Origin of the sequence: Streptomyces fildesensis (assembly GCF_016107395.1) — a bacterium.
Taxonomy (GTDB): Bacteria; Actinomycetota; Actinomycetes; order Streptomycetales; family Streptomycetaceae; genus Actinacidiphila; species Actinacidiphila fildesensis.
Genome location: NZ_JAAIKO010000005.1, coordinates 224,744 through 280,922 on the forward strand (window position 1 = coordinate 224,744; position 56,179 = coordinate 280,922).

At 72.3% G+C, this 56,179-nt stretch carries 52 protein-coding genes, 1 pseudogene and 2 riboswitches (2 of these 55 cut by a window edge); of the genes and pseudogenes, 17 read left to right on the top strand and 36 right to left on the bottom strand.

From position 1 onward, the window contains the following. The 3 genes from C6N31_RS10955 to C6N31_RS10965 form a co-directional block, all read right to left on the bottom strand. Positions 1-451, bottom strand: the start of a protein-coding gene (locus C6N31_RS10955) for a M23 family metallopeptidase (protein WP_138353058.1). It extends 509 nt beyond the left edge of the window; 451 of the gene's 960 nt are visible here — the first part of the coding sequence; it begins with the start codon at positions 449-451; its stop codon lies off the left edge, out of view. Between the two features lie 5 nt (positions 452-456). After that, positions 457-634: riboswitch (cyclic di-AMP (ydaO/yuaA leader) on the bottom strand. Positions 635-955: 321 nt separating this feature from the next. Next, positions 956-2,005 carry a GNAT family N-acetyltransferase gene (locus C6N31_RS10960; RefSeq protein WP_138353057.1) on the bottom strand — a complete coding sequence of 350 codons (1,050 nt, stop codon included), beginning with the start codon at positions 2,003-2,005 and terminating at the stop codon, positions 956-958. Positions 2,006-2,019: 14 nt separating this feature from the next. Further along, positions 2,020-2,682 carry a nucleoside/nucleotide kinase family protein gene (locus C6N31_RS10965; RefSeq protein WP_138353056.1) on the bottom strand — a complete coding sequence of 221 codons (663 nt, stop codon included), beginning with the start codon at positions 2,680-2,682 and terminating at the stop codon, positions 2,020-2,022. Positions 2,683-2,961: 279 nt separating this feature from the next. Between C6N31_RS10965 and C6N31_RS10970 the strand changes: the two genes are divergently transcribed. Both C6N31_RS10970 and C6N31_RS10975 read left to right on the top strand, forming a co-directional pair. After that, the gene (locus C6N31_RS10970) at positions 2,962-3,156 is read left to right on the top strand and encodes a hypothetical protein (protein WP_138353055.1); all 195 of its coding nucleotides are present in this window, start codon (positions 2,962-2,964) and stop codon (positions 3,154-3,156) included. Between the two features lie 114 nt (positions 3,157-3,270). Next, entirely contained in the window at positions 3,271-4,911 is a 1,641-nt protein-coding gene (locus C6N31_RS10975; protein WP_381586514.1) for a hypothetical protein, read from the top strand. Between the two features lie 12 nt (positions 4,912-4,923). Here the strand turns inward: C6N31_RS10975 and yczR are convergent, their stop codons facing one another. Next, positions 4,924-6,414 (bottom strand): MocR-like transcription factor YczR, encoded by a 1,491-nt coding sequence (gene yczR / locus C6N31_RS10980; RefSeq protein WP_138353054.1) that lies wholly within the window; start codon positions 6,412-6,414, stop codon positions 4,924-4,926. Positions 6,415-6,510: 96 nt separating this feature from the next. Between yczR and yczE the strand changes: the two genes are divergently transcribed. From yczE to C6N31_RS11000, 4 genes and pseudogenes are all read left to right on the top strand, one after another. Next, the gene (gene yczE / locus C6N31_RS10985; protein WP_244809083.1) at positions 6,511-7,248 is read left to right on the top strand and encodes a membrane protein YczE; all 738 of its coding nucleotides are present in this window, start codon (positions 6,511-6,513) and stop codon (positions 7,246-7,248) included. Beyond that, a pseudogene (locus tag C6N31_RS10990) lies at positions 7,249-8,052 on the top strand (glycerophosphodiester phosphodiesterase family protein); the annotation flags it as partial. Further along, positions 7,938-9,431, top strand: coding sequence for an MFS transporter (locus C6N31_RS10995; protein WP_331284102.1), 1,494 nt, complete (start codon positions 7,938-7,940; stop codon positions 9,429-9,431). The pseudogene C6N31_RS10990 and the gene C6N31_RS10995, both read left to right, overlap by 115 nt. A 313-nt stretch (positions 9,432-9,744) precedes the next feature. Next, entirely contained in the window at positions 9,745-10,119 is a 375-nt protein-coding gene (locus tag C6N31_RS11000) for an RNA polymerase-binding protein RbpA (protein WP_138353051.1), read from the top strand. 69 nt (positions 10,120-10,188) lie between these two features. On the opposite strand, the gene fxsA is transcribed toward C6N31_RS11000, so the two are convergent. The 5 genes from fxsA to C6N31_RS11025 form a co-directional block, all read right to left on the bottom strand. Continuing rightward, the gene (fxsA, locus tag C6N31_RS11005) at positions 10,189-10,782 is read right to left on the bottom strand and encodes an FxsA family membrane protein (protein WP_138353050.1); all 594 of its coding nucleotides are present in this window, start codon (positions 10,780-10,782) and stop codon (positions 10,189-10,191) included. A gap of 92 nt (positions 10,783-10,874) precedes the next feature. Beyond that, positions 10,875-11,666, bottom strand: a complete 792-nt coding sequence (locus C6N31_RS11010) for a polyprenol monophosphomannose synthase (protein ID WP_138353049.1) — start codon at positions 11,664-11,666, stop codon at positions 10,875-10,877. Next, positions 11,663-13,363: an apolipoprotein N-acyltransferase gene (gene lnt / locus C6N31_RS11015; protein ID WP_138353048.1), complete on the bottom strand. Its 1,701-nt coding sequence runs from the start codon at positions 13,361-13,363 to the stop codon at positions 11,663-11,665. The genes C6N31_RS11010 and lnt overlap by 4 nt, the downstream gene beginning before the upstream one ends. 746 nt (positions 13,364-14,109) lie before the next feature. Next, a complete protein-coding gene (locus tag C6N31_RS11020; RefSeq protein ID WP_164299356.1) occupies positions 14,110-15,738 on the bottom strand; it encodes an amidohydrolase in 1,629 nt (542 codons plus the stop codon). Between the two features lie 30 nt (positions 15,739-15,768). After that, positions 15,769-16,209: an Lrp/AsnC family transcriptional regulator gene (locus tag C6N31_RS11025; RefSeq protein ID WP_138353046.1), complete on the bottom strand. Its 441-nt coding sequence runs from the start codon at positions 16,207-16,209 to the stop codon at positions 15,769-15,771. 249 nt (positions 16,210-16,458) lie between these two features. Here C6N31_RS11025 and C6N31_RS11030 point away from each other — a divergent pair, with 249 nt between their 5' ends. Further along, positions 16,459-16,893 (top strand): hypothetical protein, encoded by a 435-nt coding sequence (locus tag C6N31_RS11030; RefSeq protein ID WP_138353045.1) that lies wholly within the window; start codon positions 16,459-16,461, stop codon positions 16,891-16,893. 101 nt (positions 16,894-16,994) lie between these two features. On the opposite strand, the gene C6N31_RS11035 is transcribed toward C6N31_RS11030, so the two are convergent. The 8 genes from C6N31_RS11035 to C6N31_RS11070 form a co-directional block, all read right to left on the bottom strand. Then, complete coding sequence (locus tag C6N31_RS11035) at positions 16,995-18,170, bottom strand: acyl-CoA dehydrogenase family protein (RefSeq protein WP_138353044.1); 1,176 nt, start codon at positions 18,168-18,170, stop codon at positions 16,995-16,997. Positions 18,171-18,285: 115 nt separating this feature from the next. Continuing rightward, positions 18,286-18,459, bottom strand: coding sequence for a hypothetical protein (locus tag C6N31_RS11040; protein ID WP_164299360.1), 174 nt, complete (start codon positions 18,457-18,459; stop codon positions 18,286-18,288). Between the two features lie 98 nt (positions 18,460-18,557). Beyond that, entirely contained in the window at positions 18,558-19,814 is a 1,257-nt protein-coding gene (locus C6N31_RS11045) for an SLC13 family permease (RefSeq protein WP_138353043.1), read from the bottom strand. Between the two features lie 153 nt (positions 19,815-19,967). After that, entirely contained in the window at positions 19,968-22,139 is a 2,172-nt protein-coding gene (locus C6N31_RS11050; RefSeq protein WP_269287806.1) for a putative bifunctional diguanylate cyclase/phosphodiesterase, read from the bottom strand. 38 nt (positions 22,140-22,177) lie between these two features. Further along, positions 22,178-22,993: an SAM-dependent methyltransferase gene (locus C6N31_RS11055; protein ID WP_138353042.1), complete on the bottom strand. Its 816-nt coding sequence runs from the start codon at positions 22,991-22,993 to the stop codon at positions 22,178-22,180. Between the two features lie 265 nt (positions 22,994-23,258). Continuing rightward, the gene (locus C6N31_RS11060; RefSeq protein WP_244809084.1) at positions 23,259-24,500 is read right to left on the bottom strand and encodes a carbohydrate-binding protein; all 1,242 of its coding nucleotides are present in this window, start codon (positions 24,498-24,500) and stop codon (positions 23,259-23,261) included. Positions 24,501-24,614: 114 nt separating this feature from the next. Further along, a complete protein-coding gene (locus C6N31_RS11065) occupies positions 24,615-25,499 on the bottom strand; it encodes an amidohydrolase family protein (RefSeq protein WP_138353041.1) in 885 nt (294 codons plus the stop codon). Between the two features lie 144 nt (positions 25,500-25,643). Further along, positions 25,644-26,087, bottom strand: coding sequence for an SRPBCC family protein (locus C6N31_RS11070; RefSeq protein WP_138353040.1), 444 nt, complete (start codon positions 26,085-26,087; stop codon positions 25,644-25,646). Positions 26,088-26,230: 143 nt separating this feature from the next. Between C6N31_RS11070 and C6N31_RS11075 the strand changes: the two genes are divergently transcribed. Both C6N31_RS11075 and C6N31_RS11080 read left to right on the top strand, forming a co-directional pair. Then, positions 26,231-26,974, top strand: a complete 744-nt coding sequence (locus tag C6N31_RS11075; protein WP_381586507.1) for a TetR/AcrR family transcriptional regulator — start codon at positions 26,231-26,233, stop codon at positions 26,972-26,974. A gap of 41 nt (positions 26,975-27,015) precedes the next feature. Next, positions 27,016-27,306, top strand: a complete 291-nt coding sequence (locus tag C6N31_RS11080; protein ID WP_138353038.1) for a hypothetical protein — start codon at positions 27,016-27,018, stop codon at positions 27,304-27,306. Positions 27,307-27,625: 319 nt separating this feature from the next. On the opposite strand, the gene C6N31_RS11085 is transcribed toward C6N31_RS11080, so the two are convergent. Continuing rightward, on the bottom strand, positions 27,626-28,741 hold the full coding sequence (locus tag C6N31_RS11085) for a glycoside hydrolase family protein (RefSeq protein WP_138353037.1): 1,116 nt from the start codon (positions 28,739-28,741) through the stop codon (positions 27,626-27,628). Between the two features lie 214 nt (positions 28,742-28,955). Between C6N31_RS11085 and C6N31_RS11090 the strand changes: the two genes are divergently transcribed. Continuing rightward, complete coding sequence (locus C6N31_RS11090) at positions 28,956-29,525, top strand: helix-turn-helix domain-containing protein (protein WP_138353036.1); 570 nt, start codon at positions 28,956-28,958, stop codon at positions 29,523-29,525. A gap of 110 nt (positions 29,526-29,635) precedes the next feature. Beyond that, positions 29,636-30,091 (top strand): ImmA/IrrE family metallo-endopeptidase, encoded by a 456-nt coding sequence (locus tag C6N31_RS11095; protein WP_138353035.1) that lies wholly within the window; start codon positions 29,636-29,638, stop codon positions 30,089-30,091. Here C6N31_RS11095 and C6N31_RS11100 read toward each other — a convergent pair whose 3' ends face one another. Beyond that, entirely contained in the window at positions 30,092-31,501 is a 1,410-nt protein-coding gene (locus tag C6N31_RS11100) for a C39 family peptidase (protein ID WP_138353034.1), read from the bottom strand. It lies immediately after the preceding gene. A gap of 150 nt (positions 31,502-31,651) precedes the next feature. Further along, positions 31,652-32,794 carry a M24 family metallopeptidase gene (locus C6N31_RS11105; protein ID WP_138353033.1) on the bottom strand — a complete coding sequence of 381 codons (1,143 nt, stop codon included), beginning with the start codon at positions 32,792-32,794 and terminating at the stop codon, positions 31,652-31,654. Positions 32,795-32,895: 101 nt separating this feature from the next. Here C6N31_RS11105 and C6N31_RS11110 point away from each other — a divergent pair, with 101 nt between their 5' ends. Both C6N31_RS11110 and C6N31_RS11115 read left to right on the top strand, forming a co-directional pair. Continuing rightward, entirely contained in the window at positions 32,896-33,513 is a 618-nt protein-coding gene (locus C6N31_RS11110; RefSeq protein ID WP_138353032.1) for a uridine kinase family protein, read from the top strand. Positions 33,514-33,956: 443 nt separating this feature from the next. Continuing rightward, positions 33,957-35,852, top strand: coding sequence for an AAA family ATPase (locus C6N31_RS11115; RefSeq protein ID WP_138353031.1), 1,896 nt, complete (start codon positions 33,957-33,959; stop codon positions 35,850-35,852). A 32-nt stretch (positions 35,853-35,884) separates the two neighbouring features. Here the strand turns inward: C6N31_RS11115 and C6N31_RS11120 are convergent, their stop codons facing one another. The 11 genes from C6N31_RS11120 to C6N31_RS11170 form a co-directional block, all read right to left on the bottom strand. Next, positions 35,885-36,937 carry a hemolysin family protein gene (locus tag C6N31_RS11120; protein ID WP_138353030.1) on the bottom strand — a complete coding sequence of 351 codons (1,053 nt, stop codon included), beginning with the start codon at positions 36,935-36,937 and terminating at the stop codon, positions 35,885-35,887. Next, on the bottom strand, positions 36,934-38,277 hold the full coding sequence (locus tag C6N31_RS11125; RefSeq protein ID WP_138353029.1) for a hemolysin family protein: 1,344 nt from the start codon (positions 38,275-38,277) through the stop codon (positions 36,934-36,936). Before C6N31_RS11125 ends, C6N31_RS11120 begins: the two co-directional genes overlap by 4 nt. Positions 38,278-38,454: 177 nt before the next feature. Next, positions 38,455-38,946 (bottom strand): PH domain-containing protein, encoded by a 492-nt coding sequence (locus C6N31_RS11130; RefSeq protein WP_138353028.1) that lies wholly within the window; start codon positions 38,944-38,946, stop codon positions 38,455-38,457. Continuing rightward, the gene (hisG, locus tag C6N31_RS11135) at positions 38,946-39,794 is read right to left on the bottom strand and encodes an ATP phosphoribosyltransferase (RefSeq protein WP_138353027.1); all 849 of its coding nucleotides are present in this window, start codon (positions 39,792-39,794) and stop codon (positions 38,946-38,948) included. The genes C6N31_RS11130 and hisG overlap by 1 nt, the downstream gene beginning before the upstream one ends. Before the next feature lie 66 nt (positions 39,795-39,860). Then, complete coding sequence (locus tag C6N31_RS11140; RefSeq protein ID WP_138353026.1) at positions 39,861-40,133, bottom strand: phosphoribosyl-ATP diphosphatase; 273 nt, start codon at positions 40,131-40,133, stop codon at positions 39,861-39,863. A 34-nt stretch (positions 40,134-40,167) separates the two neighbouring features. Further along, a complete protein-coding gene (ribH, locus tag C6N31_RS11145) occupies positions 40,168-40,653 on the bottom strand; it encodes a 6,7-dimethyl-8-ribityllumazine synthase (protein ID WP_138353025.1) in 486 nt (161 codons plus the stop codon). Between the two features lie 87 nt (positions 40,654-40,740). Beyond that, positions 40,741-42,045, bottom strand: coding sequence for a bifunctional 3,4-dihydroxy-2-butanone-4-phosphate synthase/GTP cyclohydrolase II (locus C6N31_RS11150; RefSeq protein WP_138353024.1), 1,305 nt, complete (start codon positions 42,043-42,045; stop codon positions 40,741-40,743). Beyond that, positions 42,042-42,698: a nicotinamide mononucleotide transporter family protein gene (locus C6N31_RS11155; RefSeq protein ID WP_138353023.1), complete on the bottom strand. Its 657-nt coding sequence runs from the start codon at positions 42,696-42,698 to the stop codon at positions 42,042-42,044. Before C6N31_RS11155 ends, C6N31_RS11150 begins: the two co-directional genes overlap by 4 nt. After that, positions 42,695-43,303 (bottom strand): riboflavin synthase, encoded by a 609-nt coding sequence (locus tag C6N31_RS11160; protein ID WP_138353022.1) that lies wholly within the window; start codon positions 43,301-43,303, stop codon positions 42,695-42,697. The genes C6N31_RS11155 and C6N31_RS11160 overlap by 4 nt, the downstream gene beginning before the upstream one ends. Next, positions 43,304-44,419, bottom strand: coding sequence for a bifunctional diaminohydroxyphosphoribosylaminopyrimidine deaminase/5-amino-6-(5-phosphoribosylamino)uracil reductase RibD (gene ribD, locus C6N31_RS11165; RefSeq protein ID WP_198357466.1), 1,116 nt, complete (start codon positions 44,417-44,419; stop codon positions 43,304-43,306). 124 nt (positions 44,420-44,543) lie between these two features. Then, a riboswitch (FMN riboswitch) is annotated at positions 44,544-44,674 on the bottom strand. Between the two features lie 131 nt (positions 44,675-44,805). Continuing rightward, positions 44,806-46,029, bottom strand: coding sequence for an ROK family transcriptional regulator (locus C6N31_RS11170; protein ID WP_138353020.1), 1,224 nt, complete (start codon positions 46,027-46,029; stop codon positions 44,806-44,808). Positions 46,030-46,114: 85 nt separating this feature from the next. Between C6N31_RS11170 and C6N31_RS11175 the strand changes: the two genes are divergently transcribed. Further along, positions 46,115-47,308, top strand: a complete 1,194-nt coding sequence (locus tag C6N31_RS11175; protein ID WP_138353019.1) for an MFS transporter — start codon at positions 46,115-46,117, stop codon at positions 47,306-47,308. A gap of 8 nt (positions 47,309-47,316) precedes the next feature. Here C6N31_RS11175 and C6N31_RS11180 read toward each other — a convergent pair whose 3' ends face one another. Beyond that, positions 47,317-48,618 (bottom strand): alginate lyase family protein, encoded by a 1,302-nt coding sequence (locus C6N31_RS11180; RefSeq protein ID WP_198357467.1) that lies wholly within the window; start codon positions 48,616-48,618, stop codon positions 47,317-47,319. A gap of 305 nt (positions 48,619-48,923) precedes the next feature. Here C6N31_RS11180 and C6N31_RS11185 point away from each other — a divergent pair, with 305 nt between their 5' ends. Then, positions 48,924-50,381 carry a glycosyltransferase family 2 protein gene (locus tag C6N31_RS11185; RefSeq protein WP_244809087.1) on the top strand — a complete coding sequence of 486 codons (1,458 nt, stop codon included), beginning with the start codon at positions 48,924-48,926 and terminating at the stop codon, positions 50,379-50,381. Between the two features lie 18 nt (positions 50,382-50,399). On the opposite strand, the gene C6N31_RS11190 is transcribed toward C6N31_RS11185, so the two are convergent. Then, positions 50,400-51,278, bottom strand: a complete 879-nt coding sequence (locus C6N31_RS11190) for a helix-turn-helix transcriptional regulator (protein ID WP_138353016.1) — start codon at positions 51,276-51,278, stop codon at positions 50,400-50,402. Between the two features lie 154 nt (positions 51,279-51,432). Here C6N31_RS11190 and C6N31_RS11195 point away from each other — a divergent pair, with 154 nt between their 5' ends. Next, entirely contained in the window at positions 51,433-52,296 is an 864-nt protein-coding gene (locus C6N31_RS11195; protein WP_138353015.1) for an NAD-dependent epimerase/dehydratase family protein, read from the top strand. Positions 52,297-52,377: 81 nt separating this feature from the next. Further along, positions 52,378-53,070: a DUF5995 family protein gene (locus tag C6N31_RS11200; protein ID WP_138353014.1), complete on the top strand. Its 693-nt coding sequence runs from the start codon at positions 52,378-52,380 to the stop codon at positions 53,068-53,070. A gap of 24 nt (positions 53,071-53,094) precedes the next feature. On the opposite strand, the gene C6N31_RS11205 is transcribed toward C6N31_RS11200, so the two are convergent. From C6N31_RS11205 to C6N31_RS11215, 3 genes are all read right to left on the bottom strand, one after another. Further along, complete coding sequence (locus C6N31_RS11205) at positions 53,095-53,553, bottom strand: phospholipase (protein WP_138353013.1); 459 nt, start codon at positions 53,551-53,553, stop codon at positions 53,095-53,097. Positions 53,554-53,704: 151 nt separating this feature from the next. Continuing rightward, entirely contained in the window at positions 53,705-55,408 is a 1,704-nt protein-coding gene (locus tag C6N31_RS11210; protein ID WP_138353012.1) for a flavin monoamine oxidase family protein, read from the bottom strand. 38 nt (positions 55,409-55,446) lie between these two features. After that, positions 55,447-56,179, bottom strand: partial view of a carbon-nitrogen hydrolase family protein gene (locus C6N31_RS11215; RefSeq protein WP_138353011.1) — the 3' portion only. The gene runs 68 nt beyond the window's last position; 733 of the gene's 801 nt are visible here — the last part of the coding sequence; its start codon lies beyond the right edge, outside the window; it ends in the stop codon at positions 55,447-55,449.

Here is a 56,179-nt window from a genome sequence, read left to right on the forward strand (position 1 = left end):
CCGAGGAGGACTTCGCGGACGACTTCGGCGCCGGGTCGGCGGACGGAGCGGAGTTCGACGGCACGGCCTTGGAACCCAGGGCCAGGGTCTGGCCCGGGAAGATCAGGTCCGGGTTGCCGCCGACGGTCTGCTTGTTGTCGGCGTACAGCTTCTGCCAGCCGCCGCTGACGTGGTGCACGTCGGCGATCTTCGACAGGCTGTCCCCGCCGACGACCTTGTACTTGTGGGCGGTCTTCGCCGGCGCGGCCTTGGCGGCCTTGGCGGCCGGCTGCGCGGCGTGTGTCGGGGCGGTGGCGGCGACGTTCGCGGCGGTCACGTGCGTGTCAGCGGCGAAGGCGTTCGACGACATCGCCAGCGGCAGGGCGAGAGCGGCGCCACCGGTGCCGGCCGCGACGCAGATCTTGGTGAGCCGGCTCATGCGGCCAATACGGTGCTTTCCCTTTGCGGGCATGGGGGAGTTCCTCTCCTACGCCGGCGAGGTGAGCTGTCGGGTTCGGGCTGGAGCTGCCCGGTCGCGGCATGCGCCATGGACGCGCGGCGCATTGCGACTTAACCCCAAGCCGTTCCTGACCTTCGGGAACGGCACTTACCTGGGTCCCCCGCTCCTGCCGTAGAAGTTTGGTGTTCAAAGCACCGGGCAGCGGCAGGACTAGGCGTTCCACCCGGTGGGATCCTGCGAGCATTTGACCCGCAGGAGAGCGAAGCTAAGCGAACTCCCGAGGGCGGGGCAACATCCGGGCATGAGCCGCATATCACGTGCGGAGCCGCCCGTGCATTTCGGTGACCCTGAGTCGTTCGGCCCGGTCTGTACGTGTGCGATTTCTTCACTTTCAGTGAAGCGACACATGGAAGGCGTAATAAAAGGCGTATGCCGGGAACGCACCGTGGAGAAGGCGGCAGCTCTGCGTATCACACGCGTGAGCCCGCTCACTCGGCGGGCCCGGTGTGAGCGCGGTCACGTGCCGAGCGGTGCCCGGTCCTGCCCCTGGGCCCGTCCGGCGAACTGCCCGGCGGCGTGCCCCGGGCGGATCCGCGGGTCGAGGACACGGCTGAGGCGGTAGGCCGCGACCCGGAAGCCCACCGCGGGCCAGTGCCCCGCCGCCAGCGGCGAGGCGGAGTGCCAGCGGGCGCCGATGTGCCGGTACTCGTGGTCGTACGCCCAGGCCGCCGCGGTGGCCAGCAGGATCCGGCTGACGCCCTCGCCCCGCGCGGACGGCTCGACGTACGCCTCGGCCAGCTCCACACAGCCGTCCGGGGTGACCGGACCGGCTGGGGACGGGGCGAGCAGCACCATGCCGATCTCCTCACCGCCGCGGCCGGCGATCCAGGCCGCGCAGCGGGGATCGGAGAGCGTGTCGGTGTACCGGGTGCGCATCGCGGCCAGGGCGGCGTCGGACTGCGGCAGGAACATCGCCGACTGCCGCTGGTAGCGGGCCGACTCCGCGGCCATCCGGCCGATCTGCGGCAGATCACCCGGGCCGGCCCGGCGGATGCTCAGCCCGTCCACCCCGCGCGGCTGCCGGCCGCGGGGCTTGACGGCCATCAGCCCGTACATCTCCTCGAACCCGAAGCCCAGTCGGCACCAGTCCATCGCGGCGGTCCCGGACGCCGGCAGTTCGACGTAGTGGACCAGCCGGCGCTGGGCGACGAGCCGGGCGGCCGCCTCGGTGTACAGGGCGAGCAGCGCGGCGTTGTCGCGCTGCCCCGGCGCGGGTGCGTGCCCGCCGTGCCGGACCACCGCGGAGCGCGGGTGGCTGCGGAGCGCGGCGGGGGTGTCCTCGGCGAGGTCGAGCGGGGAGGCGGCGAGATAGCCGGCGGGCCTGCCGCCGCTGTCCCGGGCGAAGTAGGCCTCGGTGTCCGGTTCCGCGAGCAGTTTCCCGAGCAGTTCCTCGCCGGTCGGGGCACCCGGCGGCCGGCCCTTGCGGGAGTGTCCGGACCAGCGGTCGTACAGCGCGGCGGCCTCGGGTATGTGCTCGGCGCTCATCGGCGCGATCGCGAAGGTCATGGTGGGTGGCGACGCTAGTCGTCCGCGCGGTCCGGCGGCAAGGGATGTCCGCTCCACGCCGGGTGCCGGGGATCGTCGGCGTGCACCAGGACGTCCGCGGCCTCCGCCGGACGGACCTCGTCGGCGTACCGGCCGAAGGCGGGCAGCGTCCAGCGGTCCTCGTCCGGGGTGCGCCGGGCCAGGGCCGCCGGGGAGAGCCGCAGATGGACCGTCAGGTCCAGGCCGAGCCCCTGGCCGAGCAGGAGTTGACCGTCCAGCAGCAGGACGCCGCCGGGCGGCAGTTCGACGTAGCCGGCCCGGGTCGCGCGGTCGGTGGCCGCGTCCCACAGCGAGGGCAGCACCCGGCCGCTGCCGCCGGGCGCCAGCGGGTCGAGGACCTCGCGGCGCAGCGCGCCGGTGTCCAGCCACAGGTCGTAGTACGCGTCGGCGTCCTCGCGGCCGTACTCGAAGCGCAGCGAGGCCGGCCGCCAGAAGTCCGCGGCGCGCACCCGCAGGACGCGGTGACCGCGGGCGGGCAGTTCACCGGCGAGCGCGTCCGCCAGGGCGGCGGGCCCGGCGGCCGGGGCGCCGTCGACGGCCACCCGCAGCCACGGCCTGGCGGCCGTCGGAGTGAGGCCGGCCACCCGGTCGGCGAGGGTCCCGGCCAGCCGGGGCCAGGTGATCGGAGTCAGCCGCATGGGCGGCATCGTCGCATACGCGGTGCCACGTCCTGGCCCTGGATCGGCGGGGCCACTCGGCCGTCCGGGCGACATGGCTGCGCCATCGGCGTGACGGCGGACATGACCCGCGGCGGGCCCGGCAATGATCGCGCCGAGATCGCTCCGGCGGGCTTCCGGAACGACCATCCGGGGGAAATTTCCTACAAATCACCCATTTACCACTTTCCAGTACCCATTACTTTTTGTGAGCCTGGAAGAACTCATGGTGACCGTCCCCATCACCCAGGAGAAAGCCCAATGATCCTGTCTATCTCAGGCGTCGTTCTGCTCGGCGTCATCGCGTTCCTGTTCTTCCGCAAGGACGGACTGAAGGTCTCCCACCTTCTCGTCTGCGCCCTCTTCGGCTTCTACCTCGCGGGCACCGGCATCGCCCCGAGCATCAAGGCCGGCGGAGCCAGCCTTGCGAGCCTGCTGGGCGGGATCAGGATCTAGCGGGGCCGTCTACGACGGCAGCCCCAGGGCCCGGGGCCGCATGCCGGCGCTCCGGGCCCCACCTCGTCACCCACGACCCGCCACCCTCCCGCGAACCCACCCACTGGAGCATCCGTGGCCAGGCGCCCCCTCCCCAGCATCCTGAGCAGCAGGCCGTCGTTCGCGACCATCGTGAGCAGCAGGCCGTCGCTCGCGCGCAGCCGCGAACTCGCGCGGACCGCCGCCGACAGTGCCACCGACGTGCTCCATCCGCTGATCACCATCACCCGGGGCATGCGCATGCAGGCCGGCTGGGCGCGCAGCTGGTGGGCCCGCACCCCCAAGGACCGGCGCGGCCCCGCGCTGCTGCTCGGCGCCGCCGCGATCGTCGTCGTCGCACTGATGCCGTACGGCCCGCTGCTGGCACTGGGCGCGCTGCTGGCCTGCGCCGGCTGGATGGGCCGCGACCGCACCGCCCCGGCGCCGACCGGACCCAGCGAGGCCGAGTCCGGGAAGCTCCAGGCGCTGTACGAGGCGCTGGTGCCGTATCTGTCCGACCCCGACGACCCGGCACCGCTGTACGCGCGCGACGGCAGCTGGGACAGCGCCTTCACCGAGTACACCTTCGAGGAGGGCCGGCTGGCCCGGCTGCATCTGCGCTACCCGGCGTACTTCACCGACGGCGAGGCCACGGCGCGGTCCCGCGTCGAGCAGCTGCTGCACGCCAAGGCGGGGCGCGGCCGGGAGTACCGCTTCGACTGGAACGAGGAGGAGAACCACCTCACCCTCACCGCGCTGGGGCCGCTGTCCACCGGCATCACCGCCCAGCGCTTCGTCACCGCGCCCGGCGAGACCGTCCTCGGCTTCACCGACTCCGAAGCCGTCCAGCGCACCGTCCCGGTCGCCGACGGGGACGAGGTCCGCGACGCCCCGGCCGTCGTCTGGCGGACCGGGCCGCGCGCCACCGAGCCGCATCTGCTGGCGCTGGGCCGGCCGGGCACCGGCACGACCAGCCTGCTGCGGTCGATCGCCCTGCAGGCGCTGTGCCACGGCGATGTCGTGGTCATCGACGGCAGCGGCAGCGGTGAATACGCCTGCCTCGTCGGACGTCCCGGCGTGCTGGCCGTCGAGAGCGGCCTGGCCGGGACCTGCGCCACTCTCGAATGGGCGGCGCACGAGACCGAACGACGGCTGATCGCCGTCAACCGGGCCCGCCAGGCAGGGCATCCGGCGCCGGAGGACACCCGCCGCCCGCTGTGGATCCTCGTCGACCGGCCCACCGCGCTCACCCAGCTCGCCCACGCCGAGGGCCGCCCCGACCCGCAGCTGCTGCTGGACGTCCCGCTGCGGCACGGGCGCACCGCCAACGTGGCGGTGGCCGTCGCCGACCAGATCGACGCCGCCGAGGTACTGACCCCGGCCGTCGTCACCCACACCCGCGCCCGCGTCCTGCTCGGCGCGCTCGACCCCGAGCACGCGCGGGCCGTCCTCGGCGCCCCGCAGTGCACCACCTCGGCGGCCGAGGTCCCGGCCGGCCGCGGCTACACCCGGCTCGGCACCGGCCCGGTGCTGCGGCTGCAGGTCCCGGCCACCCCCGACCCGTACGACGAGGAGACCGGCGAGGCCGACCGGGAGGCCGTCCTCGCCCTGCTCCCCCAGGCCGACGTCCCCGCCGACGCCCTGGAACACGAACCGGAGCACGAACCGGAGCGGGAGCCCGACCGGGAATCGCTGCCGCAGCCGCTGATCCGCCGGACGGCCGACCTGGAGCGCTGACGCTCCGCGCGGTCAGGCCACGAAGAGGCCGGCGCCCTCGGCGTCGGAGCCGCCGCCGGAGCGGACGATGTGGGCGGCGGCGGCCAGCCGGGAGACGGCCTCCTTGGCGGTGGCGCCGCCGACCGTGAACGGCAGCCGCACATAGGACTCGAAGGCCCCGTCGACCCCGAACCGGGGCCCGGACGGGACGCGGACGCCGAGGCGTTCGCCGGCCACCGCGAGCCGGGAACCCGACACGTCACCGGTCCGCACCCACATCGTCATACCGCCGGCCGGCACGGTGAACTCCCAGTCCGGGGTCTGCTCGCGCAGCGCCGCCACCAGGTCGTCACGGTGTCCGGCGGCCCGGGCGCGGCGGGTGGCGACGGCCTGGTCCCAGCCGCCGCCGCGCAGCAGCCAGGCCACGGCGAGCTGGTCGACGACGGGGGATCCGAGGTCCAGATAGGCGCGGGCGGAGACCAGCCGGCGGACGACGTCGGGCGCCGCCCGGACCCAGCCGATCCGCAGCCCAGCCCAGATCGCCTTGCTCGCGGAGCCGACGGTTATCACCGTGCCACCGCGGTCGAAGGCGGCCATCGGCCGCGGCACGGTCGTGTCCGCGTCCAGCACCAGCTCCGCCATCGTCTCGTCCGCGACCACCACGGTCCCGGAGGCACGGGCCGTCTCGACCAGGGCGCGGCGCTGCTCGTCACCGACCAGGGTGCCGGTCGGGTTGTGGAAGTCGGGCATGACGTAGGCCATCCGCGGCGCCGCGTCGCGCAGCACCCGCTGCCAGGCGTCGATGTCCCAGCCGCCGAGGTTGTCGCGCATGGCCACCGGCACCAGCCGGGCGCCGGTCTCGCGGAACAGCTCCAGCACGTTGGCGTAGCTCGGGGACTCCACCGCGACCCGTTCACCGAGCCCGACGAGCCGCCGGGCCGCCGCCGCGATGGCGCCCATGGCGCCGGTGGTGACCATGATCTGTTCGGGCATGGTGGGCACCCCGCGGGCGGTGTAGCGGTCGGCGATCGCCTCGCGCAGCACCGGAAGTCCGGCCGGGAAGTCGCCGTGGGTGGCCGCGTAGGCCGGGAGTTCGGCCAGGGCGCCCTCCATCGCACGGGTCAGCCACGGCTCGGGGGCGGGCAGCGCCGCGCAGCCGAGGTCGATGACGGTGCCCGCGGAGTCCGGCGGGAGCGGGTCGAGGATCCGGCTCGGCAGCGCGTGCCCCTCCGGTATGGCGGTCCAGCTGCCGGCGCCCCGCCGGGAGCGGGCGAACCCCTCGGCGCGCAGCGCCTCGTACGCGGCGGCGACGGTGGTGCGGCTGACGCCCAGCGCGAGGGCGAGCTCCCGCTCGGCGGGCAGCCGGGCGGCGACCGGTACCCGGCCTTCGAGCACCAGCAGCCGTACGCCGTCGGCGAGTCCGCGGTAGGCCGGTACGCGACGGCCGCCGCCACCGGGAGCCGGCCGGGGTTCGAGCAGCCGGGCGAGCGGAGCCGCTCCTACCGATGCAGTCCACTGCGACATGGAATTCAGTCCACCTTTCGCGGATTGGCTGTGGCGGTCACCCACATCCATGCCACAGAGTGCCACGTATCTTGCCACCTTCACCAGGGGGTCACCGTGCACACCGGTCGCCGCATCGTCCATCTCTATGCCGGTCTGGTGCTGTACGGCGCCAGTGACGGCCTCCTGGTCGGCGCCGGTCTCGGTCTGGACCCGTGGGACGTCTTCCACCAGGGGATCTCCGGTCATTCCGGGCTGAGCATCGGCATGGTGTCGATCGTCGTGGGCGCGGCGGTGCTGCTGCTGTGGTGGCCGCTGCGGCAGCGGCCCGGCCTCGGCACCGTGTCCAACGTCTTCATCGTAGGTCTGGCCATGGACGGCACGCTGCGGCTGCTGCCGGAGGTCCACGCGCTGGGCGTCCGGATCCCGCTGCTGGTGGCGGCGATCGTGCTCAACGGAGTGGCGACCGGCCTCTACATAACGGCACGCTTCGGACCCGGCCCGCGCGACGGGCTGATGACGGGACTGCACCGCAGGACGGGCCGGTCGATCCGGCTGGTCCGCACCGGGATCGAACTGACGGTGCTCGCCGTCGGCTTCCTGCTGGGCGGCAGCGTCGGGGTGGGCACCGTGCTGTACGCGGTGGCGATCGGACCGCTCGCCCAGTACTTCCTGCGGTTCTTCGAGATCCCGCAGCCGGCCGCTCAGCCGACCGCTCAGCCGGTCACCCCGCCGGATCCGGACCTGGAACCGGACCGGGAACCGGACCTGCGGCCGGAACGCTCGCCGGCCGTCGCGGCCTGCGGGGACCGCCCGGTGGCCGGGGCCGCCGCGGACCCGGCCATACTGCCGTAGGTGAGCGCACCTCCCCCTCCCCCGGCCCACCCGTATCTGGACCATCCGGCACCCCTCGCCTTCGCCCATCGCGGAGGTGCGGCGGACGGCCTGGAGAACACCCTGACCGCCTTCCGCCGTGCCGTCGACCTCGGCTACCGCTATCTGGAGACCGACGTCCACCTGACGTCGGACGGCGTTCTCGTCGCCTTCCACGACGCGACCCTGGACCGTGTCACCGACGCGCGCGGCGCCATCGCCGCCCTACCGTGGAGCGAGGTCTCCCGGGCCCGGGTCGCGGGCCGTGAGCCGGTCTCCACGTTCGCGGAGCTGCTGGCGGCCTTTCCCGAGGCCCGGTGGAACGTGGACGTGAAGGCGGAGGCCGCCGCCGGACCGCTGCTCGACGCGATCCGTACGGCGGACGCGTGGGACCGGGTGTGCGCCGGATCGTTCTCCGAGGCCCGGGTGGCCCGGCTGCGGGCGCTCGCCGGACCCCGGCTGGCCACTTCGCTGGGCACCCGGGGGGTGGCGGGCCTGCGGCTGCGCTCGTACGGCGGCCGGCCGCTGGAGCGGCTGCCCGCGCGGCTGCTGGACGCGGCGGTACGGCAGGGCGCGGTCTGCGTCCAGGTGCCGGAGCGCGTCGCGGGCGTTCCGGTGGCGGACCGCAGGTTCATCGACGCCGCCCACCGGCGGGGTCTGCAGGTCCATGTCTGGACGGTCAACGACCCCCGCCGGATGACCGCGCTCCTCGACCTCGGAGTGGATGGCATCATGACCGATCACATCGAGGCACTGCGCACGGTGTTGTCCGAGCGGGGGACCTGGTGGACACGGCGGTAACGGAGACGGCGGTCGCGGAGCGCGCACTGGAGCGGCGCCGCGAGCAGCACGGCTGGTATTTCTACGACTGGGCCAACTCGGTCTTCTCCACGAGTGTGATCACGGTCTTCCTCGGCCCCTATCTCACGGAGGTCGCGAAGGCCGCCGCCGACGCCGACGGGTATGTGCACCCGCTGGGCATCCCGGTGCGGGCGGGCGCGTACTTCGCGTACACGATCTCCGCCTCGGTGCTGCTGTCGGTGCTGGTGATGCCGCTGGCGGGCGCGGTCGCGGACCGTACCGGCCGCAAGAAGCCGCTGATGGGCGCGTTCGCCTATCTGGGGGCGGCGGCGACCGCCGGGATGTTCTTCCTGTCCGGCGACCGCTATCTGCTCGGCGGCGCGCTGCTGATCGTGGCGAACGTCTCGTACGCGGCGTCCGTGGTGCTCTACAACGCCTTCCTGTCGCAGATCGCGGAGCCGCACGAGCGGGACGCCGTGTCGTCGAGGGGTTGGGCCTTCGGGTACGCGGCGGGCGCGCTGATGCTGGTGGCGAACCTGGGGCTGTTCCTGGGCCATGACGCCTTCGGCGTCTCCAAGGGCACGGCGGTGCGCATCTGCCTCGCCTCAGCGGGGCTGTGGTGGGCGGTGTTCACGGTGGTGCCGCTGCGCCGGCTGCGGGACCGCCCGTCGCCACGCTCCGCCGCCGGCCCGTCCGCCGGCGACGCCGGGCCGGGCGCGCTCGGCCAGGGCTGGCGGCAGCTGGCGGCCACCGCCCGGGACATGCGCCGCTATCCGCTGACGCTCGCCTTCCTGCTGGCGTACCTCGTCTACAACGACGGCATCCAGACGGTGATCTCGCAGGCGTCGGTGTACGGCTCGGAGGAGCTGGGCCTGGAACAGGGGACGCTGATCACCGCCATCCTGCTGGTCCAGGTGCTGGCCGTGGTCGGCGCGCTGGTACTGGGCCGGCTGGCCGCCCGCTACGGGGCCCAGCGCACCGTGCTCGGCTCACTGGCCGCCTGGACCGTCACCATCGGCGCCGGATATTTCCTCCCGGCGGGTGAACCTGTGTGGTTCTTCGCGCTCGCTGCGGCCATCGGGATGGTCCTCGGCGGCAGCCAGGCGCTGTCCCGATCGCTCTTTTCCCACCTGGTGCCGCGGGGCAAGGAGGCCGAGTACTTCTCCGTGTACGAGGTCAGCGACCGGGGAACGAGCTGGCTCGGACCTCTGCTTTTCGGGCTGACGTACCAGCTGACCGGCAGCTATCGCGACGCGATCATCTCGCTGGTGGTCTTCTTCGCGGTGGGGTTCGTGCTGCTGGCCCGGGTGCCGGTGCGCGCGGCGGTGGAGGCCGCGGGAAATCGCGTCCCGGACACAATTTAGGTATTGGGGGTCGCGGGCCGGTAGTGTACGCGGTTGTCCCGCCGGGTTGACCGTTACTGCGCGCCAAAGATAGCTAAGCGCCGGGTGACATCTGGTAACAGATGTGACAAAACGGTCAATGGTGGGTACAAACAGGGGCGGCACGACGGTAGGAAAAAGCGCGGCGCGCAGCGCCCTCCTAGAAAGGGTGGCGGTGGGCGACGGGCGGGCGCATGTCCCTCAACGGGAATCTTCACCGCCGACCGGACGTTGACCGGATGACGACGACAGCGACACCTGTCCTGTGGGCGACAAAGCCCGGGAGGCACGATTCATGAGTGAGCGAGCTCTCCGCGGTACGCGACTCGGGGCCACTAGCTACGAGACCGACCGTGGTATCGATCTGGCACCTCGCCAGACCGTTGAGTACGCATGCCGGAACGGACATCGCTTTGAGATGCCGTTCTCGGTTGAGGCCGAGATTCCGTCGGAGTGGGAGTGCCGTGCATGCGGCACCATCGCACTTCTGGTGGACGGAGAGGGCCCGGAGAAGAAGGAAACCAAGCCCGCGCGCACGCACTGGGACATGCTCATGGAGCGGCGCACGCTCGAGGAACTCGAGGAGGTGCTGGCCGAGAGGCTGGCCGTCCTGAGGTCCGGAGCGATGAACATCGCGGTGCATCCGCGCGACAACCGCAAGAGCGCCTGACCAACAGGCATCGGGCCCGTGGTGACACACGGGCCCGCCCAACACTTCTGCCCCGTGGCGGAGCGCCGATCAGCGCTCTGTCCCGGGGTTTTTGCGGTCCGGGTCCACGACCTCGCCCTGGATGACCTCGCCGGGGATGACCTTGCCGTCGGGACGGTGGATCCGGATCTGCTCGTTGGCCACCCGCGCCTGCTGGAACAGATCACCGATCGAACCGGAGTCGTAGCTCTTGCGGCGCCCGAGGGCGCGGTCCGCCGCCTTGCGCAGCAGTGCCCGGGTCGGCGGGAAGAGGCACAGCAGCCCGGCCGCGTCGGACACGAAGCCCGGGATCATCAGCAGCAGACCACCGAGCATGCCGAGCGCCGCACCGGTCGCCTCGCTCCCGGACGGGGCGATGCCCGGAGCGCCGGGGGCTCCCGGGGCACCGGGCTGCATGGAGACGGTCAGGCTGCGCCAGGCGCTGCGCCCGGCCCGCTTCACCACGAGCGCGCCGAGCACGAACCCCGCCACGAGCAGCAGCAGAACGGTGAGGCCGCTGGTGGCCGAGGCCACCACCGTCAGCAGCCAGATCTCCAGGACCGCCCAGGCCGCCACCACGAGCGGCGCGAAGGTGCGGACGCGCGAGCGCCGGGGACGGACGGGGGGCGGGGTGCTGGTAGTCATACGGTCAATTGTGCCTGGGCCCGGATAAAGCCACGATCATCGGCGGACATCGCCGATCACGCCCGCCCGGATCGCACCCCGCCGGACCGCCCTCAGCGGGACGTACGGCCGAAGACCCGGCTCGCCCGTGAGCCCACGCCCCAGGCGGTGACCCGCCACAGCGCCTCGACCACGATGTTGCGGCTCATCTTGCTGTCGCCGCGCTCGCGCTCCACGAAGGTGATGGGGACCTCGACGACGTGGAAGCCGGCCTTGACCGTGCGCCAGGCCAGGTCGACCTGGAAGCAGTAGCCGGCCGAGGCCACCTCGTCCATGCCCAGGCCGGTCAGGGTCTCCTTGCGGAAGGCCCGGTAGCCGCCGGTGACGTCACGGATCGGCACGTCCAGCAGGATCCGCGAGTACGTGCTGCCGCCGCGGGAGAGGAACTCACGGGACTTGGGCCAGTTGACGACCCGGCCGCCGGGGATCCACCGGGAGCCGAGGACCAGGTCCGCGCCCTTGAGGGCGGTGAGCAGCCGGGGCAGCTCCTCGGGCTGGTGCGAGCCGTCGGCGTCCATCTCGACCAGGACGCCGTATCCCTGGTCGATGCCCCAGCGGAAGCCGGCCAGGTAGGCGGCACCGAGGCCTTCCTTGCCCTGCCGGTGCAGCACGTGGACGTGATCGTCACCGGAAGCCAGTTCGTCGGCGAGCTTGCCGGTGCCGTCGGGGCTGTTGTCGTCGGCGACCAGGATGTGCGCCTCGGGTACCGAGGACCGGACCCGGGCCACGATCGGCTTGATGTTCTCGGCTTCGTTGTAGGTCGGGATGATGACCAGAACCGTGCCGAGCGGACCGAAGTCCCTCCCCTGGGCTCCGCCATGGGGAACCCCACCGCCCTCGTTCACTGCTGCCCCTTCGCTTTTGTGGCTTCGCGCCTGCCGAGCGCGATGGCGACAGCGCAGGACAGAATCCCCACCATAGCGAGAGTCCACTCGGGAACCGTACTGACGCGGTCGGCCACCGTGAGCTCGTCGCGCAGCGGGATCCGGGCACTCAGGACATCCTGGGTGAATTCCTTCGTGCGCTGCTCAATGGTGCCGTCGGGGGCCACCACGGCGCTGATGCCGCTGGTCGCGGCGGTGACGATGGCGCGGCCGTGTTCGACGGCCCGCAGCCGCGACATGGCGAGCTGCTGCTCGGGCTGTCCGGTGCGGCCGTACGTCGCGTTGTTGGTCTGGACGATGATCGCGCGCGCCCCGGCCTTCACGGTGTCGTGCACGATCTCGTCGTAGGCGACCTCGAAGCAGATGACGTCGCCGAGCGTGGCGGGGCCGATCTTGAGGACGCCGGTGTTCCTGCCCGGGTAGAAGTCCCGCGGGATCTGGTCGAGCCGGTGGATGACCTTGGTGAGCTCGGTGCGGAAGGGCACGTACTCGCCGAACGGCACCGGGTGCTGCTTGGTGTACGAGGCGCCGGGCCCGGAGACCGGGTCCCAGACGATGCCCTCGTTCTGCACATGCCGGGCGTCCGGGCCGTCGACCAGCGCGCCGACCAGGACCGGGACGCCCACGGCCCGCACCGCGCCGGTGATCCTGTCGTACGCCTGCGGGTTGCTGAACGGGTCGAGGTCGGAGGAGTTCTCCGGCCAGATCACCAGATCCGGCTTGGGCGTGCGCTTCTCCTTGATGTCCCTGGCCAGCTTGAGGGTGGCCGCGACATGGTTGTCCAGGATCTGCATCGGCCGGCCGAGGAAGTGCATCCCGGGCTGCTGGACGTTGCCCTGCACGATGGCCACCTTGACGAAGTCGGTGGCGTCCGTGGGCACCGGTACCGCGTAGCCGGCGGCGAGGAGGGCGGCCGCGAGCACGGCGGTCCCGGCGGCGGGCAGCAGCGTCCGGGCGGTGCGCGCGGTCCCGGCGGTGCGCAGCCGCAGGGCGGCGAGCACGGCCGCGGCCAGCAGCGTGCCGGTCAGCGCGACGGCGAAGGTGACCAGCGGGGCCCCGCCGAGGGCGGCCAGCGGGGTGTAGGGCGAGCCGGTGTTGGCGAAGGCCAGGCGTCCCCAGGGGAAGCCGCCGAAGGGCAGCCGGTCCCGGGCCAGTTCCTCGGCCACCCACAGGCAGCCGCCCCACAGCGGCCAGCCCGGCAGCCGGGAGGTGATCGCCAGGCCGGCTCCGAGCGCGGCGATGAAGAGCGCCTCCAGCACGGACAGCCCGAAGACCGCGTCGTAGCCGACGACCCGCAGCCACAGCAGCAGCCACAGGAAGAAGGGCAGCGCGAAGGCGAAGCCGAGCCAGGCGCCCTGCCGGGCGGTCCTGCCACGGGTGAGGACGGACAGCCCGGCGACCGCGGCGATCGACAGCGGCCACAGGTCGTAGGGCGGGAACGCGGCGGCGAGCGCCAGTCCGCAGAGCGCGGCGGCGGCGCTGCGGGGGGCCGCGCGGCGGGCGGCCAGCGCGGCACGGCGGCGCCGGCCGGGACGTACGGGCACGGGCTGGGCCGCGTCCGGATCGGCGGCCGGGTCCACGACCGCGTCCTTGGCTGGATCCGCGGCCGGTTCTGCGGCTGGATCCACGGCCGGGGCGGTGTCGGGTCGCGGGCGCACGTCGCGGCCTTCCTGCAGCAGGTGGTGAGCTGGTGCATTGAATCCTCCCCCAGCTCAAGCAGGGGGATTCCTGGCTCACGATGCCTGCGGGTCAGCGATCCGACAGGTCTTCCACGATCAACACCAGCCGGGTTGAGACCAGCCCGGTTTGGTACGGCAAAGCTTGGAGGTGCTTGTGCTGTCTTGGTTCTCGATCAGCACGGTGTGCGCGCTTGATTCTCGCGACGCACGACCGGAAGCTTACCCGGTCATCTGGGCGGCGATCCGCCGGCGGGCGCGCAGGCCGCCGCGGGGGCCGGGCTCGAGGCGGGGCCGTGCGGGAGCGCCCGCTACGGAACGGGCCCGGAACGCCCTTCGGGCCGACCTGGGACCCGCTGGCTGCGAGTCGGCGCCAAGGCCGTTGTCTACTGGGCGTCCGGGCCCTTCCCGGGTCACACCTGCCGTCCGGCGGCACTCGCCGTGAAGCGAGCCGCTTTCCGTGCCGCTGACGCTGGACCTGGCTGCCAGTGGCGGCGTGCACGTGCGGCGCGACACCCCATGGCCCAGCGGCGGTCGACGGATTCGCGGAGGGTCCCCGGTCCGACGTCCTGTGGTGGACTCGGCCGAACCTACTCGCCCTCGACCGTTGGCTGTCAACAGCCACTTGACCTGCGATGATCCTTCAAATCAGCAGGTCAGTGCGGGGCCCGGTGAGTCGGCGCGACAGGCCGAGGGCACACCGTTCGGCCGCATGTGGCCGCCGTGGGTCACTCGTTCGGCCGTGTGTGGACCGTGCGGCCGGACACGACGGTACGCAGCGCGACCGGAAGGGCACGGTCCGGCGCCACGTCCGGCAGGCCCGGAGTGCCGGAACGCGGGTCGGTGGACCAGTTGGCGACCCGTTCGTCCGGGGCCTGCACCACCAGTTCGCCGCCGCGCCAGAGCACGTAGTCGGCGGGCGCGCCCGGCATCAGGACACCGGTGTCGTCCCGGCCGACCGCGCGCCAGCCGCCCCGGGTGTGGGCGTTGAAGGCGGCGCGGGCCGAGATACGGTGCCCGGGGGTGCGGTGGAACGCGGCGGCGCGTACGGCGCCCCACGGGTCGAGCGGGGTGACGGGGCTGTCGGAGCCGAGGACCAGCGGCACACCGGCCCGCACCATCGCGGCGTAGGAGTTGAGCGTCCCGGCCCGTTCGGCGCCGAGCCGCTCCGCGTACATGCCCTCCTCGCCGCCCCAGGCCGCGTCGAAGGCCGGCTGCACCGAGGCGATCAGACCGAGTTCGGCGAAGCCGGCGATGGTGTCCGGCGTCATCATCTCGGCGTGCTCGACCCGGTGCCGCAGCGCCCGGATCCGGTCGGTGCCGACGCGTTCGGCGGCGGCCCGTACCCCGGCCACGACGGAGGAGACGGCGGCGTCCCCGATGGCGTGGAAACCCGCCTGGACACCGGCCTCGGTGCAGGCGGCGACATGGGCGGCGATGGTGTCGGTGTCGATGAAGGAGGTACCGCTGTGCGGGGCGTCGGCGTAGGGCGCGTGCAGACAGGCCGTGCGGGAGCCGAGGGAGCCGTCGACGAACAGGTCGCCGCCCGCGCCGACGGCGCCCAGGTCCCGGATCCGGTCGAGCCCCGAGGCGTCCTTCACGGCCTCCGCCCAGTACCCGAAGACCCGGGGCCCGGATTCCGCCGCGGCGAGCGCCAGCAGGCCGGTGAGGTCGTCCTCGGAGGAGATGTCGGGGCCGGCGCACTCGTGCACCGCGCTGATGCCCAGCGAGGCGGCGTGGCGCAGTGCCGCGCGCTGCGCCGCGAGCCGCTGGGCGGGGGTGACGGCGGCGTGCGCGGCACGGCGCACCGCGTGGTGCGCGTCGCTGGTGAGCGGGCCCTCCGGGTGGTACCCCGGCAGGTCGCGCACGCCGGGGACCAGGTCGAGCAGCGCGGTGGTGACAACGGCGGAGTGCACATCGACCCGGGTCAGGTAGAGCGGCCGGCCGCCGACCGCCTCGTCCAGCTCCTGGCGGGACGGCGTCCGCCGCTCGGGCCAGCGCGACTCGTCCCAGCCGTGGCCGAGCAGCACCCGGTCGCCGGGGCGGTCGCGGGAGAACGCGGCGGTGCGGGCGAGCGCGTCGGCGAGGGAGCCGGCGGCGGTGAGGTCGAGGCCGGTGAGCGCCAGCCCGGTCGCGGTGGTGTGGACGTGCGCGTCGGTGAACGCGGGGGTGACGAGCGCGCCGTCGAGGTGGACCACTTCGTCGACGCCGTCCACGAAGGAGTCGGCGGCGCCCTCGGATCCCACCCAGGCGACGGTGCCGCCCTCCACGACCATGGCCGTGGCGAAGGGGTCGGCGGGGCTGTAGACGGTTCCGCCGCGCAGCAGCACGGTGGTGGAAGGGGTGCGCTCGTTCATGAGGGACAGTCTCTCCCCTGCCCGGAGCGCTCAGATGCGCGGGGGCCTGGCCTCGTACGGAGTGGACAGCACGACGGTGGTGCGGGTGGAGACCCCGGCCAGGGTGCGGATCCGGGCGAGCAGGTGCTCCAGCTCGCCGGGGGTCGCGACGCGGACCTTGAGGATGTAGTTCTCCTCCCCCGCGACGCTGTGGCAGGCCTCGATCTCCGGTACCTCGGCGAGGCGCTCCGCGATGTCGTCCGGCGCGCTCGGGTCGAACGGTTTGATCGAGATGAACGCCGTCAGGGAGAGTCCGACCGCTTCGGCGTCGACGATCGCGGCGTAGCCGCGGATCACCCCGCGCTGCTCCAACCGGCGCACCCGCTGGTGCACCGCCGAGGTGGACAGGCCGGTGGCCTTGCCCAGGTCGGTGTAGCTCATCCGCCCATCGGCGACGAGAAGTTCCACGATCTGTTGATCCAGCTCCTCCACGGCGGTCAACTTACTGCCCCGGAGGGCCTCCGGCACAGCGGGCAGGGGGCACGCCGGGGCGGGAGGGCGTTCTCCCGGCGCGCGCACGCCCGGAACGGCGCCGGATGTGACGAAGGCCACACCGGATGCACCCCATGGTGGCGGCCGCCACGGTTATCGGGCGCGCCGGGCGGGAAGTGCTCGCTATGGCCGTGGCCGTCGTGCCCGGCGGGCCCGTCGAACGGGCGTTCATCCAAGGGGGATCCCACTATGCGCACCCATGTGCGGCCCAGCCGCAGCGAACGTACGCAGCCCGTACTCGAGGAGGACGACGAACGCGCCGCCCAGGCGCTCGAAGCCGCCGCCCTGGACGCCGAGGAGGCGTTCGACGACGAGGTCTACGACATCCTGCGGGTGCACTGCCCGGACTGCGCGCGGCCGATCGCGCTGTTCGAGGGCGAGGAGGTGCTGCCGGAGCACGCGCTGTGCCCCACGCCGTGGAATCCGTTCGGCCTCACCGTCTGTGCCGGTTCCGGGCGCGCGTTGCGGGACGCGCAGCAGGTGGACGGCATGGAGTACACCGGTGAGGAGCTCGCCACCCTGCTGACGCTGCCGGCCGGACTCGACTGGCGCACCCAGCCGTTCTCTCACGCGTACGGCCCCGAGTCCCGTCCGGTACGGGTGCCGCGCCAGCGCGCGGCCTGAACCCGGCGGCGACCGCCTGCGATACGGTGCCGCGTCCCCGGGGGGCGCGGCACCGGCGCGGCGTTACGGCTCGCCCTCCGGACCAGGGCTCGCTCTGCGGACTACGGCTTGCTCTCCGGTCCTGCGAGGTGCCGGGCGATGACCATGCGCTGGATCTGGTTGGTGCCCTCGACGATCTGCAGCACCTTGGCCTCGCGCATGTAGCGCTCGACGGGGAAGTCCACCGTGTAGCCGTAGCCGCCGAGGAGTTGGACGGCGTCGGTGGTCACCTGCATCGCGGCGTCCGTGCAGAAGAGCTTGGCCATCGCCGCCTGCCGCGAGAAGTCCCGGCCGGCGTCGCGCAGCCGCGCCGCGGCGAGGTAGAGCGCCCGGCCGGCCTCGATCTTGGTGGCCATGTCGGCGAGCATGAAGCGCAGCCCCTGGAAGTCCACGAGCGGACGGCCGAACTGCTTGCGGGCCAGCGTGTAGGCCAGCGCCTCGTCGAGGGCGCCCTGGGCGACCCCGACGGCACAGGCCGCGATGCCGAGCCGGCCCGAGTCGAGCGCGGACAGCGCGATGGAGAAGCCCTGGCCCTCCTCGCCGACCCGCCGGCTGTCCGGGACGGTCACGCCGTCGAAGTGGACCTGGGCGGTGGGCGAGCCCTTCATGCCCATCTTCCGCTCGGGCTGGGCGGCGGTCAGGCCCGGTGAGTCCGCGGGCACCAGGAACGCGGTGATGCCGCGCGGGCCCTCGGCGCCGCTGCGGGCGAGCACGGTGTAGAAGTCGGCGACGCCGCCGTGGGTGATCCACGCCTTGGTGCCGTCGATGGTCCAGTCGCCGTCCTTGAGGACCGCGCGGGTGTTCAGGGACGCGGCGTCGGAGCCCGCTGCGGGCTCGGAGAGGCAGTACGCGCCGAGGAGCGCGCCGCCGAGCATGGCGGGCAGGTGCTCGGCCCGCTGCTCCTTGGTGCCGAAGTGCGCCACCGCGTGGCAGGCGAGGGTGTGGACACTCACTCCGAGGCCGACGGTGAGCCGGGCGGCCGCCAGCTCCTCCAGGACCTGCAGGTACACCTCGTAGGGCTGTCCCCCGCCGCCGTACTCCTCCGGATACGGGAGGCCGAGCAGCCCCGCCTCGCCGATGAGGGCGAACGTGTCCCGCGGGAAGTGCCCGGTGTCCTCCTCCTCGGCGGCCCGGGGCAGGATCTCCCGCTGGGCCAGCTCGCGGGTGAGGGCGAGCAGGTCTCGGGCCTCCTCGGTGGGCAAGTGGCGGTCTACCGGCTGCGGGCCGTTGTGAGGCATGGCGGCACGCTCCTCCCTGTCAGGCGCGGCGGCGACCGCCCAGGGTGTGGCGGTGCCGTACGTCTTGCGATGCCCAAATGCCGATCGTCTCCCGCCGGGTCTCGGCGCGGCTTGATCAGCGGCTGTGGCGCGATGGAGTATGCCCGATCGGGCGCTCCGCGTCACGGGGCGAGGCCCGGTACCGGTACAGATCAGGGGTCTTCCGGGGGCGGCGGCCCGACGGCGGGCGCACCCGGGCGTACGCCGCGCCGCGGTGGACGACGGGCGCGGCGGCGTATGCGTCCGTCATCCGTACGGGCTGTCTCCGGCGGCGGCCGGGACTGAGCGGTCCCAGGGGCCGCCCCGGGAGCCGTCCGAGGAGCCCCGCCGGGCGGCTGTGAGGCCCCGTCAGGTGCCCGTCAGCCGCAGCATGGCCCACAGGGCCGTCGTGGCGCCCACCAGCGTCAGGGGCACCGTCAGCAGGCCGAGGCGGGTGAAGACGCCCAGCTCGGGGTCCTTGCCGTGGTCGCTGAGGATCCGGCGCCACAGCAGGGTGGCCAGCGAGCCGGCGTAGGTGAGGTTCGGGCCGAGGTTCACACCGATCAGGACGGCGAGCACCGGGCCGGGTCCGGCCGTCGCGACGAGCGGCAGCAGGGCCAGCACCGCCGGCAAATTGTTGATCAGGTTGGCCAGCACGGCGGCGAGCGCCGCCACCGCCAGCAGTTCTGGCAGTCCCGCGCCGTCCGGCAGCACCCGGTCCGCCGCATCGGCCAGGCCGTTGTCGACCACGGCCTTGACGACGACGCCCAGTGCCAGCACGAACAGGCAGAACAGCGGGTTCGCCGCGCTCGCCAGGCCGCGTACGGTCGTCCGCCCGCGGCGCAGCGCCCGCACCCCCAGCACCAGCGCGCCGGCCAGCGCCGCCCAGGCGGGGTTCACCCCGGCCAGGGAGGTGACGACGAAGCCCGCGAGGGTCAGGGCGACGACAACAAGGGTGAACACCGGGAGCGCGGGCCGTGGCACCGGTTCACCGGCGCTTGCCGGGGCGGCCAGGTCGGCGGCGAAGAACCGGCGGAAGACCAGGTACTCCAGGCCGATCGCCACCAGCCACGGCAGCGCCATCACCGCCGCGAAGCGGGTGAAGGAGAGCCCGGCCGCGGCGAAGGCCAGCAGATTGGTCAGGTTGGAGACCGGCAGCAGCAGCGACGCCGAGTTCGCCAGATGGGCGCACGCGTAGACATGGGGCCGGGACCGGGTGCCCGCGCGGGCGGCGGTCACGATGACCACCGGGGTCAGCAGCACCACCGTCGCGTCCAGGCTGAGCACGGCAGTGATCAGCGAGGCCACCACGAACACCCCGGCCAGCAGCCGGCCCGGCTCGCCCCGGCAGACGCGGGCCATCGCGTCCCCGGCTGCGGTGAACAGCCCCGCGTCGGCGCAGAGTTCCGCGAGCACCAGCACGGCGGCGAGGAAACCGACGACCGGCAGCAGTTCCCTGGTCTGGTCCCAGGCGTCCTGCCACGGCACCGCGCCGGTCGCGGTCACCAGCACCGCGGCCGGCACCGCCGCGGCCGCCTCCGGCCAGCCGCGCGGGCGGGCCACCGCGAACCCGAGGACCAGCAGGAGCAGGACGACGGACAGGATCTCGGCGGCGGTGCTGCTCAGGGTCGGTCTCCACGGGGCTTACGGCGGTCATATGGCGAAGCCGCAGGTAGCGGGCGCACACATGGCGGGGTCAGGAGCCAGCATGCACCACGCCGCCGACAGGTCCTGATGCCAGGACCGGTGAGTCCTCCGTGACGTTCTCGCGGGCCGCCGTCAGGCGCTCATCGCGTCGCACAGCGTCAGGGTGTGGAGATGGTCCGGCGGCCCCGGCCGGGCGTAGTACCAGCCCTGGGCGGTGTCGCAGCCGAGCAGTCCCAGATGCTCCGCCTGGGTGCGGGTCTCCACCCCTTCGACGGTCACGGTGAGGCCGAGGGTGTGCGCGAGGGAGACGATCCCCTCGACGATCTTGAGGTCGACGGGGTCGGCGGGGTGCTGCCGGATGCCCCGGGTGAAGGCCCGGTCGAGCTTGAGGTTGCTGATCGGCAGCCAGCGCAGGGACGACAGGTTGGAGTAGCCGGTGCCGAAGTCGTCGAGCGCTATGTCGACACCCAGGTCGACCAGCCGGCGCAGCGGCTTGAGGGCGTCCTCGTCGGCGCCGATCAGGGCGCTCTCGGTGACCTCCAGGCAGAGGGCGGTGGGGTCCAGCCCGGTCTCCTCCAGGACGGCGGCGACCTCGTCGACGAGCCCCGGATGGTACAGCTGGCACGGGGACAGGTTCACGTTGACGCGGACCGGGAGGCCGTCGGCGCTCCGGCGCTGCCATTCGCGCGCCTGCCGGGCGGACTCCTGCAGCACCCAGCGGCCGAGCGGGACGATCTGCCCGGTGCTCTCCGCCAGCGGTATGAACTGGTCGGGCCCGAGCACGCCGTGCAGCGGGTGGCACCATCTGACCAGCGCCTCCGCACCCTGGACGCTGCCGTCGGCCAGCCGGATGAGGGGCTGGTACTCGATGAAGAACTCGCCGCGCTCCAGGGCGGTCGGCAGCCGGTTCGTCAGACCGTGCCGGGTGATCGCGCGGGCGTCGGAGTCCGGGTCGGCGACCTCGTAGCGGTTGCCGCCGGCGGCCTTGGCCCGGTACATCGTGATGTCGGCGCTGCGCAGCACGTCCGCCGCGCCGCGGGTGCCGGTGGGGCCCTCGACGATGCCGATGCTGCCGTGGACGGGCAGTTCACGGCCGTCGAGACGGACCGTGGTGGACAGCGCGGCCAGGATCCGGTCGGCCAGATCGGTGACCTCACCCTGGGTGGCGGGATCGACGATCAGGGCGGCGAACTCGTCGCCGCCGATGCGGGCGACCAGCTGGTCCGGGGCGGTCACGCACGCCTGCAGCCGCTCGGCGACCGCGACCAGCAGCCGGTCCCCCACCGCGTGGCCGAGGCTGTCGTTGACCGCCTTGAAGCCGTCGAGGTCGAGGTAGCACAGGCCGAGGCGTTCGGTGCCGGTCCCGGGCGACAGGGCCTGTTCCAGCCGTTCGAAGAACAGCGCCCGGTTCGGCAGCCCGGTGAGGGTGTCGTGGGTCGCCTCGTGGCGCAGCCGCTCGGTCAGCAGCCGGGCCTCGGTGATGTCCTCCATGAGCGCCAACTGGTACTGCGGGACGCCCGAGGAGTCCCTGAGCAGCGACACGGACAGGTTGGTCCACAGCGCGGTGCCGTCGGGGCGGTAGTACGGCTTGGTGATGCGGTAGTCGTCGCGCTCGCCGCGGACCAGCTCCCCATACAGCCCCCAGACGTCGGCGCCGTCGTCCGGGTGCACGAAGTCGCTGACGTTCCGGTTGCGGACGTGGTGCTCGCCGCCGAACATCTGGGTCAGCGCGCCGTTGAGCTCCAGGATCCGGCCGTCGAGGTCGGCGATCCCGATGCCGACCGCGGCGCCCTCGAAGACCGCGCGGAAGCGGGCCTCGCTGGCCTGGAGCGCGGTCTCCGCCTCCGCCCGGGCGGAGATCGCCGCCCGGGAGATGGCCTCCTGCTCGTAGCGGGTGCGTTCGACCAGCGCGCGGGCGAACCCGGCCGCGATGGCGTGCTGCAGCCGGGCGCAGCGGGACCGGCTCTCGTCGGCCGGCAGGTCCTCCGGCGGGCAGTAGAGCACCAGGTACGCGTCGACCACCCGCAGGATGCTGGGCAGCACCTCGGGGTCGGTGCAGTGCGCGGCGACCAGCGCGGATCCGACCTCGAAGGCCGGGCGCGGGTCGAACGGAGTGGCCCGCAGCGCCTCGTCGAGACCGCGGGCCAGCGGGAGCAGGTACTCCTCGAACTCGGCGCGCGTCATCGAGGTCGCGGTGGCCGGGTAGATCGCACGGCTCCAGATGGTGGCGAACCGCCGCAGGCCGTCGGCCCGTGCGTCCAGCGCGGTGTCCCCGGTGGCGTCCTGCCCGGTGCCTCCGGCCAGGTGCAGGCCGGAGTCCCCGGTCCCCGCCGGCTGTGAGGTCACGCCTTGAGCCCCACGCCGGCGAAGCCGACGAAGGCCGCGGGGTCCTCTTCGTGACCGGCCGGGGTGTCCGGATGCCAGTCGGGCATCGGGACCAGACCGGGTTCGATGAGCTCGAAGCCCTCGAAGAACGCGGCCACTTCGGCCCGCGTGCGCATGATCAGCGGGGAGCTGGCCTTGCGGTAGACGCCCTGGACGCCGCCGCCCTGCTCGGGCGAGATGGGGCCGCCCTCGGTCGAGGCGTGGGTCAGGACCAGCAGGCTGCCGGGGGCGAGCGCGTCGCGCAGCTCGGCCACCGCGGCGGCCGGGTCGTCCTCGTCGGCCAGGAAGTGGAGGACGGCGACGAGCAGCAGCGCCACCGGCCGGTCGAAGTCGAGGAGCTCGGTGGCCTCGGGGCTGGTCAGGATGTCCTTGGGCGTGCGCAGGTCGGCGGCGGCGATCCGGGCGGTCGGATTGCCCTCGAGCACCGCCCGGCTGTGCGCCACGGCCACCGGGTCGCTGTCGACGTAGAGCACCCGGGCGCCGGGGCTGGCGGCCTGGGCGACCTCGTGCACATTGCCGAAGGTCGGTATGCCGGAGCCGATGTCCAGGAACTGGGTGATGCCCTGGTCGACGGCGTAGCGGACCGCGCGGCGCATGAACGCGCGGTTCGCCTGCATGATCTTGGGGAGCCCGGGGAAGATCTCCATGGCCTGGCGGGCGGCCTCGCGGTCCACCTCGAAGTTGTGCGAACCGCCGAGGTAGTAGTCGTAGATACGCGACACACTCGGCACCGAGAGGTCAATACCCTGGGGTGCCCAGGCGGGACGCTCCATCACGGTCTCCAGCTCATCAGATGATCTTGGACTGACCAAGATACCGGCCTGCACTCGACCCGAGGCTATCGATCACCCGGGCGAAGCGGAATATCATCCGGAAATGGTCCGTCCGTTTTCGGCGAGAACTCCCGGCATATGCACCTGCCAAAACGCGCCGCTGCGGATTCGCGCACATGTGCGGGGCCCACCGGCCGTCGGCCGGTGGGCCCCGCACATCACGCCGTCCCGGCAGCGTATGCCGTGACCGGGCTTCAGTGGAATGTCAGCAGGCGCCTTCGTCCACCCAGACACCCCATTCGCCGGTGGTGCCGGGCTCCTCGTTCTGGGTCCACCACTTGGCCTTCCACTTGTGGCCGTTGTGGGAGACCTCATTGGTGTTCACGTATATCGCGGTACTGCTCCACGCCGCTACCGTGCACTGGCCCGGCGGGTTCGTCGGAGGCGTGGTGGGGGGCGTCGTCGGAGGGTTCGTGGGCGGGGTCGCGCCGGCGAACTTCACCGAGAACTTGGCGAATTCCCAGGGCGTCTGCGCAACGCTGCTGCAGACTCCGGAAGTGGTGCCGTTTTCCGGCGGGGTGCACTGACGGTCACGGTTGAGTGACCAGAAGGTGAACCGCCCCATTCCGTGGCTGGTGGCGTAGTCCAGCACCGTCTGGAAATCGGCCTGGCGGAAGTACTCGCCGGTGTCGCTGCGGCCGTTCATTCCGGAGAAGCCCTCGTGGGCGTAGGCGGTGGCGGCGTTCCAGCCGAACGTCGTCTGCAGGATCGAGTTGAAGTTGGTGAGTGCGCTGGTCTGCGCCGCCGCCCCGTTGAAGCCGCCGTCGAACGGCATGATCGAGAAATTGTTGGGCGTGAAGCCCTGGGCCTTGGCCTCGTTCAGCATCTGCTTGCCGAACCAGCCGGTGCCGTCGGCGGTTCCGGCCGTGGTCACCGAGACGTAGAGGCCGGGGTTGTTCTGCTGGAGGATCTTCGCGGCGCCGATCTCGTGGGAGATCGCGGTGGCATTCTCGTACTCCGGTTCCTCGAGGTCGAAGTCGATCGCCTTCAGCTGGTACTTGGTGATGACCTGCTGGTACGCGGCGGCGGTCGCCGCCGAGGTGGAGCAGGCCTGGCCGAGCTTGGTGCCGCCGTAGCCGCCGATGGAGACGGAGACGTCACCGCCCTTGGCACGGATCCCGCTGATCACCGAGGCCACCGCGGTGTCGGAGGAGACAGCCGCGGTTCCGTCCCAGGTCGGGCTGCAGCCGCCGCCGTTGGGGGCGAGGATGAACGCGAGCTGGAACGCCTTGAGTCCGGTGGCGTCCATGATCGCGCCCGCGTCGGGGGGATTGTTGTCCCGGGGCATCAGATACGGCGCCGCCGCGTACCAGTTGTTGCCCAGGGCGGCCGCCGCGGTCTCGGCGCCGGACGCCTGGCCCGTGCCGAGCGTGGCGGCGGCGGCTAGGCCGGCCGCCGCGAGGGTGGCTGCCGCCACCCCGGAACAGAGTGCTTTGAGGCGCTTCACGTCGTACCTCCTGTGGGGGGAAACGCAGCCAGAATCCAGCTGTGACGCGAACTCGTCAAGGCTTTGGACTAGACCTAGGACTAAACCACTAAAGGCCTGCGACCTGGCGTGCCATCAGATTCCGAAGAGGATCGAGGCGTTGTCGTGGCACACGGCGCGCAGCCAGGCGTCTCCGAGGCCGAGTCGTTCGAGCGACTCCAGGCCATGGGCGTAGGAGTACGGGATGTTCGGGAAGTCGCTCCCCCACAGGATCCGGTCGCCGAGGTCCGCGAGCCGCCGGTACTCCGCCCTGGGCAGCGGGGCGGACTCCTCGGAGAAGTCGGTGAACGCCATCGTCGTGTCCAGCAGGACCCCGGGGTGGCGTTCCGCCAGGTCCAGGAAGGCGGTGTAGTCGGGCATCCCCATGTGCGCGACGACCAGCCGCAGCCGGGGATGCCGCTCCAGCACCCGGGCCATCGGCCCGGGTCCGGTGAACTTGCCGGGCACAGGGCCGGACCCGCAGTGCGTCACCACCGGGATCCCCGCCTCGGCCAGCAGCCCCCAGACCGGCTCCAGCCAGGCGTCGTTGGGGTCGTAGGCCCCCACCTGGACATGCGACTTGAAGACCCGGGCGCCGCCCTCGACGGCCGCGCGCACATAGTCCGCGGCGCCCTCCTCCGGGAAGAAGGTGGCGGTGCTCAGGCAGTCCGGCGTCCGGGCGGCGAAGTCCGCCGCCCAGCTGTTCAGCCAGCCGGCCATCCCCGGCTTGTGCGGGTAGACCATGGACGTGAACGCCCGGACGCCGAACCCGCGCAGTACCGCGAGCCGTTCGTCCTCCTGGTGGCGGTAGGTGATGGGCCAGCGGCGGCCGACGAGCGGCCCGGCGGCGTCGAAGTACGCCCACACCTTGTCCAGCACGCGTTCCGGCATGAAGTGCGTGTGCACATCGATCAGCCCCGGCAGCCCCAGTCCGCGCCAGAACGCGGTCACCCGTGCGTCGTCCGCGCCTGTCTCCATCATGCGGGGGCCCTCCGCCCGTTCCGTACGGTCCTGGTCCGTCCGGTCCCAGGGTCCGTCGGGGACATGATCGCAGAGGGCCCCGAGGGGGTGGCGGCCCGCCCGGGGACGCCACCGGCCCGCCGCGCCACCTCGTTCAGGCGGGTGTCAGGCGGGCGTTCCGCCTTCGGCCGCCGACTTCAGGGCGTCGAGCCAGTCGACGAGCGAGGCCGTGAGCCCGGCCCGCATCCCGTCGGGATCGGCCCGGACGGGTTCGCCGTCCCAGGACTCCCGGGTCCGCACCACGACGCCGCCGGCGCCCGGCTCGAACGTCCAGACGTGGATGCCGATGATGCCGTGGGCCGGGCCGCCCCAGGCGATGCGGCCCATCGGGGTGATCTCACCGATGGTGGAGGTGATCGTGAGACCGGCGGTCTGCCACTCGAAGATCCCTCCCACCTCCAGTTCGGTGGTCAGGCGGGCGCTGGTGATACCGGGGTTCCAGCGCGGCCAGGAGCCGATGTCGGTGTGCAGCCGCCAGATCGTCTCCAGCGGGGCGTCGATGGTGACGCTGAGGTCGGCGATGGCCGGAGCCGCGTGATCGATGTCCATGATGTCCTTCACTTCTTCTCGTGGGCAGGTGACAGCGGCCGGAAGTCCTTACCAGGACCTCCAGGCGTTATGGTCAATCGCTTTCGTTACACACTATAACAGTTGCTAAGATGGGTCACGCAACCCAGGGGAGGACACATTTCGTGATGGCGGCAGCCGAGGGCCCACGGGCCCGGTTCCGGGAGCAGACGCGCAACGAGATCAAGGTGATCGCCCTGCGGCAGTTGGCCGAGGGCGGTACGGACGGTGTCGCGCTCACCCGCATCGCCAAGGAACTGGGCATGTCGGGGCCGGCCCTCTACCGCTACTTCGCGAGCCGGGACGATCTGCTCAGCGCCCTGATCCGTGATGCCTACGACGATCTGGCGACGGCGATCGAGCAGGCCGTCGCGGCCGGCTCCGAGGCCGCGTCACCGCGCGCCCGGCTGCACGCGCTGGCCGGCTCGTTCCGGGCCTGGGCCGTGGCCGACCCGCACCGCTATCCGCTGATCGCGGGCGCCCCGGTGCCCGGCTACACGGCCCCGCCCGACACCCTGCTGCGCGCCCGCGCGGCGCTCGGACCCTTCATGAAGGTCTTCGTCCAGGGGCGGCCGAAGCCGGCCATGGAAACGCTGGTGGGCCAGATGGAGGCCTGGGCCGAGCGGGATCCCGCGGTGGCCGGATGGTTCGCGGAGCACACCGGGCCCTGGGACCCGCCCGAGTCGGCGGCCTCGGCGGCCGGCCGGGGCACGGCTCTCGCCGGCGCCGTCCTCACCTGGTCCCAGCTGCACGGATCGGTCAGTCTCGAAGTATCGTCCCAGTTCAGCGGCATGGGCCACAGCCCGTCGACGCTGCTCACGGCCTCGCTGGACGCCCTGGCCGACGCCTTCGGCCTGCCCGCCGTCTAGGCCAGGTCGCAATTGTGGGTCCGGCGGCGGATCCTGGCCCCATGGGAAACACCTATCGGGGCTGGGCAACAGTGATCGCCGACGGGACCGGAACCGCGGTCGAGGCCGATCTGTACGCGATTCAGGAAAAGGGCCGCCTCTCGGCCTGGCACGGCAGCCTCCACACCGGCGCGGGGGCGAGCCGGTGGGCGGTGCGCGGCAAGACGCTGGACCTGCGGCTGCCCAACGGGCGGCAGGGCGAGTGCGTCATCACCAAGGTATTCCCGGAGACGGGACGTGCCGAGGTCACCGGGAACGGGCCCGTGCCGTTCGGATCGGAGCACGAGAGGTAGTCGGAACCGCACGACACCCAGCCGCACGGAACCGCACCGAACGGGCGTCGAGCCGCGCGCGGAATGGCAGCCGCCCCGGTCCCTGGACGCAGGATCGGGGCGGCCGGACCCACTTGGCGAACAGTGCCTCCCGACAACCGGTGCGCTTCCGTGGGTCGCCCGGAGCGGCGGCCGAAGCCCTGCCGATCAGGCGTCCGGAGCAGCGCGGCACCCAGGCGCATGCGATGCGGTCCCACTCTGACCAACGGTCACTCGAGCCCCATGGGCACGTCACTCGATCGAGTGAATACTCGATCCGCATATGACGTGGGGCGCTCCGTCAGCAGTCGAGGGTGAGCGGCGGCCGCCATACACCGCCGTCCCCGGGAGTCCCCGTCGCGGTGCCGAAGGTCAGCGGCACGAAGATGGCTCCGGCGGCGGTCTCGTTCCTGCTGCCGGTCCACAGGTCGATGCCCTGGAAGGCCTGCCCGTCCATGAGGCTGACGGTGCGGGGCTGTCCGCCGCAGGAGTTGGCGGAGAAGACCCGGCGGCCGTTGGCGGGCTGGCCGAAGCCCAGGTTCACCGGCGCGGTCCAGGTGCCGTACAGACTCGGAGCGGTGGCGTACCCGGTCCCGGTCCCGGTGCAGTAACCGCAGTTGGCGTCGGAGTAGGTCAGGACGTACCGGCCCGCGGCCGCGTCGTACCAGCCGCCAGGACTCTCGATGTGGGCCAGGCCGGCGACACCCTGGACACCCGTGCCGTCACCGCCCACGCCCCAGGTGTTGAGTTCCTCGATGTTGAGGGCGGCGCTGCCCGGCATCGTGCACACCAGGGCCGGGCGGGCGCCGGGGGTCGCACTGGCGATGAAGCCGAAGTCGCCGTTGGCCGCGCAGATGGTCAGCGACGGTTTGACGTAGGAACCGTGCGGCGGGCCGGCGGAGGGGCCGCACGGGCCGAGGGGCCCGTTGCACCCCATGGCGTTGTACGCGTTGGCGTGGTTCCGGGCGTAGTCGGCCGGCGAGTTGAACCACAGGATGAAGGTGCCGTCGTCGCTGCCCCAGCCGGTGCGCTGGAGCATCCGCGGGTTGAAGCACCCGTAGGCCGATCCCCCGCCGCACTCGGTCTGCCATGTCGTGCTCGTCCAGGGGTCGGTGTCCGCGGGCGAGAATAAGCGGACCGGCGTGGACCAGGGCCCGGTCAGGGACGGCGCGCTGGACGCCCCGAATCCGCACCAGGTGCTGGGGACCTGCCACTGGAACCCGCAGCGGTACTGGGTTCCGTAGGCGTAGTAGGTGCCGCCGAACTTCTGGATGACCCCGTCGTGCAGGTCCAGCGAGAGCGGCAGGGTGAAGGAGGGCGGCGGCGGGTCGTCGGCCTGGGAGGCGGGCGCGCCGGCACCCAGGAGGACGGAAGCGGCTAGGACAAGAGCGGCGAGCAGGGCCCGGGTACGGGACACGACGCCTCCTGTTCCGATCGGAGAGTCGATCAGCGCGGCTTGCGCACCAGTAAGATTACGTAAGTATCAGACGGAGGGTCAAGATGATGACCCGTTATATTCCGTAAGATTAGGTAACTAAAGGCCGTGGATCGGGAATCGCTAGGGTCGCGCTGCCGGATCTTGCTAGCTTGTTGTCTGTTGTTGCCCGGCGTTTCCCAGGAGAGCTGACGGCGTGAATCGGGACCCCGAAGCATGGAAGAGGCTCGGCAGGCTGCTCCGTGACGCGCGGGACCGGCGCGGGCTCACCCAGGCGAAGTTCGCCGAGGAGGCCGGGGTCTCCACCAAGGCCGTGTACAGCGCCGAGGCCGGCGCGACGCCCATGAAGCAACTGCCGCGCACCGTCGTCAAGATCGCCGCCGCCCATGGCTGGACCCCCGAGAGCATCCATGTCGTGCTCGACGGGGGCGATCCGGCGCTGGTCCACCGGGCCGGGCAGCCGGAAGAGCCACCGCTGCGGCCGGCGCCCGGCGAGGCGGCGCACCCCAGGGGCCCCGGGCTGATCGAACTGATGCCCAGGGTCTACGAGTTCGGGCGGCTGTGCTCGGCGCTCGGCGGGGACCCCGCGCTGCGCGACGCCTTCGAGACCGCGCTCCAGCGGCTCGTCGAGTCGATCCCCCGCGAGGTCGTGGCGACGCAGGACAGCCACCGCCTGGCGGCCTACCGCCCCCACGCGGAGGGCGAAGGGCCCGCGAGCGACGACGAGGAGCGGATTCTGCGGGCGATGGAGCGCACTCCGGAGTAGCGCGCCTTCGAACGATTTCGGAACGTTTCCTTCCATTAATCGCGCACTTGAGGTACATCTGTTGATCTGCCAGGGTGCCTCCCACACGTCTGATAGACGTAGGGGGACCTATGCCCTATTCGCCGGCCGCGCTGCTGGATGAGATGCACATCCCCGTAATTCGTGAGTGGCTCCGCGACACCTGGGGCGCCTGGTCACCGGTCCACCGGAAGATCGTCATCGCTGCGGGTCTCAGCCCTGTCCAGGAACGGTGCGTCCTCGCACACGAGCTCGAACACGTCCTCAGCGATGACGCGGCCTGTGGGTTCGGCGTCCTGAGCATCCATCAGGAGCGGCGGGCCGACATCGAGGCCGCCCGCAAACTCGTCGCCATATCCGACCTCGCCGAAGCGGCGGGATGGGCCCCGGACGTCCGCACCGCGGCCGCCGGGCTCGGTGTCACCGAGCGCATCCTGCGGATCCGCCTCCATGACCTGCGCGGCGAGGGCTGGCCGTGGCCGGCCGCAGCGGAGGGGACCCACCGGTACGGGTCCCCTCCGGCGCTGCCGGAAGGAACCCGTCCCTGATCAGCGGATGCCGACGGCGGCCAGCGCGCGGCGCTGCCCCGGGCTCGGGTGGGCCGGCCAGTAGAGGTAACAGACGCCGCCGGTCCCACTGCTGACGTTCCCGGAGGCGTTGTAGCGCTTGGTCCGCAGCCAGATGGTCTCGAACTGGGCCCGCTTGTAGACGTTGCGCACCGCGTCGTCGCTGGAGCTGGCCGGGTCGTTGGCCACCACATCGCCCTCCGCGGTGAAGCCGGCGATGCACATCAGGTGGCCGGAGGTGCCGTAGCCGGCGCCGTCCAGCTCGGTGGCGAGGAAGGACTGGGACGTTATCACCGGGATGCCGGCGCGGATCAGCCGTTCGACGTCGTTCAGCGAGTGCAGCCGTGTGATGACACCCTGCAGGTCACGGTAGGTGGCGGCGTAGGCGGCGTTGAACGGCCAGTTGCCGCAGCCCTGGTACTGGTTGTCGTACGTGAAGCGGGCCGCGTGGTCGACCTGCGGATCGGCGAAGGCCGGGTTCACCCACGCGAGGTCGGCCGCCGAGGGCTTGCGGCCCCAGTACTCGATGACCATCTCCGACGAGGTCGGGCTGCACCAGGCCTCGCCGCCGTTGTCGTACTCCGGGTACTGGCCCTTGTGGATGTTCTGCGAGTAGCGCGGCACCGGGAGTTCGATCCCGGCGCCCGCGCCGGGGACCGAGGCCGGGACGGTGAAGCGGTCGGGGATGGTGGAGGCCATCGCGCCCAGCCGCCAGAGCGTCGGGGTGAGCCGGCTGCCGGGCTTGCGGTAGAGGGTCACCCGCAGCCGGTACGAAGCGAGCAGCGGTCCGGCCGCCGCGTCGTCGATGGAGAAGGTGTCGGTCCAGATGCTGCTCTTGCCGTCGGTCTGGTCGTCGACCGAGGTGCGCTTGATGTCGCCGTCCCCGGAGGCCCAGCGGCCCATCACGTAGGCGGGAGTGGCGGTGCCGTCGGTGTAGGTCCCGAGCAGCTCGACCTGGAGCCAGGTGCCCGCCGGGGTACGGGCGTTCCACGAGGAGATCAGTTCGCTCGCGGGGTGCCGCAGGGTGTGCACCGGGGAGGTCCAGGTGGCGGAGTCCCAGGTGGAGGTGGTGCCGGTGTGCGGGTCGGTGTAGTCCAGCGAACCGCTGGGGCGGTCGATGACCAGACCGGGCCGTACCCCGGGCACCGGACGGGTGCCGCCGCGCTCGCCGCACCGCCAGTCGGTGTACGAGGTCCAGCCGGTGTAGTCCACCGGCGCGCTGTCGGCCGGCGCGCCGTGGGCGGGGGCGCCCCGGTCCGCGGCCCCCGCGTCTCCCGGCCGCCCGGCGGCTCGCGGGGCGGCGGCTGCCCGGGTCGCGGGAGCGGCCGCGGTGGCGGCCACCGCGGCGAGCGCGGCGGCCAGGACGGTGCGCCGCGGAGCGGGTCTGGTCATGGCGGTGTTCCCCTCGCTGTGAACGACGGAGTCGGTCCGGCCGCGTCGGCGGGCCCGCGGCGGATGCGCCTTACTATCGCGGCTCCTCCGGCCTTTCTGCCAGGGTTTCCGGCGCGTGCCACCGACCAACATTGGAACAGACCACTGACGCTATCCCGGCAGGACCACGAGGTCACGGCCCGTCAGGTTCAGCCGCTCGCCGGAGTTCTCGGTGCAGACCGCGATGTCCTCGATCCGGGCACCGAACCGGCCGGGGAGGTAGATGCCGGGTTCGATGGAGAACGCCATCCCCGGCTCCAGCGGGCGCTTGCTGCCCGCCACGATGTACGGCTCCTCGTGCGTCTCCAGGCCGATGCCGTGCCCCGTGCGGTGGATGAAGTGCTCGCCGTAACCGGCGCCGGCGATGATGTCGCGGCCGACGGCGTCCAGCGCCTCGGCGGTGATCCCCGGGCGCACCGCCTCGACCTGCGCGTGCTGGGCGCGCTGCAGCACGTCGTACAGCTCCCGGAAGTCGGGGTGAGGCTCGCCGACGGCGTAGGTGCGCGTCGAGTCGGAGCAGTAGCCGTCCTCGGTGGTGCCGCCGATGTCGACCACGACGGGATCGGCGGCCCGGACGACCCGGTCGGAGACCTCGTGGTGCGGGCTCGCGCCGTTGGGTCCCGAGGCGACGATGACGAAATCGACGGTGACATGGTCGGTCGCGAGGATCGCGTCCGCGATGTCGCGGGCGATCTCGCGCTCGGTGCGGCCGGGCCGCAGCCACTCGCCCATCCTGCGGTGCACCCGGTCGATCGCGGCCCCGGCCCGCCGCAGCGCCGCCACCTCGGCCGGGCTCTTGCGCATCCGCAGCTCCTGCAGCACCTCGCCGGCCAGCACCGCCTCGGCCCGCGGCAGCGCGGCGGTGAAGGCGAGCAGCTTCTCGGCCCACATGTGGTTGTCGACGGCGACCCGGCGGGCGCCGGCCGGCAGCCGGCCGGCGATCAGCTCGTAGGCGTTGTCGGTCTCGGCGAAGCCGGTGATGTCGATACCGAGGCCGCCGACGGGCGAGGCCAGCGCGGCCGGCCGCTCCAGGGCGGGGACGACGAGGAACGCGTCGCCCTCGGTGGGCACCACCAGGCAGGTGAGGCGCTCCAGCGGCAGCGCCTGATAGCCGGTGAGGTAGCGCAGATCGGCGCCCGGCGAGATGAGCAGGGCGTCCAGACCCGCGCCGGCGGCGGCCTTGCGGGCGAGTTCGAGGCGCTCGGCCGGATACAGCCCGGCGGAGTCGGCGGCGGAAGCTGCGGAGTCGGTCACGCGTCACACGGTAGACGCCCCTGGCGTCCGGCGGAGGCCGGCCGGCAGGACGCGTCGCGGCCCCGGCCGCGCCGTACTCAGGGCTCGCTACGCTGGGCCCGATGAACGATCAAGCCGCCCCCGCCCCGAGCGACCCGCTCGCGGAGTTCGCCGCGCATCTGCGGGAGCTGCCGCCGTCGTGCGGCCCGGTCCGGATCGTCGCCGTGGACGGGCACGCCGGTTCCGGCAAGACCACGTACGCCGCCCGGCTCGCCGGCGCGCTCGGCGGGGCGCCCGTCGTCCATCTGGACGATCTGGCCACCCATGACGAGCTGTTCGCGTGGACCGGCCGGCTGCGGGAGCAGGTCCTGGAGCCGCTGGCCGCCGGCCGGACGGCACGGCACGGCGTCTACGACTGGACGCGGCGGCGCTTCGACGGCGTCCGCGAGGTGCCCCCCGCACCCGTCGTCCTCCTGGAGGGCGTCGGAAGCGGACGGGCCGCCCTCCGACCGCTGCTGTCGCACCTGCTGTGGCTCGAGGTCCCCCGTGACACGGCCAGGGACCGCGGACAGCTGCGGGACGGCCCGGAGATGGACGCGTTCTGGTCCTCCTGGATGCGCGCGCAGGACGCGCACTTCGTGTCCGATCCCTCACAGCCGTTCGCGGACCATCTGGTACTGCTGAGACCAGAGGGATACGAGATGCTTCCGGGGCCCGGGAGGCACTCCCGAACACCATGATCCCTCACGGACGGTGACCGATTACCGCCGGTGCGCTGCCACTTCCAGAAGGCCCTCACGGAGCCCTCCGGAGCGGCTTGACCGGGGGGGTGTACAGGAATTACGTTCTCAATAAGCGGTCAGTGCGGGCCGCTCCCATGATCCGAAGCCCCCGGTTGTTCCCCCGTGACCGGGGGCTTCGCTGCGTCCCGGCCCGGTCCACCGGGCCCCTGGGGCCGCCTTTTCCTCACCCACTGTCACCACCCGGAGTCCGTGCGTCGAACGGTGCGGGGCCGAGGGGACCGCTGCGCCGCTCTACGGCACCGACGTCATCGCAGGTACGATGCGAACGGGGTGCGGTGGCAGGTGGGGGCACGACTCCCCTGCGCCAACTCCCGTCCCGGTCCTCAGGGTTGGGACGGGGTACAGCAGCAAGCCGCGGGGGAACGGTTGGTGGGGACCTGATGGACTTCGGGACAGAGCGCTCGGGCGCCCCCGCCGGCCTCGCCTGGCTGCGCGCCGTGGACGCCTACACCGTCGGGGCGTACGCGCAGGCCGAGGAGGAGTTCCGGGCCGCCGTCCGGCTCGATCCGGGCATGGCGGACGCCTGGCTTGGCCTGCACGCGCTGCGCGCGGACACCTCGACGGCGCTGCTGCAGATGTACCGCCACCGGGACCGCTTCGGCGAGGAGCGCCGGGCCCACCGGCGGTCGATCAACTCCTGGTACTGGCTCGGCTGGTGGGTGCAGCCGGTGCTGGAGTCGGACCGCGATCTGCTGCTCGCGCACGCCTCGCACTGGCTGGACGGCCGGCATGTCGCCGAGCTGGACCGCGCGCTGGCCGAGTGCCCGCCCGTCGACACCGACCGGCAGGTGCGCTTTCTGCACGCCTGCCGGGCCTATCTGGTCAAGGACTGGGAGCAGCTGGTCCGCAACACCGAGCCGCTGCTGGGCGATCCGGTGCTCGGCATCGAGGCGGGCCTGTTCGGCGGGATGGCCCGCGTCCGGCTGGAGCTGTGCGGGCAGGCCGAACCGCTGCTGGCCGCCGCGCTGATGCGCTGCCGCAGCGAGCAGCCGCAGCGCAAGGAGCTGCGCTACTGGCTGGCCCGGGCCTACGAGGGCACCGGCCGCACCGCCGCGGCGCTGCCGCTGTACCGGGCGGTGCACCGGGTGGACCCGGCGTTCATGGACACCGCCGCCCGGCTGGCCGCGATCAACGAGTCCGACGGGCTCGACGAGGGCGCGGGCGCCGGTCTGGCGGCCGTCTCGCTGTCCGGCCTCGGCCAGGCCTCCCCCGATGTGCTGGACGGCCCGGACTCCGCCCTGCTGACCGGCGAACCGATGGACGGCCGCGGCCCCGGCACCGAACTGGAGGAGCCCGCGCTGACGCTCGGCCCGCCGGACGACGACGTACGGGAGAAGGCCGGGGTGGCGTCCATGGCGCTGCCGCCCCCGCTGTCGATGACGGCGCCGGACCCGATGCTGCTCGGCCAGGCACTCGCCGAACTGGACCGCATGGTCGGGCTGGAGCCGGTGAAGCGGCAGGTGCGGGCGCTGTCGGCGCAACTGCGGATGGCCCGGCTGCGGGCCGGCCAGGGCCTGCCGGTGCAGCCCCCCAAGCGTCACTTCGTCTTCTCCGGCCCCTCCGGCACCGGCAAGACCACCGTGGCGCGGATACTCGGCCGGGTCTTCTACGCGCTGGGGCTGCTCGGCGGCGATCATCTCGTCGAGGCCCAGCGGTCCGACCTGGTGGGCGAGTTCCTGGGGCAGACCGCGGTCAAGGCCAACGAGCTGATCGATTCCGCGCTCGGCGGGGTGCTCTTCGTGGACGAGGCGTACGCCCTGTCCAACTCCGGCTACTCCAAGGGCGACGCCTACGGCGACGAGGCGCTCCAGGTGCTCCTCAAGCGCGCCGAGGACAACCGCGACCGCCTCGTGGTGATCCTCGCCGGCTATCCGGAGGGCATGGACCGGCTGCTGGCGGTGAACCCCGGGCTCAGCTCCCGCTTCACCACCCGGGTCGACTTCCCCAGCTACCGGCCGCTGGAGCTGACCCGGATCGGCGAGGTCCTCGCCGCGGACAACGGCGACCACTGGGACGAGGAGGCGCTGGAGGAACTGCGGGCGATCAGCGCCCATGTCGTCGACCAGGGCTGGATAGACGAGCTGGGCAACGGCCGGCTGCTGCGCACCCTGTACGAGAAGAGCTGCGCCTACCGCGATCTGCGGCTGTCGGACTACCCCGGCTCCCCCAACCGCGACGATCTGTCGACGCTGCGGCTCCCGGATCTGATGCAGGCCTACGGCGAGGTGCTGTCGGGGCGCGGCCCGGGGGTGCCGCCGGGCGAACCGGCCGAGTAGGCCGGTCCGCCACGGGTGGCAAACGCCAGGCGTCAGGTCCGTCCGGCGATCGTCGGCAGCTCGCGGTGCGCCGGGTCGCGGACCTCGCCGACCAGCATCTCCAGGACGTCCTCCAGCGCGACCAGTCCGATCGGGCGCCCGTCGGCGTCCGCGACCGCCGCGAGGTGCGACGCCGCCCGCCGCATCTGGGTGAGCGCGTCGTCCAGCGGCAGGTCGGCGCGGAGCGTCGCCATCGGGCGCCAGAGCCGCTGCGGCACCGGGTGGCTGCCGTCCTCGACGTCCAGGACGTCCTTGACGTGCAGATAGCCCAGATAGGCGCCGTCGGGGCCGGCCACCGGGAACCGTGAGTACCCGGTGTGCACGGTGAGTTCCTCGACCTGGCGCGGGGTCACCGACGGATCCACCGTGATCAGCTCGGCGGGGCGCAGCAGCACCTCGATGACCGGGCGGGTGCCCAGCTCCAGGGCGTCCTCCAGGCGTTCCTGCTCGTCGTGGTCGAGCAGCCCGGCCCGCCGGGCGTCCTCGACGAGCACCGTCAGCTCCTCGCTGGTGAAAACGGAGTCGACCTCGTCCTTCGGCTCGACCCGGAACAGCTTCAGGATCACCCGCGCGCAGCTGCCCAGTACGGTGATCACCGGCCGGAACACCCGGGCGAAGGCGACGAGTCCGGGGCTGAGCCACAGCGCGGTCTTCTCCGGGGCGGCCATCGCCAGGTTCTTCGGCACCATTTCGCCGATCACCAGGTGCAGCGAGACCACCACCGCGAGCGCCAGGACGTACCCGACTGCGTGCGCCAGCCCCTCGGGCATCTGCGCGGCCTCGAAGAGCGGTTCCAGCAGATGGGAGATGGTCGGCTCGGCGACCGCTCCCAGGGTGAGCGAGCAGACGGTGATGCCGAACTGGGCCGCCGCCATCATGCGCGGCAGGTTCTCCAGCCCGTACAGGACGGTACGGGCCCGCCGGTGTTCCGCGGCGAGCGGTTCGATCTGGCTGCGGCGTACCGAGACCAGGGCGAACTCCGCGCCGACGAAGAAGCCGTTGGCGAGCACCAGCAGGACGGCGAAGAGCAGTTGGAGGACGCTCATCGGGCGGCCCCCTGTTCGTCCTGGGTGCCGGCACCGGTGCCGGTGCGCACGATGCGCACCCGTTCCGCCCGGTGGTGGGAGACCTCCCGCACCCGCAGCTCCCAGTCGGGCAGCACCGCGGTGTCACCGGGTTCGGGGATCCGCGCCAGCAGGTCGGCGACGAGCCCGGCGACCGTCTCGTACGGGCCCTCCGGGGCCTGCAGCCCGATCCGGGCGAGCGTGTCCACCCGGCAGCCGCCGTCGGCGTCCCAGGCCGGCAGGCCGTCCTCGGCCGCGGCCTGTGCCAGTTCCGGCAGGTCCACGGCGTCGTGCTCGTCGCGCACCTCGCCGACGAGTTCCTCGATGATGTCCTCCAGGGTCACGACACCGGCCGTGCCGCCGTACTCGTCGACGACGACGGCGATCGGCTGCTGGCTGCGCAGCAGTTGCAGCAGCTGCCGGCCCGCCAGCGTCTCGGGGACCAGCAGCGGCGAGACCGAGATCCGGCCCACCGGGGTGCGGTCGCGCAGCGGGGCGGCGACGGCGAGGGCGTTCTTGAGGTGGACCATCCCGATGATGTCGTCCAGCCGTTCCCGGTAGACCGGGAAGCGGGACAGGCCGGTGGCCCGGGTGAGGTTGAGGACGTCGGCGGCGGTGGCGGTGTCCTCCAGCGCGCTGACCCGGACCCGGGGCGTCATCACGTTGGCGGCCGTCAGGTCGCCGAGCGACAGGGTACGGACGAACAGGTCGGCGGTGTCCTGCTCCAGGGTGCCGGCCTGCGCCGAGTGCCGGGCGAGGGAGACCAGTTCGCTGGGGGTGCGGGCCGAGGCCAGCTCGTCGGCGGGCTCGACGCCGAGCATCCGCACCAGCCGGTTGGCGATCCGGTTGAGCACTTCGATGACCGGCCGGAAGGCGGTGGAGAACACCCGCTGCGGGCCGGCCACGAACCGGGCCACCTGCAGCGGGCGGGAGACCGCCCAGTTCTTGGGGACGAGCTCGCCGACGACCATCTGGACGGCCGAGGCGAGCATCATGCCGATGACGACACCGACCCCGGGGGCGGCGCGCTCGGGCAGTCCGGCCGAGGTGAGCGGGCCGGTGAGCAGCTGGGCCAGCGCCGGTTCGGCGAGCATGCCGACCACCAGCGAGGTGATGGTGATGCCCAGCTGGGTGCCGGAGAGCTGGAACGACAGCTTCCGCAGCGCGGCCACCACGCTCCGGGCCCGGCGGTCGCCCTCGGCGGCGGCGCGTTCCGCGGCCGGCCGGTCGACGGTCACCAGACCGAATTCGGCGGCGACGAAGAAGCCGTTGGCGAGGATCAGGACGAATGCCGCACACAGCAGCAACAACGAGGTGCTCATGCCGCCGCTCCGGGAATTACGGGAACTCCGCTGGAGGGAGGGGCGGCGCAGGTACTACCAGACGATTTGGACATCGTCGTTTGGGTGTCACTCCTTGGGTCGGTGGGGCCCCGCGGGCAGTCTGCGGAAGCACTGCCCGACTCCAGAGTAATCAAGAGCGGGGCTCGGTCGGCAGCCCTACCTGGTGCCGGGCTGCCCTGTGCCGCGCGCTTCGGCCAGCGCCCGCAACTGGCGGGCGGCGCGGACCGCCTGGTCCCGGCCGCCACCGGGCTGGATGCCCATCGCGGCCAGGCTGGTGCCGTCGGTGAGGTCGAGATAGACCCACGGGTCGCCGGTCCGCAGATTGACCTTGACGACCTCGGCCCATTCCAGCCGGCGGCTGGCGACCAGGTTCACCACGGTGATCCCGTCGTCGTCCGCGACCACCTTGGGCCGGCTGAGCACCGCGAGCAGCGCGAAGATCAGCAGTCCGGTGATGATCATGGTGGCCCGGTCCCCCGGGCCCCAGGGCTGCGCTCCGTCGCTGGGCATCATCAGGGCGACGGCGGTGAGCACGACGAGCAGGCCCGCTCCGACCGTCAGCAGCACCACGCGGGTGCGGACCGGACGGAAGGTGACGGGCAGCTCGGGCAGGACCGCGGCGGCGGACGGGCCGGGTTTGCCGGACATCACAGGCGCGCGGCGTGGATGCCGGTGGTGAGGATCGCGCGGGCGCCGAGCTCGTACAGCTCGTCCATGATCCGCTGGGCGTCGCGGCTGGGGACCATGGCGCGGACGGCGACCCAGCCCTCGTGGTGCAGCGGCGAGACGGTCGGCGACTCCAGGCCCGGGGTGAGGGCCACGGCCCGCTCGACCTGCTCCACGCGGATGTCGTAGTCCATCATCACGTAGCGGCGGGCGACCAGGACGCCCTGCAGCCGGCGCAGGAACTGCGCGACCTTGGGGTCCTCGCCGTCCACACCCGTACGGCGGATGACGACCGCCTCGGACTCCATGATCGGCTCGCCGAAGACCGCCAGCCCCGCGTTGCGCAGCGAGGTGCCGGTCTCGACGACGTCCGCGATGACCTGGGCGACGCCCAGCTGGATCGCGGTCTCGACGGCGCCGTCCAGGTGCACGACGGAGGCGTCGATGCCGTTGTCCGCGAGGTGCTTCTCGACGACGCCCTCGTAGGAGGTGGCGACCGTCATGCCCCCGAGGTCCTTGACCGACTCCGCCGTTCCCGGCTCCGCGGCGTAGCGGAACGTGGAGCGGGCGAAGCCGAGCTGGAGGATCTCCTCGGCGTCCGCGCCCGAGTCCAGCAGCAGGTCACGGCCGGTGATGCCGATGTCGAGCCGGCCGGAGCTGACGTAGATCGCGATGTCGCGCGGCCGCAGGTAGAAGAACTCCACGTCGTTGTCGCTGTCGACGAGGACGAGCTCCTTGGACTCCTTGCGCTGCCGGTAGCCGGCCTCATGGAGCATCGCCGACGCAGGCCCGGAGAGTGAACCCTTGTTGGGAACGGCGATGCGCAGCATGAGGACAGCTTCCTTTGCGGTTCGGGGTGTTCGGGACGCGAGCGGCGGTGCGGTGCGGGTGCCGGCTCAGAGATGAGCGTAGACGTCGTCCAGGGAGATGCCCCGGGCGACCATCATCACCTGCAGGTGGTAGAGCAGCTGGGAGATCTCCTCGGCGGTGCGGTCGGCGCCTTCGTACTCGGCGGCCATCCACACCTCGGCGGCCTCTTCGACCACCTTCTTGCCGATCGCATGCACACCGCTGCCCACCAGCTCGGCGGTGCGGGAGGTACTGGGGTCGCCGGTGGCGGCCTTGTGCTGGAGCTCGGTGAAGAGCTCCTCGAATGTCTTCTTGGCCATGGTGGCTCACACCCTACGCGGAAGTGCCGGACGCTCAGCGCCAGGGTTCGGATACTGAACGCAGGATGGTCGCGGTGGCCACCGCGGCGGTGACCGCTTCGTGGCCCTTGTCCTCGTTCGACCCGGGCAGTCCGGCCCGGTCCAGCGCCTGCTCCTCGGTGTCGCAGGTCAGCACGCCGAAGCCGACGGGCACCCCGGTGTCCACGCTGACCTGGGTGAGGCCGGCGGTGACACCGTGGCTGACGTACTCGAAGTGCGGGGTGCCACCGCGGATGATCACGCCGAGGGCGACGATCGCGTCGTAGCCGCGGCCCGCCAGCACCTTGGCGACGACCGGCAGCTCGAAGCTGCCGGGCACCCGCAGGACGGTCGGCTCGTCGATGCCCAGCTCGGCCAGGGCGCGCAGCGCGCCCTCGACCAGGCCGTCCATGACCTGGACGTGCCACTGGGCCGCGATCACTGCCACGCGCAGGTCACCGCAGTTCTTCACGGTCAGCTCGGGGGCGCCCTTACCGCTCACGTCTCTCCTCAGTTCCGGTGCTCGTCGTACTGGTCGTACGGGGTCGTGCGGGGTGGTGCGGGTGGTCGTGCGGGTGGTTCGCCGCCGCTACTGGTTGCCGCAGGGGCTGGTCACGACCGGGTCGAGCCACGGCAGGTCGTGGCCCATCCGGTCCCGCTTGGTGCGCAGGTACCGCAGATTGTGCTCCCCCGCCACGACGGCCATCGGCTCGCGGGCGAGGACCTTCAGGCCGTGGCGGGTGAGCGCGTCGACCTTCTCCGGGTTGTTCGTCAGCAGCCGCACCGACCGCACACCGAGGTCGGTGAGCATCTGCGCGGCGGCGCCGTAGTCGCGGGCGTCGGCGGGCAGGCCCAGTTCCAGGTTGGCGTCCAGGGTGTCGCGGCCGCGCTCCTGGAGCTCGTACGCGCGCAGCTTCGACAGCAGGCCGATGCCGCGGCCCTCGTGGCCCCGCAGATAGACGACGACACCGCGGCCCTCGGAAGCCACCCTTTCGAGCGACGCCTGGAGCTGCGGTCCGCAGTCGCAGCGCTGCGAGCCGAAGACGTCGCCGGTGAGGCATTCGGAGTGCACCCGCACCAGGACGTCGTCGCCGTCGGCGAGGGCGCCGGTCGCGTCGAGGTCACCGGCGATGAGCGCGATGTGCTCGATGCCGTCGGTGGTGCTGCGGTAGCCGTACGCCCGGAAGTCCCCGAAGGCGGTGGGCAGCCGGGTCGCGGCCTCGCGGCGCACGGTGGGCTCGGACGCCCGGCGGTAGGCGATCAGATCCTCTATGGAGATGATCGACAGGCCGTGCTTGCGGGCGAACGGCACCAGCTCGGGGAGCCGGGCCATGGTGCCGTCCTCACGGGCGATCTCCACGATGGCCGCGGCCGGCCGCAGTCCCGCCAGCCGCGCCAGGTCGACCCCGGCCTCGGTGTGGCCGTTGCGGACCAGGACGCCGCCCGGGCGGGCGCGCAGCGGGAAGACATGGCCGGGGCGCACGAAGTCGCCCGCTACGGAGGCGGGGTCGGCGAGCATCCGGATGGTGGTGGCCCGGTCGGCGGCGGAGATGCCGGTGGTCACGCCGTGCGCGGCGCTCGCGTCGACCGAGACGGTGAACGCGGTCTTCATCGACTCGGTGTTGGCCTCGACCATCTGCGGCAGTTCCAGCCGGTCGAGCTCCGGGACCTCCATCGGCACGCAGATCAGCCCGCGGCACTCGCTCATCATGAAGGCGACCAGCTCAGGGGTGGCCTTCTCGGCGGCGATGATGAGATCGCCCTCGTTCTCACGGTCCTCGTCGTCGACGACGACGACGGGACGGCCGGCGGCGATGTCGGCGATGGCCCGTTCGACCGGGTCGAGCGCGAGATCACCGTCGTGGTCGGCGTACCAAGTCTGCAGCGCGGTCATGCTGTGGCTCCATCCGGGACGGTCCCGCTCGGCGTCCTGTCCGTCCGGGTCTGCAGCCACCAGGCGCGCAGACCGAGGACGACCAGGACGAAGTAGATGACATAGACCAGGCCCGAGAAGGCCAGCCCGTTGTTGAAGGCGAGGGGGACACCGACCACGTCGACGGCGAGCCACGCGAACCAGAACTCCACCCAGCCACGGGCCTGGGCGACCATGGCGGTCAGCGTGCCGACGAAGATGTACGCGTCGGGCCACGGGTCCCAGGACAGCTTCGGGTAGGCGGTGAAGAGCAGCGCCAGGGCGACGGTGCCCGCGGCGGTGCCGGCCACCAGCCACGCCCGCTCCGTCCAGGTGGCGAAGCGGATGGCCAGCCGGCCCTTCGTGGCACCGCCGCGCCGCCACTGGGCCCAGCCCCACACCGCGACGGTGACGACCACGATCTGCTTGCCGATACCGCCGCTGAGGTGCGCGGAGGCGTAGGCGGCGACCAGCACGAGGCCGGAGAGCAGCTGTACCGGCCAGGTCAGCAGGGAACGCCGCCAGCCGAGCGCCAGGGCGCCCAGACCGAGCAGGTTCCCCGCCATGTCCGACCGGAGGATGTGCTGGTCGAACGCGGTGAACGCCTCGCCGTTGAGCCAGTCCAGCGCACTCATGGCGTGGTCTCCGTCCGGTTCGCGCCGAGCAGCCGCTCGACGTACTTGGCGAGTACGTCCACCTCGAGGTTGACCGGGTCGCCGGGCTGCTTGAAGCCGAGCGTGGTGAGCGCGAGGGTGGTCGGGATGAGGCTGATGGTGAAGTAGTCGGGGCCCGCGTCGACCACGGTGAGGCTGATGCCGTCGACGGTGATCGAGCCCTTCTCGACGACGTAGCGGGTCAGCTCGGCGGGCAGCGAGACCTTGACGATCTCCCAGTGCTCGGCCGGCTTGCGCTCGACGATGGTGCCGGTGCCGTCCACATGGCCCTGGACGAGGTGGCCGCCGAGCCGGCCGCCGAGCGCCATCGGGCGCTCCAGGTTGACGCGGGAGCCGGCGGCCAGCGCGCCGAGGCTGGAGCGGCTGAGCGTCTCGGCCATCACGTCGGCGGTGAACTCGCCGTCCCCGAAGTCCACGACGGTGAGACAGACGCCGTTGACGGCGATCGAGTCGCCGTGCTTGGCGCCTTCGGTGACGACAGGGCCGCGCACCCGGAAGCGGCTGGCGTCGGCCAGCTCCTCGACTGCGGTGATCTCGCCCAGTTCTTCGACGATTCCGGTGAACACTCAGTTCTCCTCGGCGTGGGGATAAGCGGTGATGCGGAGGTCGGGACCGATGCGTACCGTCTCGGTCACATCGAGCCGCAACGCCTGCGTGATGGTGGTGATTCCGGCGTCGGCCAGCGCGGTGGGTCCGGCGCCGAGCAGAACGGGTGCGAGATAGCCGACGACCTTGTCGACGGCGCCCGCGGCCACGAAGGCGCCGGCCAGGGTCGGGCCGCCCTCCAGGAGCACGGAGCGGACCCCGCGCTCGTACAGGGCGGTGAGCAGGGCGGGGATGTCCAGTCCTGGGCCGGCTGCCGCGCGGGGCAGCCGGACGGTCTCGACGAGGCCGTCCAGGTGGGCGGTCCTGGTGTCCTGGGCGACCGCGATCAGGGTGGGCGCGGCGTCGTCCAGCACCCTGGCGCCGGGTTTGACGGTGGCGGCGGTGTCGACGACGACCCGCAGCGGCTGGGTGGCGCCGTCCAGGCCGCGCACCGCGAGGTGCGGGTCGTCGGCGCGCAGGGTGCCGGAGCCGGCGACGACGGCGTCCGCCTCGGCGCGCAGCCGGTGGACGTCGGCGCGGGACTCCGGGGAGGTGATCCAGCGGCTGGTGCCGTCGGCGGCGGCGATCCGGCCGTCGAGGGTGCTCGCGTACTTCCACACCACGAACGGGCGGCGGCGGGCGAGGGTCGTCAGCCACACCTCGTTGCCGCGGGCGGCCTCGGCGGCGAGCAGTCCGCCCTCGACGTCGACCCCGGCGGCGCGCAGGGTCGCGGCACCGCCGGTGGCGTCGGGGTTCGGGTCGGCGACCGCGTAGACGACACGGGCGATGCCGGCCTCGATGAGGGCCTGGGAGCAGGGGCCGGTCCGGCCGGTGTGGTTGCAGGGTTCGAGGGTGACCAGCGCGGTGCCGCCGCGGGCCGACTCCCCCGCCGCGCGCAGCGCGTGGACCTCGGCGTGCGGGCCGCCGGCCCGCTGGTGCCAGCCCTCACCGACGGTGCGGCCCGCGGCGTCCAGGACGACGCAGCCGACGACGGGGTTGGGGCTGGTGGAGCCGAGCCCGCGGGCGGCGAGCTCGATGGCTCGGCGCATTGCCGCGATGTGGGCCGGAACGGGGGCCACCGGGTCCTCCTGCCTCATAGGGCACGGACTCCGGGGCTGTCACGAAGGACAGGAAGCGGACGATGCACCAAGAGACGCCGAGGCCGGAAAACGGTTCGCCCGAAGGACGAGCCGACAGCAGCGGCGCACCGGTGATTGCCCGCCGCGCACTGCCTCCCATCCGGACTTTCACCGTCGGTCCAGGAATTTCACCTGGTCAACCGCCCGCTGGCTGCGGACGGGTCGCGGACTGTAACCGCCGGTTCGGAATTACACCGACCCCGGAGTGCGCAAACGTCACTGATACATCTCTCAGTCTGCCACGTCCGATCACAGCACCGGTAGAGAGGCGACTGTGCTCTGGCTCACGAGAGGGGCCGGAATACGGTCCGGGAGGGGTTCCACGGGACGACCAGGGGTGCGGGTCACGGCGCGGGGACGAACAGGTCCTCCTGGGCGGCGTCCATGGCGGACAGCACGGCGCCGCGCAGGACCGCGCTGCCGGTGACCGTGCCGGCCCGTACGTCGGTGCTCAGCGGCGACATGAGCGGGAGCCGCTCCGCGACCCTGCCGGCCAGCGCCTCGCCGCCGGCCCGGCCGATCTCTCCGGCCAGCACCACGCAGCCGGGGTCGAGCACCGCGCAGACCGCCGCGGTGCCGATGGAGATCCGGTCGGCGAGCTCGTCCAGGAACGCTGCGTTCCGCTCCCCCGGCCCGGATCCGCGGGCCCAGCGGACGGCGGCCTCGGCCGTGTCGACGCCGTCGCCCGGGTCAGGGAAGCCGTGCCGGCGCGCGAGCGCGCAGACCGCGGCGGAGCCGGCCAGGGAGTGGAAGCCGCCCTCGCAGTCGGTGACGGACGGCAGCCGCGAGGTGCCGGGCACCGGCAGGAAGCCGATCTCGCCCGTACCGCCCGAGGCGCCGCGCCGCAGCCGGCCGTCGAGGACGACGGCCGCCCCGACACCCGCGCCGAGCCACAGCAGGACGAAGGTGTGCTGGCCGAGGGCCGCGCCGACGCGCTGTTCCGCTATCGCGGCCAGGTTGCACTCGTTCTCCAGCAGGACCGGGATGCCGAGCCGGCCGCGTACCTCGGTGACCAGGTCGCCGTGCCAGGCGGGCAGCGCGCCGGTGGCGCGGAGCTGGCCGGTGGCGGGGTCGACGAGGCCCGGCGCCCCGAAGGCGACGGTGTGCAGCGCTCCCGCGCCCGCCTCGCGGGCGGTGCGCTCCAGCAGTGCCGTCCCGCGCCGCGTCACCTCTTCCGGGTCGTCGGACGGGCCGACGGGCATGGCCGCGGTGGCGACGGTGCGGCCGAGCAGATCGGCGACGGTGATGCCGATGCTGTAGGTGCGGATGTCCACTCCGGCGATGTACGCGAGGTCGGCGACGATCGCGTAGAGCCGGGCGTTGGGACCGCGGCGGTCGTCCCCCGACGTGCCGACGACCTCGATCAGCCCGGCGTCCTGCAGCCGCTCGACCAGGTCCGCGACGCTGGGCCGGGACAGCCCGGTGAGGTTCTTCAGCTGGGCGGCGGTCAGCGGCCCCTCGCTCTGCAGCAACCCCAGCGCCAGCCGGTCGTTGATGACACGCGCCGTGCGCGGCGAGGCGGTGGGGCCGGGGAGCGCGGTGTCGTTGTGCGCGCGGGTGGCGGTCATGCCGGGATCCTTCCAGACACGGGCCGTGGAACAGGCATCCGAAAAGCCATTTCTATCAGGTAGGCTCCCTGATAGTTTACGCGCCATGACAAGTGCAGTGACGCGGAAGGCCGAACCGGGGCTCCGCCGGGCCCACATAGCCATCGCGACGGTGTTCGCCGTGCACGGCTCGGTCACCGGCAACTTCGCCACCCGGATCCCCTGGATCAAGGACCAACTGGACCTCAGCGCCGGCCAGCTCGGCCTGGCGCTGGTCTTCCCGGCGATCGGCGCGTCACTGGCGATGCCGCTGGCCGGCCGGATCATGCACCGGTTCGGCTCCCGGGCCGCGCTGCGCGGACTGCTGGCCCTGTGGTGCGCGGCACTGGCGCTGCCCGCCGCCGCGCCCGGCCTGGTCTGGCTGTGCGGTCTGCTCTTCGTGTACGGCGCCACGTCCGGCATGGCCGACGTGGCGATGAACGCGCTGGGCGTCGACGTCGAACAGCGCAAGGGAAAGTCGATCATGTCGGGGCTGCACGGCATGTGGAGCGCCGGCACTCTGGCGGGCTCGGCGATCGGCGTGGCCGCCGCGCACGGCGGCGTCGACGCCCGGCTGCATCTGGCGGTCGCGGCCGCGGTACTGGTGCCGCTCGGCTACCTCGCCTGCGCGGGCGCTCCCGACATCCACCCGGAACTGGAGGCGGAGGCGCCGCCGCGGTTCGCCCTGCCGCCGCGCTCCGCTCTGGTCATCGGGGCGATCGGCTTCTGCGCGGTCTTCGCGGAGGGCGCGAGCATGGACTGGTGCGCGGTCTACCTCCGCGATGTCACCGGCGCCTCGGCCGGTGTCGCCGCGGCCAGTTACACGGCCTTCGCCTGCACCATGGCCGCGACCCGGCTCGCCGGGGACGCGGTGGTCCGGCGGCTCGGCCCGGTGCGGACGGTGCGGGCCGGCGGCCTGCTCGCCGTCGTGGGCGGGCTGTTGGTGGTCGCGGCCGACGCACAGCCGCTGGCCATCACCGGCTTCGCGCTGCTCGGGGTGGGCATCGCGGTCGTCGTGCCGCTCTGCTTCGCCGCGGCCGGGCACGCCGGCCCGGTGCCCAGCCAGGCCATCGCCGGAGTCGCGACCGTGACGTACACCTCGGGACTGGTGGCCCCGGCCGCCATCGGGGTCATCGCCAACGCCAGTTCCCTGACGGCGTCGTTCGGCCTCGTGACGCTGCTCGCGGCGGGACTCGTGGTGGGCGCGGGAGTGCTGCGCCCGGCCGCCGGACGGGCTGTTTCCGCCCCGTCCGGCGGGTGAGCGAGGGCTCAGCCGGTGATCGAGTCCAGCTGCTCGGCCGCGGGCCGCAGCGCCCACAGGTCGCCGCCCGGCGGGGCCTGGAGCGCGGGCACCGCCGCGCGGGCCTTCGGGTCCCCGGCGTCGGCGGCGGCATGCACGATGTCGCTCGCCGCGTAGGCCCGGAAGTCCAGTTCCGGGTGCGGCCAGGGCACCTTGCCGGTCGCGGCGGGCAGCAGGTAGTCGACCGCGGCGGAGAGCCGCTGCCCGGCCGGACCCCGGTAGGACCACAGGTTCACACCGACGTGCCGGCCGATCGCCGCGAGCCGGGTGAACGCCACCAGGTTGAAGGTGGAGTAGTGCCAGCTGCGGGTGCGGGAGATCTCGCCCGGCTGGCTGCCGTCGGCGGCGATCTGCGGATCGATCCGCCCGGCCCTGGCCTTCAGCACCGTCTGCCGGGCGAGGCCGTCGTGACCGGTGGCGAGCTGGAGCGCGGCCAGCTGCATGTCGAAGAAGGTGCCGTGGTTGTTGGCCGCCGCCGCCTCCTCCTTGCCGAAGGCGCCGCCGAGCCAGTTGCGGAAGCCCTCGTACCAGGTACGCATCCCACCACGGTCGCCCTTGGTCCAGCCGGGGGCTCCGGTGTCGAGGATCGCGGTCGCGTCGAGGACGCTGGTGAAGCCCTGGGAGAAGTCGATGATGCCGATCGCCCGGCCGTCGTACTTGCAGGGGATGATCTGCGCGTGGTCCAGGTTCGGGTTCATCCGGGTGGCCGGATCGGTGAACCAGGTACGCAGGATCTCGGCGGCGTGCCGCGAGTAGGCCGGATCGCCGGTGTAGTACCAGGCGAGGCTGAGGGTGTAGGCGGACGCGAACACCTCGCCGCGCTCGTCGTGGTCGGTGAGTTCGTCAACTTCGGGATTCCGCTGCCCGTCCTTCTGGAGGTACGGGCATCCCATCGGGTTGTCCGCGGTCTTCGGCTGGCTCGCCCACCAGTACGGGGCCTGGCTGAGGTAGTCGTGCTTGTCGCCGCCGGGCGGCGTGCGGTCCTTGTCGGTGACGGTCCACGGGCCCTGGCCCAGCCAGCCGTCGGCCTGTGTCCGCAGGTCGGCGACGGCCCGCCGCAGCGCTGGGTCGCCCTTCGCCAGCCGCCCCTTCGTCTGCCGCAGCTGCTCGCCGTCCAGCACGACGGTCCGCGGCACCTTCGCCGCGGCGCTGGTGTGTGCCGGTACGTGCGCGGGCGCCGCGGACGCGGGCGATGCCATGGGCGCGAGCAGGGCGGCGAGCCCGGCCACGGTGGCGAGCAGCGCTCCACGGCCCCTACGTCTTCCGCTCATCAAAGACTCCCATCACATACATGAATGGTGTTCACACTGACGATCGTGTGAGCGTAGGGCAGCCGCTTCGGCCTGACAACGCCTGGCACAGGATTCATGGATGTGACCGACGGGGGGCGAAATGCCCCGCTCGGCGCCGGTTCCCGCGACCGCCCGCCGGGCAGGTACCAATCAATGAACGGAAACCCCGCAACCCCCGCTTTACGCTAGATTGCCCATTCTCGGCAGCGGGATCCCCGCCTCGCCGACCGGATCATGACTTCCCCTCTCTTTGCTGCGGCTATACCAAGGAGGCGACCGCGACCGTGCCCGAGAAATGGGTCAGCGTCATCATTCCGGTCTACAACGCCGTTGATTATCTGGATGAATGCCTGGAATCCGTGGTTCATCAGACGATCGGAATCGACCGTATCGAGGTCGTGGTCGTCAACGACGGATCGACGGACGGCAGCGCCGAGTTGCTCGACAGCTGGGCGGTACGGCATCCGGAGATCCGGGTGCTCCACCAGGCGAATTCCGGCGCTCCCGGGGGCCCGCGCAACCGTGCCATCGACGTGGCCACCGGAGAGTTCCTCTTCTTCGCCGACCCCGACGACTACCTGGGCACCGAGGCTTTCGAGCGCATGGTCGGGGCGGCCCGCCGCGACGATTCCGATGTGGTCCTCGGACGGATCCGCGGGGTCGGCAGGTCCGCGGCCGCAGGACCGTTCCGGCAGAACGTCGCGCGGGGCGACATCTACAGCACCAAGGCGGTATGGAGCCTGACCGCGCACAAGCTGTTCCGCCGCTCGCTGGTGGCCGAGCACGGACTGCGCTTCGCGGAGGGTGTCCGGCTGGCCGAGGAGCAGATCTTCATCGTGCCCGCCTATTTCGCCGCCCGGGCGATCTCGGTGGTCGCGGACTACGACTGCTACTACCTCATGAAGCGGGAGGGATTCGCCCACCTCACCCAACAGGGTCCCGATCCCGAGCACTTCTACGCGGGCATCCGCAAGGTCCTGCAGACGGTGGTCGAGAACACCGAACCCGGCCCCCGGCGCAACAGCCTGCTCCTGCGCTGGGGTCAGGTGGAGATTCTCGGCAAGTTCGGCCGCAGTTTCCCGCGCTGGCCGGCGGACCAGCAGAAGGCCTATGTGCGGCTGGCCGCGGAACTCCTCGAGGACTTCATCCCCGAGGAGGTCCTCGCCCCGCTCTCCCCCCTCGACCAGACCCGCGGGCAATTGCTCCGCCGCGGTCAGCTGGATGAACTGATCGCTCTCGCCCGGTTCGAACAGTCCGACTGGGCGGACATCACCGAAATGGCCTGGCTGCCCGACAACCTGCGGTTCACCGCCACCCTGCGCACCCGGCTGCGGGCCACCAGCCGCCCCGGGAAACTGGAACACCATTTCGTGCTCCAGCGGGTGGGCGACGGGCACGAGGTCGTGGTGCCCACCACGGATCCGGGCGGCGTCGAGCCGGCGCTGACCTTCAGGACCGTCTTCGACGTACGCCATCTCGGCACCGAGGTCCGCAGGCCCGGAGCGTGGAGAATGCTGCTGCGGCTGTCGTACGGCGAGCAGTTCGAGGACTTCCCGGTGCGCTTTCCCGGAACGAAGCTCCCGGCGGGCGCGGCCGGCCGCCGCAGGCTCCGCTCCGGCCTCCGCCCGATGCTCGTCTGGCTCTCCCGTGACCCGGAGAGCCGGGCGGAACTGATCGTCACCAACTGGCGCGGCCTCGCCGGAATGGTCAGGCGCAAGGTCCGCAATCGGCTGTCCCGGTGAGGCGGAGCGCCGCCGCGGTCAGCCGAGGCCGCTCGGCGTGAGGTCCTGCAGCCCCACCACGCGCAGCAGCCGCAGCCGCTCGTAGGAGTCGGTGCCCGGCCGCGCCGAGTAGACGATCAGCCGCTGGTCGTGCTCGGTGCTCAGCAGGACCTCGCAGTCCAGCTCCAGCAACCCCACCACCGGATGCTGGAACCGCTTGGACGAGGAGCGCCGGACGGCCACCTCGTGGGCCTCCCACAGCCGCGCGAACTCAGCGCTGGAGGCGCGCAGTTCCGCCACCAGGGCGGCCGGCCGGGGATCGTCGGGCCGGGCCGCGAGCACCGCCCGCAGATTCGCCACCTGACCGCGCGCGAGCCCGTCCCGGTCCTCGACCGGGAACAGCTCGCGCGCCGCCGGGTCGGTGAACATCCGGCGGACGATGTTGCGCTGCCCCGGCGGGCCGGAGAACACGTCGCCGACCAGCGCGGCGGCCAGCGCGTTCTGTGCCAGTACGTCGCCGAAGTCGCTCATCACCTGCGCCGGGGTGTCGTGCAACCGGTCCAGGACCAGCAGCAGCGCGGGCCTGACATGGGCGGCGCCTTCGCGGTCGTACGCCGGGTCGCCCCGCCGGTGGGCGGGCGACGGCTCCTCCCCCGCCAGATGGAACAGATGGTCGCGCTCGTCCTCCGTCAGCCGCAGCGCCCGGGCCAGCGCGGCCAGCATCTGCCGGGACGGCCGCGGGCCGCGGGCCTGCTCCAGGCGTGCGTAGTAGTCGGCGGACATCCCCGCCAGCTGCGCGACCTCCTCGCGGCGCAGCCCCGGGGTGCGGCGGCGGGCTCCCCCGGTGAGGCCCACGTCCGCGGGGCTGAGGCGCGCGCGGCTGCGGCGCAGGAAGTCGGCGAGTTCGGTTCTGTCCACTCCTCCAGCATGCGGCCGCGGCCGGACGGTATCCAGGGACTGCTGATCCCCGGATCGACGGGTCTCTCCCGCCGCCCGTCCTTCCGCCGCACGCTGGGGCACGGCGGGCACGATCCGCCGGCAGGGCTCACACGGCGGATACGAGGAGCGGGACATGCTGACTTTGGTGACGGGTGCGACGGGCGAGGTCGGACGGCGGTTCGTCCCCCGGCTGCTGGCGCGGACGGCGCCCGGCGACGCCGTCCGGGTGCTGGTGCGGGACGAGGAGCGGGGCGCCCCCGCCGCCACGCTCGGGGCGCAGGTCACGGTCGGCGAGCTGCGTGACCCGGAGGCGGTGCGCAAGGCGCTGGCCGGGGTGGACACGGTGCTGAACATCGCGGCGGCCTTCCGCGGCGTGCCGGACGAGGAGGCCTGGGCGGTCAACCGCGACGCCGCCCTGGAGCTGGGCCGGGGCGCCGTCGAGGCGGGCGCCGGCCGCTTCGTCCAGGTCAGCACGAACCTGGTGTACGGCGCGGGGCGCGGGCGCCCGGCGGTGGAGGACGACGAGCCGCTGCCCGGCTCCCCGATGTGGGGCGCCTACCCGGCCTCGAAGTCCGCGGCGGAGCAGGGTCTGCTGGCGCTGCACCGCGAGCACGGTCTCGATGTGCGGATCGGCCGGCTCGCCTTCGTCTACGGGGAGGGTGACCCGCATCTGGCGCAGTCCCTGCGGTGGGCGGGCGGCTGGGCCGGGCACCAGCGGCTGACGATGGTGCACCACGCCGATGTCGCCCAGGGTCTGCTGCGGCTGCTGCGCGCACCGGGAGCGGCGGGGCGGGTCTACAACATCGCCGATGACGCCCCGGTGTCCGCGGTCGAGCTGCACCAGCTCAACGGGGTGGAGCTGCCCGCAGGCATGGCGGGCCGGCCGCTGGACGACCCGTGGGAGGGCGTGGTGTCGACCGCCCGCATCCGCGACGAGCTGGGGTTCAGCCCCCGTTACCCCTCGGTGTGGACCGCGTGGGACGCGGGCGCGCTGTGACCGGCGGTCCGGCATCACCCGTTTCAGGGACGCACCGGCGCGCGGCCGTGCCCCGTGCCCGCCGGCTGGGACGCTGGGCACATGACGACGGTGTGGCGGACGGTCCCCGGTGACGTGGACGAAGTGGTGGCGCGGATGCGCGCGCTGGACGCCGCGCTCCCGCCGCACGACGGCGTCGCGGTGTTCAACCGGGTCTATCTCTCCGTCACCGAGGAGATGCGGCGGCTGATGTCCGCGGGGGTCTTCGACGATCCGCACGCGGCGGCCGAGTTGGACGTACGGTTCGCCGGCCGCTACCTGGCGGCGGTCGGCACGGAGTCCTCCCGGCGCCGGGCCCCCGCCTGCTGGCGTCCGCTGCTGCAGCTGCGCGGGCACCGCGGGGTTCGGCCGCTGCAGTTCGCACTCGCCGGGATCAACGCGCACATCGGCCATGACCTGGCGCTCGCGCTGGTCGACACCTGCCGGGCGCTGGACCGTGAACCCGCCGCGATGGAGGGGGACTTCGGGCGGATCGGCGATGTGCTGGTGGCCATCGAGGAGCGGGTGCGCGAGGACCTCATGCCGGGGCCCGACCTGCTGGACGTCGCCGACCCGCTGACCCATCTGGTCGGTTCCTGGAGCCTGGAACGGGCGCGGGACGCGGCCTGGGCCGCGTCCCGCCTGCTCTGGTCCTTGCGGCACACCGGTGCGATGTACCGGGAGTGCGTTGACCGGCTCGACGCGGGCGTGGGGCTCGTCGGCCGGTTCCTGCTCACTCCGCTGGCCGGCCGGTGACGCGGGGCCGGGGCGGACCGGAGGTCAGCCGAACTGCTTGACCGCCTGGTAGTACGTCCAGGCGAGGCTGTTGCAGGCGGCCTTCGTCACGACGTTGTAGCCGTGCGAACCGCACACCCGCTTGAGGTCCTCGTACAGCATGCTGTCCAGCCGGGGCTTGTTGGCGCTGAACTGTCCGGCCGCCTTGTAGTTGCGGTAGCCGAAGTCGTGGTGGGCACACCCCAGGTTGAACGGGAAGCCCAGCGGGTTGTCGGGCGACGACGAGCAGTAGTCCGTGGACCAGTCGAAGCCGTAGGCGGACCAGGCACCCTGGTTGTTGCGTGCCGAGATGAAGGCGTTGTAACTGGAGGCGCTGGTCTGGGTCCAGCTGGACAGGACCTGGGGTTTGTCGGCGGGTGCCGCCGACGCCGGAACTGCGGCGCCGGCGACGGCGATCAGGGCGGCGGCCGGAAGGGCCAGGACTACGGGCAGGCGACGGCTCATGCGCTACCTCCGGGATCCGGCGGCCCGCGTGGGGCGGGCCGCTTACTCGGAGGATTGCACCGCGAGCGGCTGGCGTCCCGCTATACGCCTCCTTAAGCCCCGGTCACGTTACGACGTCAACCCGGCCGGCCGCACGGATGCCCGGCGGCGCTCAGTCCTCGTCGAGGAAGACCGGCGCGATGTCCTCGTAGACGTCGCCAGGACCGGGGTTGGTCGCGTCGGTCCCGCCGCCGAAGTGGTGCATGACGCCCCACACCGCGTTGAGTGCCGTCTGGACCGCGCCCTCGGCCCAGCCCGCCGTCCAGGAGATGTCGTCGCCCGCGAGGAAGATGCCGCGCTTGTCCTCGGGCAGCGTGTCCTGCATGAAGTGGGTGAACAGCCGCCGCTGGTAGCGGTAGTGGCCGGGCAGGTTGGCCTTGAAGGCGCCCATGAAGTAGGGCTCGTTCTCCCACGACACGGTCACCGGGTTGCCGATGATGTGCGAGCGGATGTCGACCTTGGGGTAGATCTCACCGAGCGAGGTCAGCATGACCTCCATGCGCTCGTTGGCGCTCAGCGGCAGCCACTTGAGGCTGTCGTCGCACCAGGTGTACGACAGGCAGATGGTCGCCGGCTTGTCCGGGCCGTCGTCGAGCAGGTACGTGCCGCGGGTCATCCGGTCGGTGAGCGTCATGCTCATCACGTCGCGGCCGGTCTGCTCGTCCTTGTCCAGCCAGAACGGCCGGTCGACCGGCACGAAGAGCTTGGACGACTCCATGTAGTGGGTGCGCTCGATCGCCGTCCAGTGGTCGATCGGGAAGAGCGAGTCGTCGCAGGCGATCTTGGAGAGCAGCATCCAGGACTGCGCGGTGAAGACCGCCGCCGGATACGTCCTGATGTCGCCCGCCGCGTCGGTGACCGTGATGCGGTTGCCCGCGGTGCGGTGCAGCCGGGTGACCGCCGGGCGCGGCGTGCCGCCGTGCAGCGACGACAGCGACGTGCCCCGCTCCCAGTGCGTGAGCTTGTCCGGCTCGCGGTCCCACAGCCGCAGCGGCAGTTGCTGGCTGCCGCCGACGATGCCGTGGTGGTCGTCGTCGGCGCCGGTGTAGACGACCCGCAGGATCTCCAGGATGGAGTTGGGGAAGTCGGTGTCCCAGCCGCCGGTGCCGAAGCCGACCTGGCCGAATATCTCCCGGTGCCGGAAGGACTTGAAGGCCGGGGAGTCGCAGAGGAACCCGTAGAACGTCTGGTTGTCGAGCTTCTCGACCAGCGCGGACCAGATCTCGCGGATGACGGGGACGTCACGCTCGCGCAGGGCGCGCTGCATCGCGGAGAAGTCCGCGCCGTCCTCCAGGCACGCGTTCCAGGCGTGCATGACCTGGTGGTAGACCTCGGGCAGGTCGTCGACGGACGTGGCGTAGTGCGACTCGCCCTTGAGGTCGACGACGGTCGAGGGGGTGCCGGGCGACAGCGGGTTGGGGAACGGCCGGGTCTGCAGGCCCACCAGGTCCACGTAGTACTGGAAGGCGGTGGACGACGGCGGGAAGCGCATCGCGCCCATCTCCGCGGTCAGGTCGGCGTCGCAGCCCTCGAAGCCGACGGTGCGCAGCCGGCCGCCGATCCGGTCCGCCTCGTAGACGACGGGCTTGAGGCCCATCTTCATCAGCTCGTAGGCCGCGATGATGCCGGAGAGCCCGCCGCCGATGACCGCGACCTCGGTGCCGTGCTCGGTCGCCGGTACGGCACCGAGCCCGGCCGGGCTCGCCAGGTAGTCGTCGTAGGCGTACGGGAAGTCCGGCCCGAACATCGTGATCGGGGGCTCGGCCTGCGCCTGGACATGCTGCTCGTCATGGACCGCGGTGGGCACGGACGTCATCGGGGGTGTCTCCTCGCGAAAAAGGGGTCAGACGAACGTCAGACGAGCGTGCCGTACAACTCGGGCCGCCGGTCGGGCAGGTACGGGGTCTCGTCCCGCGCGGCCCGCAGCAGCTCCGGGTCGGCGTCGGCGATCACCAGCTCCTCACCGGTGCCGGCCCGGGCGCGGACCGTTCCGTCGGGCCCTGCCAGACAGCTGAGCCCGGTGAAGTGGAACTCGCCCTCGGCGCCGCAGCGGTTGGCGTAGGCCAGATGCAGCTGGCTTTCGTACGCGCGGGCCGGGACGAGGGTCTGTGCGACGAACTCGTACGGGCGCATCAGCGCCGTGGGAACGACGAGCAGGTCGGTGCCCGCGAGGGCATGGGCCCGGACGTTCTCCGGGAATTCGACGTCGTAGCAGATCAGCAGCCCGATCCGGGTGCCGTCGAGGTCCGCCTGGACCACGGTGGTGTCGCCGGGGGTGAAGTGCTCGCGCTCGAAGCCGCCGAACAGATGGGTCTTGCGGTAGTTCGCCAGCGCGGTGCCGTCCGGGCCGATGAGCTGCGCGGAGTTGAAGACCGCGGCGCCCGCCCGCTCGGGATAGCCGTACACGATCGCGATGCCGTGCTCGGCGGCGATCTCCGCGACGCGCAGCGCGCCCGGACCGTCGGCGGGCTCGGCCAGCCCGGGTATCCGGTCGCCGAGCGCGTACCCGGTCAGGTACATCTCGGAGCTGGCGAGCAGCCGGGCGCCGGAGGCCGCCGCCCGCCGGGCGGCGCCGTCCAGCGCGGCC

What these genes read in the sequence shown, in the direction of transcription:
- C6N31_RS10960 (WP_138353057.1), bottom strand. Translation starts at nt 2,005, where the DNA reads ATGACCTTCGCGATCGCGCCGATGAGCGCCGAGCACATACCCGAGGCC.
- C6N31_RS10965 (WP_138353056.1), bottom strand. Translation starts at nt 2,682, where the DNA reads ATGCGGCTGACTCCGATCACCTGGCCCCGGCTGGCCGGGACCCTCGCC.
- C6N31_RS10970 (WP_138353055.1), top strand. Translation starts at nt 2,962, where the DNA reads ATGATCCTGTCTATCTCAGGCGTCGTTCTGCTCGGCGTCATCGCGTTC.
- yczR (WP_138353054.1), bottom strand. Translation starts at nt 6,414, where the DNA reads ATGTCGCAGTGGACTGCATCGGTAGGAGCGGCTCCGCTCGCCCGGCTG.
- C6N31_RS11000 (WP_138353051.1), top strand. Translation starts at nt 9,745, where the DNA reads ATGAGTGAGCGAGCTCTCCGCGGTACGCGACTCGGGGCCACTAGCTAC.
- fxsA (WP_138353050.1), bottom strand. Translation starts at nt 10,782, where the DNA reads ATGACTACCAGCACCCCGCCCCCCGTCCGTCCCCGGCGCTCGCGCGTC.
- C6N31_RS11020 (WP_164299356.1), bottom strand. Translation starts at nt 15,738, where the DNA reads ATGAACGAGCGCACCCCTTCCACCACCGTGCTGCTGCGCGGCGGAACC.
- C6N31_RS11030 (WP_138353045.1), top strand. Translation starts at nt 16,459, where the DNA reads ATGCGCACCCATGTGCGGCCCAGCCGCAGCGAACGTACGCAGCCCGTA.
- C6N31_RS11035 (WP_138353044.1), bottom strand. Translation starts at nt 18,170, where the DNA reads ATGCCTCACAACGGCCCGCAGCCGGTAGACCGCCACTTGCCCACCGAG.
- C6N31_RS11040 (WP_164299360.1), bottom strand. Translation starts at nt 18,459, where the DNA reads ATGACGGACGCATACGCCGCCGCGCCCGTCGTCCACCGCGGCGCGGCG.
- C6N31_RS11055 (WP_138353042.1), bottom strand. Translation starts at nt 22,993, where the DNA reads ATGGAGCGTCCCGCCTGGGCACCCCAGGGTATTGACCTCTCGGTGCCG.
- C6N31_RS11065 (WP_138353041.1), bottom strand. Translation starts at nt 25,499, where the DNA reads ATGATGGAGACAGGCGCGGACGACGCACGGGTGACCGCGTTCTGGCGC.
- C6N31_RS11070 (WP_138353040.1), bottom strand. Translation starts at nt 26,087, where the DNA reads ATGGACATCGATCACGCGGCTCCGGCCATCGCCGACCTCAGCGTCACC.
- C6N31_RS11080 (WP_138353038.1), top strand. Translation starts at nt 27,016, where the DNA reads ATGGGAAACACCTATCGGGGCTGGGCAACAGTGATCGCCGACGGGACC.
- C6N31_RS11095 (WP_138353035.1), top strand. Translation starts at nt 29,636, where the DNA reads ATGCCCTATTCGCCGGCCGCGCTGCTGGATGAGATGCACATCCCCGTA.
- C6N31_RS11100 (WP_138353034.1), bottom strand. Translation starts at nt 31,501, where the DNA reads ATGACCAGACCCGCTCCGCGGCGCACCGTCCTGGCCGCCGCGCTCGCC.
- C6N31_RS11110 (WP_138353032.1), top strand. Translation starts at nt 32,896, where the DNA reads ATGAACGATCAAGCCGCCCCCGCCCCGAGCGACCCGCTCGCGGAGTTC.
- C6N31_RS11115 (WP_138353031.1), top strand. Translation starts at nt 33,957, where the DNA reads ATGGACTTCGGGACAGAGCGCTCGGGCGCCCCCGCCGGCCTCGCCTGG.
- C6N31_RS11120 (WP_138353030.1), bottom strand. Translation starts at nt 36,937, where the DNA reads ATGAGCGTCCTCCAACTGCTCTTCGCCGTCCTGCTGGTGCTCGCCAAC.
- C6N31_RS11125 (WP_138353029.1), bottom strand. Translation starts at nt 38,277, where the DNA reads ATGAGCACCTCGTTGTTGCTGCTGTGTGCGGCATTCGTCCTGATCCTC.
- C6N31_RS11130 (WP_138353028.1), bottom strand. Translation starts at nt 38,946, where the DNA reads ATGTCCGGCAAACCCGGCCCGTCCGCCGCCGCGGTCCTGCCCGAGCTG.
- hisG (WP_138353027.1), bottom strand. Translation starts at nt 39,794, where the DNA reads ATGCTGCGCATCGCCGTTCCCAACAAGGGTTCACTCTCCGGGCCTGCG.
- C6N31_RS11140 (WP_138353026.1), bottom strand. Translation starts at nt 40,133, where the DNA reads ATGGCCAAGAAGACATTCGAGGAGCTCTTCACCGAGCTCCAGCACAAG.
- C6N31_RS11150 (WP_138353024.1), bottom strand. Translation starts at nt 42,045, where the DNA reads ATGACCGCGCTGCAGACTTGGTACGCCGACCACGACGGTGATCTCGCG.
- C6N31_RS11155 (WP_138353023.1), bottom strand. Translation starts at nt 42,698, where the DNA reads ATGAGTGCGCTGGACTGGCTCAACGGCGAGGCGTTCACCGCGTTCGAC.
- ribD (WP_198357466.1), bottom strand. Translation starts at nt 44,419, where the DNA reads ATGAGGCAGGAGGACCCGGTGGCCCCCGTTCCGGCCCACATCGCGGCA.
- C6N31_RS11170 (WP_138353020.1), bottom strand. Translation starts at nt 46,029, where the DNA reads ATGACCGCCACCCGCGCGCACAACGACACCGCGCTCCCCGGCCCCACC.
- C6N31_RS11175 (WP_138353019.1), top strand. Translation starts at nt 46,115, where the DNA reads ATGACAAGTGCAGTGACGCGGAAGGCCGAACCGGGGCTCCGCCGGGCC.
- C6N31_RS11180 (WP_198357467.1), bottom strand. Translation starts at nt 48,618, where the DNA reads ATGAGCGGAAGACGTAGGGGCCGTGGAGCGCTGCTCGCCACCGTGGCC.
- C6N31_RS11195 (WP_138353015.1), top strand. Translation starts at nt 51,433, where the DNA reads ATGCTGACTTTGGTGACGGGTGCGACGGGCGAGGTCGGACGGCGGTTC.
- C6N31_RS11200 (WP_138353014.1), top strand. Translation starts at nt 52,378, where the DNA reads ATGACGACGGTGTGGCGGACGGTCCCCGGTGACGTGGACGAAGTGGTG.
- C6N31_RS11205 (WP_138353013.1), bottom strand. Translation starts at nt 53,553, where the DNA reads ATGAGCCGTCGCCTGCCCGTAGTCCTGGCCCTTCCGGCCGCCGCCCTG.
- C6N31_RS11210 (WP_138353012.1), bottom strand. Translation starts at nt 55,408, where the DNA reads ATGACGTCCGTGCCCACCGCGGTCCATGACGAGCAGCATGTCCAGGCG.